Raw genomic sequence first — 53,335 nt, 5'->3', positions numbered from 1 at the left:
TGCTCGGCTACGCCGGCCTCTGGGTCGAGACGGCCGGCTACGGCCCCGAGAGCAGCGGCGGCAGCCAGTCGGCCGTTCCGCTCGCTGACACGAGTCGGATCCGTCGCTTCGCCGAGAACCTCACCGGCGTCGAGCCGCCCCAGTTCCGGCGGCCACCGACGCTCGCCCGCCGACGCTATCTCGTCCGCTACGCCATCGTCGCTGCCGTCATCGTCGCGATCGCGTTCGGACTCGCACAGGTCTCCGCCCTCGAGCGCTGGTATGTCGCCGCGATCGTCTTCGCGGCGGTGCCGCCCGCGGCGCACCTGAAGTACGTTCATCTGGGCTACTTCGTGGGCGAGGACCACCTCGTGATCCGAACCGGGTTCTGGAAGCGCCGGACGACCGTGATCCCCTACTACCGGATCCAGACGGTCTCGACACGGCGGTCGATCTTCCAGCGGCGGCTCGGGCTGGCGTCGGTGGCCGTCGACACCGCCAGCTCGCGGACGTTCAGTTGGGGGACGCCGACGATCTACGACATCGACCTCGAGGACGCGCGTCGCGTCCACGACCGCAGTCGAGAGAACCTGCAGGTGGCCCTGCGCGACCGCGCTCGAGACGACCTCGGGTTGTCGGTGGATTTCACCTGATGGACGCGAGACCACGACGCTTTTGCCCCGACCGTTCTACTCGCTCCGTATGGATGCAGACGGTCTCGACCGACCGATCGAAAGACGCGGTCGGATGTGGGTATGATCACCGACGCACTCCGGTACCCGGTCGGCGACCCCGTCGGACGGGCGGCGCTGCTCAGGAGTAGCGTCTGTGTCGTCGCGGTCGCGGTCGGACTGCGGTACGCGGCGGCGTTCTCGCCATCGGTCGTCGCGCTCGGGCCCGCGCTCGTCGCGGTCATCGCCACCGTCGTTCTCTCGGGAACGGCGGCGGTCGTTGTCGGAGCCGCCGACAAGCGGTCGCAACCGCCCGTCCGAGCGGTCGTCCGACCCGGCATCGAGGCGCTCGCGTTGTCGGTCATCTTTCTTGCCCCGCCGGTCGCCCTGCTGGCGCGATCACTGACCACGACACCGGCGGCGCTCGCACTCGAGGGCGGCGCGGGACTGTTCTCGCTCGTCTCCTCGACCGCCTCGTTGTTCTTCTTTGTCGCGTGTGCGTACACGTACCCGGCTGCGGTCGCCACAACTGCCTCGACCGGACGCCTGCGTGCGGCCCTCGAGGCCGACACGTTACTCCCCGTGTTGACCGCTCCGGCGTACCTCCTGCGGTGGATTACCGGGTTCTCCTTCGTCGTCCTCGCGGTGTGGCTCGTCGGCGTCTCCGCCCGTCGCGGCGACGCGCTGGGGCTTATCGCCGCGGCGGCGACCGCCTATCTCCTCCTCGCAAGCGCCCGCGTCGTCGGCGTCGGCTACGCTCGAGCGTCGGGCAGGTAACCGGGCTCGAGCCAAAAACGGCCGGCTAACACTCGCGGCGGAACGAAAGAACCAGCGCTGCAACCTGTCCGGCAACCGCCGGGTTCGGACCCGGTCCGCGCCGATCAGACGTTCGGGACTCGCGGCTCGTTGCTCTCGACGCGGCGGTTGTGAAGCGCCTCGTTGGTTTCCCCGTCGAAGACGTGCACCGCGTCCTCGGGAACGTGGACGACCACGCGGTCGCCCGCTTCGACCTGGCTCATGCCGTCGATCGTTGCGATGATCCTCTCGCTTCTGTCCGCACCGAGATCGAGGTAGACGATGTTCTCGTCACCGGTCGGTTCGACGACGGTGACCGACGCGGGGACGGTGTGGCCGTCGGCCCGCCGTTGGTCACCCTCGCTGCGTTCGATGCTGATGTCCTCCGGGCGGACGCCCAGGACGAGGTCGTCTCGATCGCCGATCGCCGTCGAGATGTCCGCCGAGACGGTATACTCGAGGGTCTCGTTGACGAGGACGGCTCCGTCGCCGTCCGCGTCGCGGCGCGTCACGTCGAAGAAGTTCATCGCCGGCTCCCCGATGAAGTCCGCGACAAATACGTTTGCGGGCTCGTGATAGCACTCGAGAGGCGTGCCAACTTGCTGGAGTTCGCCGTCGTTGAGGATGGCGATCCGGTCGCCCATGGTCATCGCTTCCGTCTGATCGTGGGTCACGTAGACCGTCGTCGTCTCGAGTTGCTCTTGCAGTTGCTGGAGCTCGGTCCGCATCTGGGCCCGGAGCTTGGCGTCGAGGTTCGACAGCGGCTCGTCCATCAGGAACACGGCGGGTTCCCGGACGATCGCGCGACCGAGCGCGACGCGCTGTTGCTGGCCGCCCGAAAGCTCTTCGGGCTTCCGGTCCAGCAGGGGATCGATCCCCATCATTTCGGCGGTCTCCTCGACTCGAGCAGCGATCTCGTCGTCCGAGAGGTCGGTGGACTCCTCGAGTCCAAACGCCATGTTCTCCCGAACGGTCATGTGCGGGTACAGCGCGTAGGACTGGAACACCATCGCGATATCCCGGTCTTTCGCCGGCACGTCGTTGATCACCCGGTCGTCGAGGCGAATATCGCCGTCCGAGATTGTCTCGAGGCCGGCGATCATGCGCAGCGTCGTCGACTTGCCACAGCCGGATGGGCCGACGAGAACGAGGAACTCCCCGTCCTCGATGTCGATCGATACATCGTTGACGGCAACGATCTCGTTGCCGTCGGTTTCCGTGAATACTTTTCGTACGTCGTCGAGTTGGGTTTCTGCCATCGTCAAATCCTCCGGTTCGATACCGTTCGTTGTCGGTCGGTCATGTCTGTACCCCCTCCGCGAACTTGTCGGCGAACAGCACGTAGACGAGCAAGGTCGGGAGTGCCGTGATGAACGCGCCCGCCATTCGGAGCGGGTAGTCCGTCCCCTCGAGCGACTGGCCGAGCCCTGACAGGATAAGGGTCGCGGACGCGGCCGGGTCGTTGGTGCTCCCGATGATCGTCAGCGAGAACAGGAATTCGTTCCAGATCTGGGTGAACTGGAAGATGAACACGACCGCGAACATCGGTATCGACAGCGGCAGGACGATCCGTCGGTAGACCCGCCAGACCGACGCGCCGTCGAGTCGCGCAGCCTCGATCATCTCGTTGGACATCGTCTTGTACTGCGAGCGAAACAGCAGCGTCACGATCGGGATCCCGTAGGCCGTGTGCGTAATGATCAACTCGAGGATCGTCGCGTAGTGTGGCTCGAGTAGCGGGAGCCCCCACAGGAACGAGAGTCGCGCGCCCAATTGCATGTACTGGCTCCAGAACTGGAACAGCGGGACGATCACGGCCTGGTACGGGACGAAAATACCCGCGATGAACAGCGCCAGGACGGCGATCTGACCACGCCAGTCGACGAGCGTCAGCCCGTAGGCGGCCATGCTGCCGAGGATCGCACACAGGATCGTCGAGGGGATGGTAAACAGCATGCTATTGACCATCCCGGGCGCGAGGTAATCGAACGCGACCTGCCACTTCTCGAACGTAATCCAGCCCGCGTCGAGGGGAGGAAGGAACGGGAAGGTGTTGTCAAGCCCGGTCGGCGTTTTGATCGACGTTACGAGTCCAGACTCGATCGGGAGCAGGTAGAACCCGACGAGGCCGATCAGCGTGGCGTACAGCCCCACGCGACCGAGCGTAATCCCGTCGGTCACGCGCTTCATCGCCGTCTGTTCCGCCGCCTCTTCGGTGGTAACTGATTTCTCGCTCATAGGTTCCCTCGCTTGTACTGGTTATACAGATACGGCGTGATGACTCCCAGCGACAGGACGAACAACATGAGCGCGATCGACGACCCGTACGCCCACTCGGACCGGCCGAACGACTCACGGACCATCTTGGTCGCCAGGATGTCGGCCCCGCGGCGGGGTCGGTAGCCGTCGAAGGTCGCGTACAGGAAGTCGAAGGCCTTCAGCGCGAACAGCACTAGCGTGACGGTCGCGCTGACCATCGCCGGCCGCAACTGCGGAATGATTACGCGCCAGTACATCCGAACCGTGCTCGCTCCGTCGGCCCGTGCGGCCTCGTACTGGTCGTTCGGGATCGATCGGAGCGCGGCGAGGTAGATGATCATCGTGTACCCGCTGAACTGCCAGACGAGCGCGAATATCACCGCCCCCAATACGAGTTTTGGACTCCCCAGCCAGCTGTACGGGCCGAGCCCGAACACGCCGATGAACTGGTTGATAATACCGTTGTTGACGTTGTACATCCACCGCCAGAACTGGGCCGTGACGATGAACGAAAGGGCGAACGGCAGGAGATAGATCGTCCGAAACGACCTGCTGAATCGGATCTCGCGATCGAGCAGCAGTGCTAAGAGCAGGCCGACAATCAGACAGACGACCGTGAATCCCACGAGCAAGACGAACGTGTTCCGCGTCGCCGCCCACATCCCCGGATCGTCCAGCATCGCCCAATAGTTCTGCAGACCGAGGTTGCTGTAGTCGGGGTCTCCGAACCCGGAGTACTCCGTCAGCGAGAGCAGGAAGTTCCAGCCGATCGCGGCGTAGACGAAAAAGCCCATCAACAGGAACGGCGGCAGCCAGAACGGTGCCGACTGTACGATATCGCTGTCGAGCCAGCGTTGGAACGTCGAGCGCTTCTCGCTCGTCCCTCCGTCCGTCATGACGCGTCGCTCGCCACTCGTCCGTTCGCTTTCGGGACCCTCGCCTTGGGTACGCCGAATGCTACGCAGTAATAGTAAAAAACGTTTCATATTTGAGGACTAATTAGACGCTGTCCATGAAGCCGCTCGTCGCACCGTCGACGTCGTAGGGGTCCGCGAAGTTGTTGTTGAGGACATCCTCGAGGTCGGCCTGCGTGCTCGTGTCCACGGCGAGACCGTGTGCGAGCGTCGGCGGCTTCTCCGCGGCGTTGTCGAAGTCGTCGATCGTGTCCGTGAGGTAGGGGTTGAACTCGTCGGTGGATACGTCCGTCAGCGTCGGGATCGATCCCTTGTACTGGTTGAACGCAACCTGTGCCTCTTCGGACCCGACGAACTGCAACCACGTCGCGGTATCCTCGGGCGTCGGGTTGTCGCTCGGGTAGATGAACGAGTCGATGTGGAGGGTGTAGTAGTCCTCCGTCCCGGGGTACCGGATCGCATCCCAGTCTTCGCCGTACGTGAGATCTCTGTCCGGGGAGAGGTATGCACCGGCGGCCCAGTTCCCCTGATGGATGAACGCGGCGTCGCCGCTCATGATGTCCTGGTTGACCTCCGTGAAGTCGACGGAGGCCGCGTCGGAGTTGATGTAGCCGAGTATCTGCTCGAGTTTCTCGAAGGTGTCGCGGACGGCGGCTTCGTCGCCGTTGCCGTCGATGAAGTTCGTGTAGGCCTCGTAGCCGTGCTCGCCGAGCATCGTCTGGGCCCACGTCTGGAGGATACACCACGGCGCGAGCGAGAACGCGAACGGCGTCGCGTCGGTCTCCGATTCGACGGCGTCGAGCGCATCGATCAGCGCGTCGGCGCTGTCGATCGACTCCGGATCGACACCGGCGTCCTCGAGGACCCCGACGTTGTAGAAGAGGTCGTTCAGGCGGTGGGAGCCGAGCGGAACCGCCGAGAAGCCGTCGTTGTACTCACAGAGTTCGACCGCTTCCTGGACGTGGGCCTCTTTCAGACCGGCCTCGTCCCAGACCTCCGACTCGATGTCGCCGACGGCGTCTCCGTACTGCTCTAAGTTCGCACCCGGCCAGCCGGCGAACGAACTCGGCGGATTGCCGCCCTGAAGGCGGTTGGCGACCGTCTGGTCGAGGTTTTCGTTGCCGCCGCCACCGATCGGATTCTCGTTGAAGTCGATGTCCGAGTGCTCGTCTTCGAACGCCGAAAAGAGCGCGTCGGCGGCATCGGCACCGTCGCCGCCGGTCCAGCCGTGGAGGACCTCGAGCGTATCGCTGCCGCCACCGCCCGTACACCCTGCGAGACCAGCGAGCCCCGCTGCACCTGCCCCTTTCAGCACCGTTCTCCGTGGCACCTTGTTAGCGTCAGTCACTGCGAATCACACATGATCGATTGTCTGGGTCCTACTTAATAGTTTTCAATATTAATTATGTTCTGAGTGAATGGTTTGATATGGTGGGAGTTAACATATGTCTACCAAGATGCCGACACAGTGAACGTCGGAGCGGTTACGTGGATTTCCGCCTCGGGACGCGGAATCAGACCGGTGGATTTTACGCACCCGCCCGTCAACGCACCGTACATGAGCGAGGATTACAGAGTCGAACGCGACAGTCTCGGCGAGATGCAGGTGCCCGCGGAGGCCTACTGGGGGGCACAGACCCAGCGCGCGATCCAGAACTTCCCCATCTCGGGGATCACGTTCAGCCGGCGATTCATCCGCGGGCTCGGCGTGGTCAAGAAGGCCGCCGCACAGGCTAACCGCGATCTCGGTCTGGTCGACGACGATATCGCCGAGGCGATCATCGAGGCCGCCGACGAAGTCATCGCCGGCGAACACGACGACCAGTTCCCGGTCGACATCTTCCAGACCGGCTCGGGGACCTCCTCGAACATGAACGCAAACGAGGTCATCGCCAACCGCGCCGCCGAACGCATGGGTAGCGAAATCGGCGACCGCGTCGTCCACCCCAACGACCACGTCAACTACGGCCAGTCGAGCAACGACGTCATCCCGACCGCGATGCACGTCGCCTCGCTCGAGGCCGTCGAGAAGGACGTCATCCCGGCGCTCGACACCCTCCGCGAGGCGCTCGAGGAGAAAGAAGAGGAGTTCGACGACGTGATCAAGACCGGCCGAACGCACCTCCAGGACGCGACGCCGGTCACGCTGGGCCAGGAGTTCAGCGGGTATCGAACCCAGGTCGAGAAAGGGCTCGCACGGGTCGACCAGGTGCGCGACCACCTCGGCGAACTGGCCCTCGGCGGCACCGCGACGGGGACCGGGCTCAACACCCACGAGGAGTTCCCCGGCCGCGCGGCCGAGTACATCACGAAAGAGACCGGCGTCCAGTTCCGCGAGGCCGACAACCACTTCGAAGCCCAGGCCGCCCACGACGCGATGAGCGAGGCCCACGGCGCGCTTCGGACCGTCGCCGGCTCGCTGAACAAGATCGCCAACGACCTCCGACTGCTCGCCTCGGGCCCGCGCAACGGGCTCGGTGAGGTCGAACAGCCCGAGAACCAGCCCGGTTCCTCGATCATGCCCGGCAAGATCAACCCGGTCGTCGCCGAGGCCGTCAACCAGGTCCACAAGCAGGTCGTCGGCAACGACGCCGCCGTCTCCGCCGGCGCTGCGGAGGGCCAGATCGATCTGAACCTCTACAAGCCCGTCCTCGCCCACAACTTCCTCGAGTCGGCCGAACTCATCTCGAACGCGAGCCAGGTCTTCGGCGAGCGGTTCGTCCGGAAACTCGAGGCCAACGAGGCCTACTGCGAGGAGCGCGTCGAGCAGTCGATGGCGATGGCCACCTCGCTGAACGTCCACATCGGCTACGACAAGGCAAGCGAGGTCGCCAAGACCGCGCTCAAGGAGGACAAGACCGTTCGCGAGGTCGTCCTCGAGAAGGGCTACCTCGACGAGGAGGAAGCCGACGAGGTCCTCGACCCCCGGAAGATGGCCGAGCGCGGTATTCTCGGCCAGGACGACTGAGACGGCAGGGTCTCGTTTTCGAGCGTAATCGACTCTCAGGGCCGCGCGATCAGGACCGACGCGTCGACCGTTCGAATCACGCGGTCGGTCGTGCTCCCAAGGAGCCGCTCTTTCACGCCCGAGCGCCCGCTCGCGCCCATAACGACGAGGTCGGCCCCGATTTCCGCGCTTTCGGTCGCGATCACCTCGTGTGGCACCCCCTCGCGGGTAACCCGTTCGCGGGGTACGTCCGCGCGCTCGGCCCGCGCCGTCGCGTCGTCCAGGGCCGACTCGGCCTCGTCCTCGAGCGTTTTCGTCAACTCTGGGGCCAGCGCCCCCTCGCCGGCGGCAGCCATCTCGGTTCCTGCGTCGACGACGTGCAGGAAGTGTACTGTCGCCGCCGCTCCGTCGGCGATCGCGACGGCCTCGTCGACCGCCGCCGCGCTCGAGTCGCTCCCGTCGGTCGGAACGAGGATGTCGTCGTACACGATCCCCGTTTCGGGTTCGGCGCGAAAAAAGCGAGAGCGCGCAGTCGCATGGTCGCGCGGCCCGTCGAGGGATGCTGCCGGCGATCAGCGATCGACCGGCTCGAGGTCAGCCTCGTCCAGCGGGTCCTCGATGTCGCCCATCACCGCCTCGAGCAGGTCGGTGACGGTGACCAACCCGACGACCTCGCCGTCCTCGATGACGAAGGCGAGTTCCTGGTTTTCGGTCTGGAACTGATCGACCGCGTCGCTGACGTCGGTGTCGGGCGAGAGCGTCATCGGCGGCGCGGCCAGTTCCTCGAAGTCGACGTCGCCGTCGGCCAGCGCCTCGCGGTGCCGGACGAAGATCGGCGTGTAGACGATTCCACGGAAGTCGGTCAATTCGTCGCCGACCAGCGGGTACCGCGTCTGGGGGCGCTCCTCCATCCGCCGGAAGTTCTCCGCGGGCTCGGCGGTCGTCGACAGGGCGACGATCTCGTCGGCGTCGATCATCAGCTCGCGGATGGGGCGCTCACCGATATTGAACGCGTTCATCACTTCCTCGCGACGGTCGTCGGAGAGATCGCCTTCCTCGAGGACGGAGCCGAGCCGGTTCCGGAGGTCGGCCCGCGTCTCGATGACCTCCTCTTCGGCCTCGGTCCACGCCTGGGTCATCTCGACGCCGAACAGTCCCAGCGTCGCCTTGGCGACCCAGTCGCCGAAGTGGATCAGCGGGGCGATCGCTTTAGCGAACCAGTACAGCGGCCGCGCGCCGTACCGACAGACCTGTTTCGAGCGTTCGACACCCAGATACGTCGGCGTCTGTTCGCCGTGCGTGAGGTGGACGAGGTTGATGAGCAGGAAGCCGAGGATCGATCCCGCGCCCGCAGACGCCAATGCCGTGTTCGCAAACAGCGGCTCGAACAGCGCCGCCAGCCCCGGCTCGGCGACGATACCGAGCGCGATGCTGGTCCCGGAGATCCAGACCTGACAGGTCGTCAGATAGAACTCGAGGTCGTCGGTCATCTCCCACGCCAGTCGCAGCCCCGGGGTATCGAACTCGGATTCCGGATACTGCCGGGCGCGCGTCAACCCGAACTCGACCGCGACGAAGAAGGCGTTCAACACGATGAGAACGATTCCGGCGACGATCCGTGCGCCGATCTCGATCGGTTCCATCGTTCGTCCGTTCATTCGGCGATCACTTATCAGTCGGGGAACCGACCGGAACGGTTAGCGGGATTCACTCGTCTCTCGTCGTCCGCCAGCGACGGTCCCATCGTGAGCTACCATCCGAGGGACAACTCGCGATCGCGTAAACACGGATTCCGACCGTTCTTTCTTCCCGACTCGTCTGCCCCAAATCGGGACAGCGAGGCCGAATCAGGGCCGTCTCCGGCGGAATAAAAGAACCCAAGCAGTTTTTGCGGATGCTCGCATGGGACGAAATATGCACACCTGTCGCAACTGTAATCAGTCGTTCCAGACCGAACTCGCCCTCGAGTTACACCGCGATACGTGCGGGGACGGACAACTCCTCTGTGAGGTATGCGGAGAGCGATTCCAGGAAGGAACTGCGACCGAAGACGGCTGGCACTACGAGTGCCCGAACGCCGACTGCGAGGGAGACGGACTACAGGAGGACCTCTATCGCGTCGGGAACGTCCGAACGGCCACGCAGTAACCTCCCTCGAACGCGGCTCGCTTCTCTCGTCGTTCGCCCGTGAGCGACGGCTCGAGAGGCCGTCCGGGCCGCGGCGACCGAACGGCTCTCGGAGACGGCATGTCTCCGCTGCGGACGAATCTGTCGAGCACCCGGCGGCCATCAGCGTCTTTCACCTCGTGAGAACTGCCGCCGCTTTCCCACCCTTTAATCGGGTAGTGGCCACACGATACGTATGGAACGGCTCACCCCGCGAGTGCGAGTCGTCTGGATCGCCCTCGCGATCGTTCGAGCCACGATTTTCGGTGGCTTCCTCGTGGGCGCGGCGATCGCCCTCATGCGGACCGATTTCTGGGACGCTGCACCCTCGATCCTCGTCCCCGCCGCCGTCGCGGTCGCCGTCGTCCTCGCGGTCGTGCGCGTACTCATCGCCTGGCGACGCTACGGCGTCTGGCGATTCGACCTTCGGGACGACGACCTCTACATCGAACGCGGCGTCTTCACGCGCGTCAAGACGATCGCTCCCTACGTCCGCGTCCAGCACGTCGACTCCCGGCGCTCGCCGCTCGAGCGAGCCACCGGTCTCGCGACCGTCGTGGTCTATACGGCCGGCTCCCGGAGTTCCGACGTCGCGATCCCCGGGCTGACACCGTCCCGCGCCGAGGAGGTCCAGGAATCGCTCCGCCGACTCGCGATCGAGAGCGCGGGTGAAGACGCCGTATGAGGTCGCTCCACCCGGCGTCGGTTGCCGTCCGCTCGCTCTCGCGGAGCCTCAACACCGGCTTCCTGTTTTTCGTCGTCGGCATCGTCGTCTCGCCGGGCGGGAACGGGACCGATCTGTTGTCGGTCGGTGCGCTCGTTGCGATCGGCATCGTGATGGGGATCATCTACGAGTTCGCGTACTACCGACGGTTCCGGTACGAACTCACCGAGAATTCCTTCGACGTCACCTCCGGAGTGATCGCGCGCAGGGACCGCGAGCTTCCGTTGGGACGCGTTCAGAACGTCGATATCAGACAGAACGTTGTCGGTCGGATTCTCGGCATCGCCGCCGTCCACATCGAAACCGCGGGCGGCGGCCAGACCGAGGTCAGCCTGCAATATGTCGCCGAGGACGAAGCCCATCGGCTCAGGCGACAGCTTCGAAGCGGCGCGAGCGCTGAAACGAGCGATGCGGCCGACTCGAGTCCCGACGAAACGGGAGCGCAGGCGACCGAGAGCAAACGGGAGGCGGACGACGAGAAACTCCTGTTCGAGATCCGGCCGCACGAACTCGCGATCCTGAGCGTCTTCACCATCGATCCGGGTGCGAGTCTGCTGGGCGGTATCGCGCTCTCGTTCGCCAGCGGCTTCGACCCCGCGACGTTGCTCCCGACCGACCGCATCGCGGGGCTCCCGGGGCCGGAATCGGGATTGCTCACGCTCGCGTGGGGGCTCGTCCTCTTCTTGCTCGCCGCGTGGGTCATCAGCGCGGCGCTTACCTTCACCCGGTACTACGGCTTCCGGCTCACCCGCGCCGGCGACGAACTCTACTACGAACGCGGCCTTCTCCAGCGCTACAGCGGGACGATTCCCCTCGGGAAGGTCCAGACGCTCACCGTCTCTGAATCGATTCCGTTCCGGTGGTTCGGCTACGCCGCGCTGAGCGTCGAGACGGCCGGCTATGCGCCCGGCCAATCAGATTCCCGCGGGACGGAATCCGCGATTCCGCTCGCCGACGCCGACCGCGTGGCCGAACTCGCGCGGGCGATCGAACCGTTCGGGCCGATCGACCTCGAGGCCCCGCCGCGACGGGCCCGCGAGCGGTACGCGGTCCGGTATTCGCTCGTCGTCGCCGCCATCGTCGGCGGCGCGTATGCGGTGGCTCGGTATACGGCGGTCGTCCGGCAGTGGTACGCCTTCGCCGCCCTCGTCGTTCTCGTCCCGGTCGCCGCCCACCTGAAGTGGTCGAACCGGGGCTACCGAATCGATGACCGGTACTTTCTCACGCGCACGGGCTTCTGGCGGCGGACGACCAAAATCGTCCCCTACTACCGGGTACAGGCAGTCCTCCATCAGGCGACGATCTTCCAGCGCCGTCGCCGACTCGCCAGCGTGACGGCCGATACCGCCAGCTCCGCGACGCTCCTCGGGCGGGCCGCAACCGCCTACGACGTGGACGCGGATCGGGGACTCGAGATCCAAGCCACTATCGAGGAGCGATTACAGAACCGACTCCGCGCGCGCCAGCGCGAACGGACGGTCGAGCGGTGGTTTCGCGACGACGAGTCGCCGGACGACGACCCGTCGGCGGAGCCCGGCGACGGCGGGTAAGCGTCAGCGCCGGGCGGCGAGGACCGATGCCGGTCGCTCGAGAGAGGTAGTTACATGGCCCCGACTCCGAAACGGCCATCGGAATGAGCGACGAGCACACGAAAGTCGCGATCGCCTGTCAGGGGGCGGAAGTCACACGGCGTTCACTGCGGGGGCGCTCCAGCGGCTCCTCCCGGAGATCGCCCGCCCGGAGTACGATCTCGTCGGGTTCTCGGGGACGTCCGGTGGCGCGATCTGTGCGCTGCTGGGCTGGTACGGACACGTCCATCCTGATCTCGCGCCCGGCGCACTGCTCGGCGAGTTCTGGAACGATCTGAAAGCGACCACGCCCGCTGAGCAGTTCGTCAACGATTTCGCGGTCGCGATGACCGAACTCAGGACGATGGGGGTCGGATTGCCCCAGTACAGCCCGACACAGACTCCCGCCGGGATGATGGCACAGCGGGAGCTTCGATCGCTGCTTGAGCAACACGTCGACTTCGAGCGCGTTCGATCGCTGAGCGATACGATCCGCGAGCGGCGGCGGACCGAGAACGCCGTCCTCCCGGCGTTACTGGTGAGCGCGATCGACGTGTTGACCGGCGAGTTTCGAGTGTTTCGCGGCCACGAGATGTCCGCCGACGCCGTCCTCGCCAGCGCCGCCGAGCCCGGCATCTTCGACGCCATCGACGTCGACGACGGCTACTACTGGGACGGGCTCTTCTCGAAGAACCCGCCGGTCCGGGACTTCTCGACGGCCGCCGACATTCCGGATCCCGACGAGGTCTGGCTCGTCCAGATCAATCCCTCCACTCGGTCGAAAGTCCCCCGCTCCCAGGCCGAAATCGCCGACCGGCGAAACGAACTCAGCGGCAATACCGCACTCGAGCAGGAGGTCGCGTTCATCGAACAGGTAAATGAGTGGGTCGATGCGGGCTATCTGCCGGACCGGTACACGCACACGGATCCGGCGGGTCAGGTTCGACGAGGAACTCCGGTGGTCGACGAAACTCGACCGGTCGCCGGCACTCATCGACGCGCTGTTCCGGACCGACCGCGAGCGAGCGGGGTCTTTCCTCGCCGACCGGGCCGCCGACGCACGGCCGACGAACTACACCGAGGTTCCGTGATTTCGGGACTCAGTAAGTGAGGCTCATCCCGCCCTCGTGGGTCATGTCGCCGCCGTTGAGGTGCTTGCTGTGATGCGAACAGCCCATCACGTACAGGTTCGCGACCTCGTAGGGCTCCATCATCTCCTTGACGCGAGTGCGCTCTAGCATGACGTTCTCGACGACCTCGTCGACGGTCATGTCGCGCCGGTCGGCCGTGTCGGGGAGTTGTTTCGCGACGAGCGCCGTCTTGACGTAGGCGGTGCTGACGGTAAACGCCCGGACCTTCCCCTCACCCTCGGCAGCGATCGACTGCGTGAGCCCCCGGAGCCCGAACTTCGTCGTGTTGTAGGCCACCTTGTCCCGGGTCACGATGTGGCCGTGGACTGAGCACATGTTCCCGACGACGCCCGCTCCGTCCTCGTTGTCGCGGAAGTGTGGCAGGCAGTGTTTGGCGAGGACCATCGGTGCCCGCTGCATGACATCGTGCATCAGGTCGTACTTCTCGAGCGGAAAAGACTCGATCGGCGCGACCGTCTGGATCCCAGCGATGTTGGCCAGATAGCGGACGCTGCCCGCCTCGGCCGCCTCGTCGACGATCCGCTCGAGGTCGGCGTCGTTCGTCAGGTCGGCGACGACCGTGTGGAGTTCGCCGGGCAGCGACAGGTCTTCGGACTGCGTCCGCGTTTCGGCCAGCCCTTCCTCGTCGCGATCGGTCGCAAGGACGGTGAGCCCGTTCGCGGCGAAAGCCAGCGCGGTCGCCTGTCCGATCCCCGAGCCGGCCCCGGTCACGATCGCGACGTTCTCCGCGATGTAGTTCGGGTCCTCGAGTTCCAGGAGATCGTCGCGCGTTAGTTCGGACGGCCCGTACTTTTCCATCGCTTCCTCGACGGTCATATCGGCCATAACAGTCCGGAAGGCCACCAGCAGGGAATAACTACCGCCGATGCGGACTGCGCTATGTTATCAACAGAGAAGGACCGGCTCCGATTCCGGTGACGGCACGTATCGTACCTGCAGGGAGCCATAGTTTCGAGGAAGCCGCGAACCGGTCGCTCCTATCCAGTCTCACCCCTTCGAATGAATATAGCGCTATCTACTTTATTAGTCTGGGTACGGACAGCGATTCCGTCCAGCGAACGGAATTGGAGAGGCCATCCCATCGACGCAGACTGTTCGAAGCGGACAGCCAGTCGTGCTGAAGTCTGCGGTGAAGGGACGATGTCGCATCGTGATGGACGCACACCACTGAAATCCGCTCAGCGGCGCTCTGAGAGGCTTCGAACTGAAGTGGGAATACTACTGAGAACGAGTTCAAGCCGGTGAGAGTGTCCGTTAGGAGAGTGACTGGGCTCTCCTGAGAGACTCGAGACCACCCCTAAAGCTGATCGCTCCGATGGAGACCGGAGATGGAGGCGGCCGAATCAGTGGCCTGTACCGTGTTCCTCGCACCATCCAGTGTCGAACCGGAGACTCCCTATGACAGTCGAGTCCGAGACAGGCACTGCAGACTGATGCTGTCGACAAACCGAACGAAGCGTCTGGAGAGGGTTACGACCCTACTCCAGTGAGCCATCGGCGGGACAGCGGCTCGACGTCCGCTGTAGTCGACTGAAACACCGATTACTGATCGATAATCGGCGACGTTTCCGCGACAGCATTACAGAGACACGAGAACGGTAGTACGACGACTCGTCGAATCGACCGGGGAGACACGCAGTCACAACCGTATTGCGGTCAATCGGCCTCGAGAGTCGATTTCGGGGTGGTATCGCGCTGTTCCTCGCTGACGGAACGCGCTTTTGTCGACGGAGTGGAGCAGGTCGACTCGAACTCGAGCCCCCACCCGAGGAACCGCTTGCCGAATTCCCGACCGAACTTTGGTGCTTGACCGCGCGGCGGAACGAGAACTCGAGCCGATCCCGGCCTGTTCGGATCGATAATCACGACTCATCGGTAGCCGGTCGGCTGCGGCGACGACCGCGACAGCTACACGGAAATCGCGACCCGCTCGAGCAGTTCCGAACCCACTCATGCGACCCGACATCCCCGCTCGAGTCCTCTATGAGAACGGACGGAATCGCATTCACTGGCCACCGAGTGAGTGATAGGTGACACGGTGTGCCATCGGGAGATCGATCGCCGGCAGTCTTCCCGCCAGTATATATCCCAAACCATAGGGCCACATATCAGAATTGCATATCTGAATTCGCGGGACTGCTACTGTAGTTAATATCTAACTATGTCACCACACTTCGCACAATACGGGGTTCGTATCTCGACATAAACTCACTTATCTCGGACTCTGTACCTTCCCATGTCTGCTGTAGGGTCTCCCTAACAAATTCAGACATTGATTTACCGCTCTGTGCGGCCGCAACACGCAGGTTTTCCTTGAAGTCAGATTCACACCGAATTTGCAAGAAGGTGTAGGAATCCGACTTATCGGTATTCTGTGCCATGCAGATAGTCTATCTACATCTCTGGACCTTAGTCTTTTCCATAACGTAGTGACATCCTAACAACCTCGTGGTGGATGTAATACAATCATTAAGCGGAATACGGTCTCCTAGAGCTTTATGTGTAATGACGTTCAATACATTGTGTATGTCGGTAGCCTCCGAAGGCCACAAGACGATTAGTGTCCGCATACCGCCAGAGCTTGCAGAAAAGTTAGAAGAAAAATCCGAAAGCTCAACTTACCGGGTCCCTCAGTCAGAGATTGTTCGTGCAGCGCTGCGCGAACACTTAGAATAGGCTACTGAATACGGTATTCTGTGCCCCCAGAGCCATGCACTTTCGGGGCACTGCTTTTCAAAACTCTCGAGCGACAGCGACGAGAATAAACCGCGTTCTGCTATAGCGTCTCGAGCGCCTGAGCCGTGACGTGGTCGGGGACCGGTCCCAAATAGTTCTCTCGGAAGGTCTCGCGGCCGGTAGCAGTCATTTTCCACCCTCCCCACGACATGACTAACTCCTCCGCTATCGGGACTCCCTCGAACGCCAAGCTGTAGTAGGTGTCTGTCGCCCATGTTCGACGTAGATCGTGCATCCCCAGCTTGCTGTAGTCTCCGTCAAGTTCGTCTCGAGCGTTGCCTATCCAGTTGCGGAGGGTCCGTTTAGAAACGTCAATGATCGGATCGTGCTTACCGAGGTCTTGGTCTGCCGCCTTCAGGTAGTTGATACGCTCTTTCAGGTCCGCGTCAATCGGCACCTCTCGAGCGCCAGTCTTCCCTTTCGGGATTTCAAGCACAAACTTCTCAGTGCCGTCCTGACGGGTTTCTATGTCTCGGAGGTGTCCCGGCTCGACTCTCACTATCTCGTCAGTACGTAGGCCGTGCAGGCCGAGTTGTAGGGCTATCCTGAGTCGTGGCTGGTCCTGAATGCCAGATAGGAGTTGGTCTTGCTCCTCTCGGTTCAGCCAGATTCTCTTACCTTCCTTCTTCTCGTAAGGTCGGGTCTGCATGAATTTCTATTGATTTCCCGACCATTTCACGTTTCCGGTATGGGCCGGTAGTTCTACCCTTCGCGGAAAATTGATCTGGCGGAATGTCTCTGAAAGTGGGTCAAACGAATAGAATGGGCTCGAGATCGCGGGGAGCGTGCCGACTATAACCAATTGTCGGAAAGTAGATTTCGAGACAAATGCCGCCTATAGCCGAAAGGCGGAACGTATCTTTCAGGGGAGATAGAAAAGAATCGGCCGCACACTACACAGCACTGGTCAGGCAAGTTGGACCATCGAACCGTTGCTTTTGATCCAGAGGGTAGAGTCGTCGGTGTTCTCCGCAGTCTGGCCCTCTCGATAGTTCGCCGCGCTTGGGGCGTTCCCTGTCCCTGCCGCTTCGAGGCCATGCCCTTCGACTGTGGAGAATTGGGATTGTGCAATCCCGTCAGATACCTGTTCGTGGCCGATATGAACGTCACTAACAGCGCCGGGGGCGTCCCATCCGTTGGTCGCGTTGTTTCGCGACCGAACCGACCCAATACAGACGTTTTCGTGGCCGCTGTTCAGGAACCGGCCGCCGTAATCGCCGCCACGGGTTTCAATATGGCCGATAAAGCCGTTCTGAACGTAGCGGTTTGCGGCAAACCCTATCTGGTCGTAGTTGATAAGCTCGGCCTGCCCGATCTGAAGCCCAGAAATGGGGTCCGATGAACTTGCATCGAAGTTCACAGCGTGCCGGTCGGCGGACCCCGACCAGAGTTGGCCGATTTGAAGGAGTCTCGCCCCGGTTTCGACCAGCATCCCGTCTGCGTTGACGCCCTCGTTGCTACCCGCCTTATCAAGCGTCAACTGTTGGATGAACAGGTCTTTGCTCAGTCCGTTGATGTGCAGGTTGTGGGATCCAGTATCGACAATCTTCAGCTCGTCGAAGATGTTCCCGCCGTCCACTCCCTCGGTGTTCCACACGAGTCCGATGTTCCCGTTAATCGCAGAGAGAAACGCCTCGCCGAAGTGGTTATCGTGAGTCTCTCCCTCTGCAATCAGGGGGTTATTCCGCACGTCCCGAACCTCCAGCTTCGTGAACTGGCTTTCTGCTTGTGTCTCTGAGGACCCCGCGGACCCGATTTTCACACCGTTGTAAACGTCGCGAACGTCGAAATGATCGTATTTCGACTGCTGCGTACCGGTGCAGTCCACGACGTAGGCGGATGATGTTTCGGCCGTCGGGTCGCGGATGGCGATCGTCCCGTCGAGACGAAAGCCAGTTGCTCCAAGGTCGAACATGGTGAAGTCAGCGGTAGGGCGGAACTCTGCGCCTGCTGGAACGTCCCACACACTCAGATCTGACGCAACTACCGTCTCGCCGATCTCGTAAACGCCCGGCTCCCACTCTATCGCTGAGAGTGTGCCCGCGTCTGAGATTTTCGTTTGAAGGTCATCGTCGGGGCCGACCGTCACCCTGTTGTTTCGGAACTCTGGACTTATCGATCCGCCGCCGTCGTTCGGTCCGCTGTGGCTATGCTCCTTCGTGGGTCCTCTGCCGATATCACTCATTGTTATTCTCCGTGTCGTTGTATTTCTCGATCTCTTTCGGCTTGATGCCGAGTTTCTTCCCAAGTGCTGCTACCGAGATACGGCCAGTTTCGGAACTTGGGACCGCTCCGAGCACGTAGCCGATAAGCACCGCTCCTATCAGTTCGTTCATGTTGCCTCTGTCCGCTCTTCGACTCGAGTCTCAACTGTCGAGAGACGGTTCAGTAGTCGCGCCTCGAAACCGATCTGAGCGACTTGGGCCGCGAGGATCGCCGCTAACAGTGCTTCCGAGAGTACGATAGCCATGCCTACCCACCGCCTCCAATCTGAATATCGAACAGTTGGCCGAACGCGACGACCGCGCCAATCGCCAGACCGCCGTAAACCAGAAGGTCAACCTTCCCCTGTCCGGTCTGAATGCCAAGCTGGTCCGTGATGTCGTTATAGGCGTAGCCGCCGCCAGCACCGATAGCTGCTGTGCCTCCTTTCGAGCCTTTCAGTGCGCTCCCGATCTTGGTGCCGAGTGTCTTCAGGCTCCCGGTCGGAAGGTTCTTGCCGACCTTCGGGATGAAGCTGAATGCGGCCATCTAATCACCGCCCAAGAGGGCGATAGCGACAGCGATCACTCCCGCGAGCATGACGAGGGGACCGAGGCCGCTGCCACTGCTCGAGCCGCCACCGCCGCCGATGCCGATGAACGGAATACCGCCGCTCGAGCCACCGCTGTTGGAGCCGTAATCTTCCTGTCCCCACTCGCCGAGATCGACGCCGCCACCGCTCGAGCCACTATCACTCGAGTCGCCGCCGGCGATAGTTCCGAGACCGATACCTCCAAGGAGGCCACCGGTCCCGATACCCGCAGGCGACTTTGCGAAGTTCGTGACTTTCCCGCCGATACTACCGCCGCTGCTTACGATTTTGGATAATCCACCGATCATGATTCATCACTTCCGAAGACGAAAGCGATCACTCCAACGACCGCGAGACCACCCACCGCGAGCAGTCCGGTCGGAAGTCCGCCTTCGCCGTCTCCGCTCTGTTGTTGACCCAGCAGCTTCTGGTACTGGCTCTTGAGCCGTTCCTTCGCTGCTGATAGCTGATTCTGCATCCGCTGCCGGGCCTGCTGGAGTTCGTCGCCTTGCGCCGGCTGTTCCGGCTGCTGGCCGTTGCCGGAACCTCCACCTCCGATGAACGGAAGGCCAGATAGCAGTCCGCCGCTCGAGCCGTCGCCGTCGCTCGAGCCACCGCCGAGTCCTGGAATCAACGAGAGCGGGCCGCCCCCGCCGTCGCCGTCACCGTCGCTCGAGCCGAGTCCGAGGCCACCGATCAGGCCGCCGATCCCGGCCGACGTCTTCGTCCCACCGGGCAGGAGCTTCGACGCCGCCGACGCAATCGTGCCGGCCGATCCGACGCCGGTGAGCGCTCCGGCGAATCCCGGCGCGCTGCCTATGGGTTCGGACGGTTCGCCCTCGGCAGTGCCGGGGTCTGCGAACTTGTCGGTCATCGTCTTCCAATCGTTGAAGAGATTCGTATCCTCGTCGCCGGTCAGGCCGCCGCTGAGAAGGCCACCGTCGCCGTCGTCGTCACCGCTTGAGGAACCACCGCCGCCGGTGAGTCCATCGGTGATGGACGTATCAGAATCGCCGGTGAGTCCGCCACTAAGGAGGCCTCCGCCGTCGTCATCGCTCGAGGAGCCGCCACCGCCGCCACCGCCTCCGAGACCGTCGGTGATACTGGTATCCTCGTCGCCGGTCAGCCCGCCGTCGAGGAGGCCACCGCCGTCGTCGCTCGAGTCGCTGTCACTCGAGGAGCCGCCGCCGCCACCGCCGCCGAGACCGTCGGTGATGCTGGTATCTTCGTCGCCGGTCAGCCCGCCGCCGATGTCGATACCACCGCCGCCGGACGACCCGCTGCTCGAGCCGCCGGACGACCCGCCGTCGTCATCGCTCGAGGAGCCGCCACCGCCGCCACCGCCTCCGAGACCGTCGGTGATACTGGTATCTTCGTCACCGGTCAGCCCGCCGCCGATGTCGATACCGCCGCCGCTCGAGGACGACCCGCCGGAACTGCCGCCGCTCGAGCCGCCGTCGTCATCGCTCGAGGAGCCGCCACCGCCACCGCCGCCGCCGAGGCCGTCAGTGATGCTGGTATCTTCGTCACCGGTCAGCCCGCCACCAATCATCTTAGTCACCCACCGCCAGCAGGCTCGTTTCTCCCTCGCTGTTCTCTGGATCGGTGATCTCGAGAACGTCGATCTCGAGGGTGTTGAGGACCCAATCGGGGCCTTTCGGCTCGAACGTGGTGGAGGATCCATCCTCGAGAGTGGCTGTTACCTCCTTGTCGTCGGGCAGAGCGAAAAACATCACTTCCTCGATCTGCCAAGCCGGGTCAACCGTGATGGGGTACGCCGATGCGCTTGCGCTCGTTGCGCTCCCGTACTCGTTCGTCTCGAGGCTGCCGGTCGATGACGAAACGTCAATCGGGTCTCCGCCGCTACCCCTGACTGCCTGACTGAATTGTTCCGATACCATTAGCTGAACACCCCGCTGATAGCGGAGAGAACACGGCTCGCGCCGCCTGCTTGGTCGAGGGTGACATCTACGTCAACATCGAACTGATAGCTGTCCGCCTCATGTTCGACTTCGATACCGATTTCGTCACCCTCTTCGACGGATTCGGCGACGTTGAACGTCCAGTAATCACCGTCGCCGTAGATTTTGCTTTTGCCGATAAGATCGACGAGCGTCAATTGATCGGCGTCCCGAATCCGGTAGGGGACTACTCCGATCTCGTTTTCCGCTCCTTGGTAGATGCGGACATCGATCTCTTCAACCGTCGCATCATAATCGAGTGTGGTCGATGCTGTTGCGGTCTCTCCGGGGCCAACGCTGACGCTAAAGCGCTTTGTTTCCTTCCGGGAAAAAGGCATATCAGGAACCCCCGAATCAGTTGTTGTACTCGGTGTAGTACATCCGAATCGAGCTATCGGATGCCGAGAGTTCATCCCCGTCGGATGCACTATCAGCGACGACGCGAAGCTCGAGGTGCTGGTCTTCGCGGGCGATGGGAACCTGAACCGGATACATCGGCCGCTCGGTGCGGTTGTCGTCCTCCGCAGCTGCCAGAGTCTCGAGGTCGCCGATCTCCTTCCGAGCGTGCACGTCTCGGCCCTCGCTGTCGGTGATGACAGCGTACAGATCTCCTTCGATCTGTTCCGGGGTGCTGTTCTGAATGCTCGCGTAGATAAACGCCTCAGGTCCGCTCTCGCGGTTGTCGGTGCCGTGTCCGTGCAGGTACGCCTTGTCGGCGGGCACCTTCGACTTCCAGACCGTAACCTCGTTGCCGGCGTTCATCGTCGCGCCGTCTTCGAGGTGGGACGACCGGATCGTTTTCGGCGAGCCGCCCTGTGCGAGATCACGAACGTCCGGGTCCGGGTGCCGCTGTGCGCGAGTGAGTTGGTCCGCCATCGTTATTCACCCGCCACCGGAATACCGGCCTCTGCCTCGGTGCCTGCCGCGGCGTTGCCTCGCTCGAAGACCCACGTACCGAGTGCGAGCGCGATAAGCGCGACGACGACGCCGATGGTGTATCCAACTACTTTACCTCCCAGTTCTGCGGGATTGGTCGGGTCAACACTGTCGTTGAACAGCGGGACCTGCCCTTTCAGATTCATTACGCTTCCATATATAGCGCCATAGGGTTTAAGCGTCCAATTACCTATAGGTAGGTATATGGGACTTATTGGTCTCGGAACCGTAACGCTTGCAGCGTTAATCCTTAGCGTTCGGTCGTCTAAGGTGGTAAATAAGGCGATAACGCTCCTGATGTGGGCTACCCTCGTCGTCGTAACTGCGGGGTGGGTGTGATGGGGCGCACTTGTCCTATCTGCGACTCCCCGCACGATACCGAGCATGGGGTAGCTATCCACATGGTCAACAAACAGGACGACGAACACGCCGCCTTCTCCGAGTTAGAGGACGCATATGGCCGGCTCTACACGGCCAAAGATAACGGGTCTGAACCGGCTACCCCTGACGGTGGTACCGGGCCGGGTGGAAACGGTAGTCAATCCGGTAGTCCCTCGAGCGGGGGCGCTCCTGAGTTCCCTGAGTCAGATGACGGGCCGAATGATCCGGTGCCGTCCGCGTCCGAGCCGGAGTGTCCGAATTGTGGGTCAAAAGATAACGAAAGCAGTGATGTCTACCTCGACCGAAACCGGGATCGTCTCGAGGACGACCACGTTAGGATGCTGAGGAAGGGGGATTACGTCTGCCTCGGCTGTGGGGGTGTGTTCTCCGATGAGTGACGATATGGATCCTCGAGCGGCTGCCGAGTTCGCAACGGGAGCGGGTGAAATGGGTGATTCGGGCGCAGAAGGCTCGCCGATGGACGGACAGATCGACATGGGTGGGTCGGAACCGGGTACCGATAGTGGTGGCTCTCCGTGGTTCATCGAGGGCCTGAAGAATACTGAACCGAATACGCCGATCTCCCAACTCGAGGGGCTGGATGACATCCGAGACCACTGGAAACGGTACGGTCTCCGGGGTCTCGAAAAGTGGGCCAACGTAGATGACGCGTGGGCCGGTGTCGATCTTGCAAAGTTCGCTATCGGAGCTGTCCTATCGGCTACGTCGGACGATGACGGCGGCTCGTCTGGGTCGGCCGGTGATACCTCCTCGAGCGGTGGGGGCGGTGACGGTGACGGCGACTCGGTGAATGTGTCTGGGCTACCGACTGTGGGGGATGCCTGATGCAAACGTACTACCTCACGGACGGGTCTCACGTCCTGATCTCGGGCGCGACGGGTGCCGGGGATGACTACGGCGGAAAGTCGGTACTGGCTAACTGGTGGTTCCAAAACAGCGTCGTGCAAGGGTGGCATGATGTGGGGGTATTCTACAATCCCAAGGGTCTCGGGTATGTCAACCGGAAGGATCGGGTACGGCGGGTTCGTACCCTGAAGGGGTTGGCTGAGTCCTACCGGGCGGGGTACCGGCTGTTCGACTTCTATCCTCGTGACGGTGGCTCACCTGCGTCCCATGAGCCGGTGATCGAGTTCCTGCGGAACGTGCCGGGTCGGAAGATCGTGGTACACGATGAGGCCCAGAGCTTCCAAGATTCGGAAGGTCTCGGCTGGTGTCTCGCGCAAGGCGGTAATATGGCCAACTCGAGCGAGCAAACGGACGATATTCGTTCTCTCGTCGTCACACAGCGGCCGTGGAACCTGCCGGAAGAACACCGGGCGAATATGCCGCTCAAAATCTGGGTGGGTCCGTTCGGGAATGAGGCCGAACACTTCTTCAGCGCCGAGCGGATGGGGCGCGCAGCGGATGAAGTGAAAGCGGCCACTGGTCCCTACCACTGGTCCGTCACGGACGGCGGGGATTACGTAGAAACGAACGCTCCGGTACCGGAGGAATTCGCATGAGCGAAGACCTATTCCCGTCCCAAGAGCGCGGACGGGACGCTTCCGAGTGGGTAGCGGCACAGTTCTCCCTCGAGCGGGCGGACGGGCGCGACTGGTGCGATCTCGTCAACCCTCGGACCGGCGCGAAACACGAGGTAAAGTCTGCTCGTCCTGACCGCAGGTTCCGTATCTGGGAAGATAACCACCGCTCGCTTACCGCGTCGGACGGCCAAAACGTCGCGTGGTACGACTTCGTGATTCTCTCGAGTGGGTCAACCCCTGAGCCACTGGACCACCGGCGGATGAAACCGGCGACCGTCACGCAGCTGGTGAAAGACCGGGGCGGCTGGAACCGTGCCGGTCACTCGAAACGGGACGGTCGGCAGCACAAGCTGCCCGTCTCCGAGGTGTTCTGATGGCGGAGATGGATACGCCGTTCGTAGATGTGGACGTTGATCGGGAGTTCGGCGTACTCGAGATAATCTTGATGCCGCTGCTCCTACCTGGTGTGTTCGCTGCTGTCTTCTGCCTTCGCGTCGGGATGTGGGTCGAGGAAAAGTATCGGGAGGTGTTCTGATGGGGGTCGTTGATCTCCTCGAAATCTACGGTCGCGTGGTCTTAGCAACGGGGGCGTTCTGGGTCTCTCTCGAGGCATGGATCAAGTTCTGTGGGTGGCTCGGGTTCCCGTTCGCTCGAGCGATTCGCAAGTACGGTGGTAGCTGATGGGGGAGATATGGATGGGGTTCTATATCGGCGTCACAACGACGATTCTGGCCCTCTGGGTACTTGCTTGGTCGCTGATAAGGGGTATCGACTCGTTCCTGAACGCTGATCTCGAAGAAGCGGAGTTGTAGGGTCCGGTTCCTGCCGCTTCGCGGAATGGATTATTTCACGAGGGTCAACCGTGTGGAACGACGTTCACTACAGCGTCATTAAGCAGCGTTAGGCCGTGTTGCTGGCTGCGCTGATAACATTCGTTTGGATGGTTCCAGAGTTGTTGAACGCATGGACGAGATCCCCTGCGGAATGGCCGTCGCTGCCGTCTGAACAGTAGATCATTGAGTCTCCCCCGTTCAGTTCATCAGTTGTTGGCTGGGCGCGCTGACTGTATTCGGTCCCCCCGCTTTGGCGGTCAACATTGCCGCGCTTGTCGCTATTTTTGTGAAATCGAACGTGAGAGTTGCTGGAGTAGTACGGCGTCCCGAACGCCAGATGGTCAGATCCGCTAACGGACCATGTTGGCTTGTAGCCCGACCGATAGTCGTAGCCAACCTTTTGTGAGTCGATGTCCTGATAGACACGTTTTACTTCGCCGTCTGTTCCGTTGTTGTATCGCAGTTCCATCGCTTCGCCGAAGATGAGATGGTTTAGGGCGAGGAACCGAGCGAAATCACCCTCTGTAACTGTATCTGTTGACTCTCCGGGGTCATTTACGATAAAACGAGGTTGCTTGTCGTTTGCAACACCCGTCTGGATATAGACCTGTCCTCCGTCTTGCGATTCAATAGCGAGATTTCCACCCGGAATCTCGTTCTCTATTCCGATGAACGTGTTCGACCCATCACCGCCGTCGAAGAGTTTGATAAACTCGTAGAACGTCCCATCATGGATCTGTGCGATACCACCGTTGTGACCAAGGATTAGCGGGGAGAGGCCATGAGAGTCGTCGGGGTCCCAGTGAAGCCCCATCCCTCCGTCGGAATAGGTCGAGAGGTCAAAGGGCTTCCAAGCCCCGACTGGGGTGCCATCACTTGCAACGTGTTGTTGTTCCTCTGTACTGAGCGAATCCGTTTCGACATCTCCAAGCTTTGCGTCCGTGCGGTCGGCGTTCCTTCTCAGGAATCGCGCAATATGTTCTTTTAATCCGATTGGAACTACCATGCCCTCTTATTTGTCGCAATCTAGAAAAAAGCTGGGGTCAGCGCTATTACGAGCGTTCCGGCGGCCCCCCGTTCGCGGAAATACCTCTGCGACGTAGAAGTTCACCTTCGGAGGTGATAGGCTGGCATTCCTCGTTATCGACTTCCAGCGTTGCCATAGCCATGAGCATATGATTCACGGCGTCGGCTATGTTCGTCTTCGTGAGTTCGCCTGAATCGTTCTGTCGAGAGTGGTAAGAGGCCACAGATAGCTGGTCTTGGGCCTTGTAGACGTGGTATCTCGACTCGAAGTTTTTCCAGTCTTCGCGCTTCTCCCACTCCTCCATGAAGCGGGCCTTCGCTCGTCGGGTGATACAGTCCCACTCGAGTTCCAGAAGGGTCCACTCGTCCCATTTCGTCGGTTCGTTCGAGGGGTTGTCGCCGCTCGTCTCGACCGTTGGCTCTCCACAGAACGGGCAGTAGTTCGCGGCTGCCGTCATGGTGCTACCACAGTCTGAACACTCCTGATCGTAGCTCATGGCGAACCACCTTCCTGCTCGTCCCCCTCGCCGGAAGCGTGCTCGAGGTGGTGGGTGATAGCCTCTCGTAGCCCCTCCATCTGTTCCGGCTTCAGGTTCACTTTCAGGGCCTTCCCGTCCTTTCGCTTCAGCATGATGCAGTGCTCGCCGTTCTCCCACGTACTGAACGACGTGTCCGGGGAGATGTAGGGGAAGCCGTTCGGTCCGCGTTCGGCGTCACTCATGGCTTTCCTCCTTATCGTCTATCGCGGAAGTCGGGTTACAGCGCGGGCAACAGTCGTTGCAGTAGCGTTCGTTCCCCATACCGGGCGCGTTCGGAACGAGACAGTCTGCCGGGTCTCCGCACAGCACACACTCGGGTTGTGGCCGCTCGAGTTCCCTACCCTCGTAGTACAGGTTATGTATCCCCTGAACTTCGGTAGGCCAGAGGTCACGGCCGCACCGTGAGCAGTGGAAGAACAGGTAGCTCTCGCCGTCGTCTTGGCCTGCTTCGACGTAGCCGGAATGGAGGCCAAGGCCACACAGGACTTTCCGCTTGAGCCACCGAATCATGGTCTAACACCCAGTTCTGAGGCCCACTTATCGCAGCCGCAACTCTCGCACATCCGGCGAAATTTGTTCGTCTCGGTGTCACACTCCGGGCAGAAAACAGGGTCAATCATCTGCCGGCACCTCCGGTGAACCGGAACCGCTGGTCGGAAGGTAGCGCGTCGGAACGCCGAACGGCGAACACGTCCGACAGAGGACGGTTCCTTCGCCGTTTGAGATACCGACGACCTTCCCGCACTCGTAGCAGTCAGTCATCCGCGACCGCCTCCGTCGGGGAGGTATTCTCGTCGTCTGCCGCTTCGATATCACGGAGTAGCTTTCTCTGGGCTGCCGACGACTCGCCGGCTGCGGTGGTGAGGATATCGGGGTCCATCTGCCGATCTCGACTTTTCGCACGGGTCCACATGTCGGGGTCGGCGGACGGCGGACGGGCGCGAACTTGCACCGGGTCGTTCGCGTACATGCCTGACTCGAGGCGCACGTGGTTGTGCCGCTCCATCCGCTTCAGGGTGCCGTAGATATCGTCCTTCGATATCTGGCTCTCCATCGCCATCTCGGGCTTGATATCGTCAAGCCGCACGTAGTTGGCTAAAACGTCGTGTCCGCCGTGTTGAAGGAGTGCTTCGTACACTCTCCGGTCACGGTTGCGTTCGGGGTAGTACGACGTGTCGGGGTTATCGTCAAGATCGGGGCCGACTTCTTGGCGGATTTGCTCTCGAATCCACTCCTGAACGCTCTCTGTGTCCATCTCTCGCTCGAGACCGGCTATCAGTTCGTCGTCGATTTTGGTGTTGACTTGCATGGTGTCTCGGTATCTTCGGGGGGTCGGGATATCCCGTTTGGATACCCCGATATTCGCATGACGGCGCTAAGTTCGGTACGTGAGGATATCTCCCCCCTTGGGGGGATATCCGAGGGAGTCGCGCGCGGGTGGCGCGTGCGTGGCTACAGCCTCGACTCCGGCCGTCCGAAGGTGCGGCCGTCGCTCCCGGCTGCCGGTGGGTCAATCAGTCCACCGTCGGTCATGGCTCGCTTGTCCGGCTCGATCTCGGTCCCTCCCTCGAGCGCGGATGAATCGACCGCTTCGATAGGCTCGCCGTTGACTGTCTCGAGCGGGGTAATCTCGCCCGGTCCCTCGGCTTTCCGAAGCGTGCAGAGGTGCGCGCAGGGGCTATTCTCGTCGTCTCGGTACTCGAAGCCCTTGCAGTCGCACCAGCCGACGTGTGCGCCGCGCTCGAGGGCGTAGTGAACGCGGTGGTACTCGCTGCCGCCTTGGAGCATGACTCGGAAGGTGATCGGATCGACTCGCTCGACGAGCGCGGCTCGAGGATCGGCGCGCTGCCAGCTGGTCGTTTGCTCGTCTGCCTCGTGGCGGAAATCGAGGTACGTCACTCGTTCTGCACCTCCCTGATGGGTGCGAAGAAGACCGCTCGCTGGTTCCAGTCGGTAGCTGTGATTGTCCATTCGGTGTCGGCGATAAGCGCGCCGTATGCGCTCATGTCCTTGGACACAGTCTCGAACGCGACGACGCTGTTACCGAGATCGCCGACTTGTTCGACGTGGTCTTTCTCCTCGAGCCGGCGAATGAAGCTCTCCTTCGTGTAGGTCATGCTTCCACCTCATCGAGTCCGGCCTGATCGTCCGCGATCTTCCGGCCGGTCTTGTTCTCCGGCTGCATCTCGAGGCACGCGGCCATGTGGTCGCCGAGTCGTTCGCGCATCCGCTCGAGCTTCCGGTCCAGTTCCTCGAGATCGTCGGCCGCGACCGTGACTTTGAACGAGTCGCGGTCGTCGGTGCCGGTCCCTCGAGTGAGGGATGTAGTCACGGAGAAAGCGGGTTCGTCGTCGCTCATCGAATACCACCGTCACAGTCGGAACAGACTCGGCGAGGGATGCCGCCGGGCGAGGTCTCGGTCGTGAGTTTCCCGCCGCACTGTGGGCAGTAGTTCATGCCTGATCCCCCGGATTCTCTGGTTTCTGACCATTACTCGAGGCCTGAAAACCGCCAGAGGGCGCGGCGGTTTCACTTTTTTGCATTGACTCACTTAGATCGAATAATGGGTAGATTGAAGATCACTGCGTTTGACGGATGGCGTATGAGCGATTCGGCGGATACAACTCGAAAATCTGTCAAAACGTACGTGCCGGCCTACCAGAAAGAGGAGTGGCAATCCCACGCCGATGATCTCGATATGAGCCAGAGCGAGTTCGTTCGAACGATGGTTCAAGCGGGGCGAAAGGGGTTCGAATCCGGTTCAGCGGAACCCAATTCTCCCGACCCAGACCCTGGGGGTAACGCCCTCGAAACACAAGTCCTCAATTTACTTTCGTCTGACACGTATTCGTGGGACGGACTCCTCGAGGCGGTTTCGGACGACATCGAGTCGCGATTGGACGAGACGCTCGAGGAGCTCCAGTCGGAAAACCGGATTCGATACAGCGGTCGCCACGGCGGGTACACGACAACCGACGGTGGTGGCGATGGCGACTGAACCCGGGACCGACGCGCCGGCGGACGTGACCGACCCCATCGAGTACTTCCTCGATGACCAGCGCTATCACGGCAAGAGCGACCGAACGCTCGAGGCCTACGAGCGGGTGCTTCGCCAGTTCGAGGTCTTCGTCCGGGAGCGCTTCGACATGGACGCGATCGGCGCGGCCGAGCGCCGAGAGTGTATGGCGTGGATTCACTCGCTGCGCGGCGAGTTCGAATCGAGTACAATCGCGAGCTACGCGTCCTATCTCAACCGATTCTACGACTATATGACCCGCGTCGGCGTCTTCGACGACAATCCGATGGCGCTCGTCATGGAGGAGATGTCCGAATCGATCGAAACCAACCCGACGAGACGGGACCTCTCTGTCGGCGAAATGCGGTCGTTCCTCGAGTCGATCGCTCACCCCCTCGAGCGGTCTGTTATCGTTACCCTCCTGAAGACGGGGATGCGCGTCGGTGAACTGTGTAACCTCGATTTGCGGGATCTCCACCTCGAGTCCGTGCAGGCGAAACTCGACTGCGAGTGGTCGCCGCGTGTCGGCCTCGAGCGCCGGCCATCGTCGCTGTTCGTTTCGGCCGAACCGGCCCGCGGGACGGCCGTCAACGGCGAGGAACGGACGGCCTCGAACAAGCGAAAGCGCGATACGGTCGTCCCCGTCGACGCCGAATTGCAGCAGGCGCTGCTCGAGTGGCTGGCGATCCGTCCCGACGCGACCTCGCCGGCACGGCCGCTCTTTCTCGACACCAGAGACTCGTGGGGCGAGCGGCTCACGCCGTCGGATGTCCGCTATATCGTCGAAAAACACGCTCGAGACCACGGTTGGTACCGGACCGGCGGTGGGACCCAGGAGAACGTCACGCCTCACTACTTCCGGCACTTCTTCACCACACATCTGCGGGATCGAACCGGCGATCGGGGGATCGTCCAGTACCTCCGCGGCGACGTCGCCGGCGACGTGATCGATACCTACACCCACAACTGGGGCGACCGCGTTCGTGAGACCTACCTCGAGCACATCTACGCTGTCACCGTGTAGGAAACTGGCCGCGCTGATTCGCAGCGCCGATGACCCGGAGAGCAGCAGGGTTTCAGACGGGCGATTCCGGCTGTATGCTGCACGCTATATCAGAAATTCACTACAATTATCTGTAACCCACACGCTCGAGATCGGACGAATAAATTGTATCTCGCTATATCAAATTCGGCACGAACACCCAACGCGATCGGTTGTCGAACGCATCGAACGGAAACGCTGCTGCATCGGCGTTGACATCGATATCAAAGCCGTTCCCAGCAAGTAGAACGGTCTCCAACCACTATCGTAACGGGATGGGACTGTAGCCGCACGACCGAACGGTAGTGACGTGTCTCCGCAAATTGGTGCCAGCAGTCTGAATCGACGAGCCTCGAGAACGGTGTCTACGGCTCGACGGCGAGTTCCGTCTCGAGGTCGCCGCCGTTCAGCAGGGAGCGGACGAGATCGACCGTATCAGTGGTTTCGGCCGTGTTTTCGAGCAACACTGTCTCGCTCGGGAAGAGCTGTTCGCCGAGCAAGAGCCCGTGTTCGCGAGCGGTCGAGCCGGTGACGGTCAGGTAGACGCCGAGTCCCGCGTCGGCGATGGCCGCCTCCTCCTCGCGGTCCTCGTCGGGGTAGCGAAAGTCGACGCCGTCGAGGGTTCGCGTGCCGAGTACCGCCTGGACGAGCCGTTCGTATCTGGGTTCGATACAGAGCGGTCCCTCGTAGGCCTCGAGGAAGTCCCGGTCGAGCGATCCGGACGACGGGGCGACCTCAGGCGTTGCCAACAACGTGTGATAGACCGTATCGCCGAGTCCGGTGACGACCTGAACGTCGGTATCGGCGGGATTGATCCGGGCGTTCACGTCGGCGATCCGGTTGAGCGGTTCCGGCCGGAGTTCGACGACCTCCTCGAGGACCAGATCTGCGCTGTCGAATCCGAGCGCGAACTCGTGGGTTCGGAGGGAGCGAAACGGCTCTTCGCGGCCGACGAGTTGAATCGCCGCGTCGTCGGGTACCCCTTCGATATTCGTCAGCGGAATCGTGACGCTGTCGAAGACGATCCGGCGGGGCTTCCCGGCGCGGTCGTCCCGCAATAGCGTGTATTCGGGCTCGGTCGGATCGTCGACGGAGCTGTAGTCGGCGAGACGATGGTAGACGTCCTCCTCGTCGGGATCGATAGACCCCTTCGTGAGTGCCTTTTCGTGGCGAAGCGTCGACGTGATGTCGTCCGCGAGTTCGGGGACATCGAGGCGGTCCGCGAGTCGGTCGAGGACCGACTCGAGGGGTCGCCCCTTGCGTGGAACAGCGATCGGTATCGTCTCGCCCATCGATCGGTTCTCCACCGGCGACGGATAAACGAGTTGTGTTTCCGGAAGAGCCGTGAGCCGTGCAGTCAGGGATTGAGCCGAGTCAGTCCGAGAACATCGATCCGAGCTGGTCGCGCCACTCCTGAATATCGGTCACGTCTTCTCGCACAGCCTCGAGTTCGTCTTCGACCGTCTCGAGGTCGTTGCCGACGGACGCGACTTCTTCCTCGACGGAGTCGACGTCTTCGCCGACGCGTTCGAGATCGTTCTCGACCGTGTCGACGGTATCTTCGACATCGTCGAGGTCGTCCGCGACCGTTTCGACATCGTCGTCGACCGAGTCGATATCGTCGGCAAGGTCGACGACGTCCGATTCGAGTTCGTCGACGTCGTCGCCGACCGCACGCAGATCGGTCTCGAGGTCGCCGTTCCAGTCGGTGAGGTCGGCGACGTCGCCTTCGATATCGTCGACCGTGGTCTCGGTCCCCTCGAGTCGGTCGTCGATCGACGCGAGATCGTCCTCGAGGGCGTCGATATCGGTCTGGAGTTCCTCGATGAGTTGCGCGCCGGTGCCGTTCTCCTCGAGGAACGTCTCGAGGGCATCCGTGTAGGCCGCGACCTCCTCGACGCGACTCTGGAGGTGCTCGACTTTGGCGATCTCCGGCCCCGCGGGCTCGAGATCGAGTTCCGACTGAATGGTCTCGAGATCGTCGTCGTCGATCGTTCCGTCGCGGATTTCGGTCGCGAGTCGGGCGGCGACCGAGCCGCCAAAGTCGGGATCCGGGTTCGGTGCCACAGCGGCCGTCGCGGCCGATTCGTCGGCGTCGTCGGCCACGGCTGCCGCGTCTTCCTCGGCCGACGGCTCGGACTCGGCGTCGGTCGTCGCCTCGAGCGATTCGGCCGCGGACTCGTCCGTCTCGGTCTCGTCCGGCTCGGCTTCGGCAGCGACGGAGTCGGCGTCCGTTTCGGCGTCAGCCGCTTCCGATTCTGGTTCGTCGTCGAGGACGGCCTCCTCGTCGACAGCGTCGCCTTCGTCGAGAGCGGGTTCGTCCACCTCGTCTGCCGCCGCGTCGCCTGTTTCGTCGGGTGCAGGTTCGTCCGTCTCGTCGGAGTCGGTCTCGGTTTCGGTGGCCGGCTCGGCCGCCTCGAGATCGAGATCGTCCGTCGCGTCGGCCGGTTGCTCGTCGTCCGTCTCCGCCGTGTCCGTCTCGAGGTCGTCGACGGCGTCCAGTTCTGTGGTCGATTCGTCGGCTTCGTCCTCGTCCTCGTCGGCGGCAGCCGCCGCTTCCTCGAGGTCGAGTTCGATTTCGGGTTCGTCACCGGCCTCGGAGTCGTCGGACACGTCCTCCGCGTCGTCGAACTCCTCGGTTTCGGTTCCGAGATCAAGATCGAGTCCGTCGGACTCGGCCGCGTCGCCGTCCGCGGCGTCGTCTTCCGGCTCCGGAATCTCTTCTTCCTCGAACCCGAGATCGATATCCGGCGCGTCGTCCGCATCGCCGTCGTCGTCCGTCTCGACGTCGACCGGATCGGGATCGACGTTGCCGAGATCGAGGTCGAGTCCGTCCGACTCGTCGGCCGGCTCGTCGTCGGGTCCCTCGTCTGTCGCTGTGGCACCGCCTGCGTCCGCCGTCGAATCGGCATCGACTCCATCATCCTCGTCGTCCTCGAGTCCGGGGACGGTGTCCGATTCGCCGGCGATCATGTCTTTGACCGCCTGATTCCGGTCCTCGGAGACGATGTTGCCGATGACCTCGTCGTCGACCTCGTTGGCGTCTGCCGCGCCGTCGTCGTCGGCGTTGCGTTCGACGATCGTCGGCTCGGTGAGAAACGCCGCGGCCCGGCTCTCGTCGTCGATCTGGATGCCGTAGACCGTCTCGAGTCGGCCGCCGGCCTCGAGCGTGGCGGTGAACTCGACGTGGTTGTCCTGAAACGCCGTCCAGTCGTCGCTGTGATAGTCCGGATGGAACCCGACCTTGTCCATCGGGAACGATTCGGGAATCTCCTCCGAAAGCTGAAATGTGACCGGCTCGTCGCGGTCCGATTCGATCTGGAACCGGATCGCTGGGACGGGGAACTCGTCCGCTTCGAACGTCTTTCGGACGGCTATCCCGTCGCTACTGACCTCGATCACGTCATCCGTGTCGGCGGTGCTACTCATATGGAACCAACGTTACCATACCATTACTATAAATTGTACGGACAGTCTCATATCCCTCCGTAGACAGATCCTATAGGTCGACGCGATCGCCGATTTCGCGGATCTCGAGCCGGCGCGGATACTCGAAGCTGTTCGCGTGGTGGTAAAGCGCCGTCGGGTCGGCGGTCAGCCCCTTCCACATGTCCCAGTGGCTCGGCAGGAGCCGCTCGCACTCGAGGGCGGCCGCACACTCGATAATCTGGTTCTCGTCGTTGTACCAGCGGGTTCGCTTCGGTTCGCGGGTCTGTTTGTCGGGGATCTGCCCGACGGTGCCGAACGCGAGCGCCGCGAGATCGATCTCGTACTCGTCGCCGATCCGTTCGAACTCGTCGCTTGGCTTCGTGTCGCCGCCGTGGAAGAAGGTCCCGGCATCGTGTTCGATCATGTAGCTCACGGGGTGGGTCGCGTCGGGATCGTTCGCCGCCTCGACGTGGACCGTGAACTCACCGACCTCGACCGTCTCGCCTTCGGCGACTTCCGTCAGCTGATCGTCGGTCACGTCCCACTCCTCGGTCCAGTTTTCCTCCTCGCGGGCGACCGCGAGACTGTCGTCGGGCGCGTAGAAGGTCGCGCCCGTGTTCGCGAGGATGGGGGCCTGACTCGGCCCGTCGACGTGGTCTGTGTGCTCGTGGGTCGCGAAGACGGCGTCGGCCGCCTCGACATCGTCCGGATCGAACGGAACGGGAATCATGCGGATCGTCCGCGGCGGACTCCCCAGGCCGACGTACGGGTCGATGAAGACCGTCGTTCCCTCGCGGCCTTTGAGGATAAAGCCGTTACAGCCGAGGTACCAGACCGCGACGCCGTCGGGTTCCGCGTCCTCTACGTCGCGAACGAGCCAGTCTCCCCAGTCGCTTTGGGTCATACTCGAGGGTGCGAGGACCGACTGGGTAAATGTTGTCGTCTCCGCTGACGGATCGACGTGCCGACAGTGTCGCGAACCGAGCTCAGGTCGAGAGAAGAGCGGACAGGACTGTGCGCGGGCGTCTGATCACGATATTACAGCGGGAGCTGCGACCGGCGGTCCATGCTGCGTGCGTCGAGTTCGTCGAGGCGGGAGCCGAGCATCTGACGCATGAGGACGACGAGTCCGTTGTGGGGTCCCTCGCCCAGGATCGCGGTTTCGGCGTACTCGCCGTCGTCCGCCAGCGGCTGGCCGAGGGTCCCGAGCATGATCGCCTCACGGTCGGCAAAGACCAGTCGACCCACCGACTCGCCTTCAGGCGGCAGGTTGAGCCAGTCGAGTTGGGGTTCCCAGAGGACGACCTCGGGCACGCGCTCGCCGACGAGTTCTCGCACACGCGGGTCGCGCGAGCCGAGGTAGACATCGACGCCGCGATCGACCGCGTCCTCGATCTGGCGGAAGCATCCCTCCTCGAGCAGCCCCGTCGTCGTAAACATCAAGAAGAGTTCGTCCTCCGCGCGCTCACAGAGGGACTGGCCGGTCGCGATGATCGTGTCCCGGCCCTCGAGCGTGCGGACGTCCGTCTCCGCCGTGCCGTTCACGGGCGCGTCGACATCGGTAGCGGCGTCGGTGCCAGTACTGCCGGTCGTCGCCAGTGCGCTGTCGGCAGGCTGGATCCACTCGGCGCGGACGGCCGGGTGGCCCTCGTAGGAGACGCGTTTCGTTTCGTCGGCCTCGTCGTAGCCGACAAGCGTGGCCTCGCACAACTGTGGCAGGTGCACGTGGACGAGCGAGACACGGACTTCGTCGACGCGTTCCTGAGACACCTCGCGCTGGGACACGTCGGCTTCGCGGGCCGCGACGTCGCGGGCGAGCGTCTCGGTCGCAATCGGGTGATATTGGTCGCTGAGGACGGCGAGAACGGTTCGCCGACGGTCGTCGGCGAGCGCCGCGAAGACGGCATCGAGTTCGGCCACGTCGTCGGTTCGGCGGCTCGAAACGGCCGCCTCGAGATCGAATCCGTCGAACGCGGGAGTGTCGGCAATCCGAATCAGTTCGTCGTCGGTCTCCTCGAGCAGGCCCGCGTCCGTCAGGCGGGGGAGCAGTCGGTGGTGGAGGTCGACGAGCGCTCGCTGGTGGTCGTCGTCGGTGACCGACGCGAGCCGTTTATCCGAGGTTACCGCCGCGAGGTGGAACGCAAGATCGTCTTTCTCGACTCCCTGCGGCGATCGGTCGCAGACGAGACGGAGGACGGTTCGGCGGCGGGCGTCGGCGAGGGCGGCAAAGTAGTCGTCGCGGAGGGCGGCCGCGGATCCGCTCGGATCTGAGTTACTCATCGACTACTCGTCGGGGACTAGCGTGCAAAAGAACTGCTCCAAACCACTTTGGATTCAGTACCGTATTACCCTTCTTTAGAGAGATATTCAACAATATATACTATTATTTCGATGAACGTAGCATACGGTTCCGATACGCGTTCCGAATAGACAGTCGAAGCCGAAACTACTCGATCGGAGAGAGTCGTCCGTGCTGTACCGAATCCGACGGGAAAAACGAGGATCCGGCGCGCGTTCTACGGGCCCGCTACCAGGTACCGTGGAACGTGTCGAAGGAGAGTTCGTCGAGTGGCTTGTTGCCGACCGCGATCTCGTACTCGCCGGGGGTCAGCATCGGCTTGTGGAACTGCGGTCCGTCGTCGGTCGTGATCCGCGGACAGCCGGTGTTGACGAACGCGTCCATGTCGAAGTTCCGCAGGCGGTCCGGCGTCACCTCGTCCATCGTGATGAGGTAGGCGTTCTCGTTGTCTTCGAGGATCTCCTGGGCCATCTCCCAGCGACCCTGCCCGATCTTGGTACAAAAGATGACGCCCCACTTCTCGGCGTCCATCGCGCGGTGGATCGCTCCGTAGCGCTGTTTCATGAACTTGTCCGTGTCCGCGACGGTGACAACGTTGTTGACCGGGTCCGCGATGACGACGTGCTTGTCCGGGTGTTCCATCGCCAGGCCGAGCGGGTGGAACTTCCCGCCGCCGACGTAGAGTACCTGGTCCGCGGGCACGTCCGCGCTCGCGTAGTTGCAGCCGAGCACCTGTCCCTCGTGGGTCAGTCGCTCGTCGCCGCGGCGGCTCTGGACCTCGTAGCCCTGCTCCTCTAAGAACGCCTTCATCTCGTCGTACAGGTTCATGTGCTGGGCCGTGGTGACGAGCCCGACGCCCTCGGTCTCTTCGGGCGGCTCGAGGGTCTCGAGGGATTCTTCCATGATCGGCGTGACCTCGACGTTCGAGAACAGCGGCACGTAGATCACCTTGTCCGTGTCCTTCATCGGGGAGTGACCGAAGTGAACGAACACGTCGGTGCGTTTCATCAGATAGGTATCGAGGTCACACGCCCCGTAGCAGGGCTGGCCCGAGAGCATGAACGTCACGTCGTCGTCGGACAGTTCGCGGAGGTCGTCGGCGACAGCCGGGCCGCGACGTTTCAGTCCCTCCGGGAACTGCAGGCCGACCTTCTTCGCGTCTCGCTCTTCGATGGCTTCGACGATCTGCTCGAGCTCGTAGTCCCACTCGCGGTCGTGCTTGAGCTGCATTCCGGTGTTCCGGAGGTCCCCCTCGGTGTACTCCGACTCCTGACTCATTGACCGTTCTAACGACCACGGACGTATATACTGCACGCTGTCTCGAGACGCAGGAATTCGCCGGCGTTCCGGTCGGTCCGCGTTCGCAGTCACCGAGTACCCACCGATTTCGTGGGGCGACAGGCAGGGTCGTCGGCCGGTCTCAGACGGGATGACGGGCTCGAGGCCCCCTGTGGCCGGACTCGGCCGCGCCGGCGGCGACGGTCGGTGTCGGTTCCTTTCTCGTCCCAACAGTCATAGTACTGGAGTGTAAACGGGGGGCTAATGGCAGCGGAACAGGCCGCAGACGGCTATCTCTTCGACCTCTATCGTCGATACATCGGTGAACCCGAGGACCGGACCGACGTCTACGTCGGGTTCGGACTCTTTCTCGGCGGGATCGGGCTGGCAATCATCGGACTCCTGCTCTTTCTGTGGGGCAATACGTTCGAGGCGCGATCCGGCGGCTACTTCGCGTGGGTCGGTCCCGCGTACGCGCTTGCGATGACGGCACTTCCCGTGACGATGCTCGGCATCGTCGTCCTCCTGCCCTCGGAGCGGCGGATGCTGTACACGTCGATCGCCGGCGTCGCCGTCACGATCGGCGCGGTCGTCGGCTTTCTCGTTGCCTATCCGGACAACTGGAACGGCTACGGTGCCGATTACACCGTCGAAGTCATCGCAACCTACGCTGTCGGCCTCGCGGCGATCACCGCCTCGACGGGCGCGGCGCTCATCGCCCACTACCTCGACATGGCCCAACAGGCCGAGGTCGTCGCCACCGAGACGGCCGACGCGGACGACGATCCCGAACTCACCGACGAGGAAATCCAACAGGACATCGACGATGCGATGGACGGCGTCGAACTCTCGTGGGGCGGCGTCGAGAAGACCGAGCACAAACGGCTGAACTTCTCGAGCGACGACCTCGACGATGTCAGTATTGATACCGACGCCGGAACCACGACCACCCGCTCGTCGGGGGTCGACGCACAGGTCAGCGGGCTCAAGGGGCTGAAAGGCGGCGAGACGAAAGAGACGACCTCGAAATCGACGGTCGACGATCAGACGGCCAAGCTCAAAGAACTCCGCGAACAGCAGCGTGCAGAGGAGTTGGCGACGGCCGACGACGACAGTGGCGCTGTCGATACCGTGCGGAAACCGGTGGCCTCCCTCCTCGATCGGTTCCGAAACCTCCTAAAGCGTAATTAATCGCCGCCGCGGAAAGAAATATTCTGTTACGACGTAGTATCAGATCCGAATGTAACGCACATAGATTTATAATCCGTCGGTGGCCTTGCCCACACATGGCCAAAGGCCTGGACGTCGGTACGATGAACATCCTGTCAGCACAACAGGATGGGAACGACACGGTTTTCGTGCAACAGCGTAACTCATTCGTCGAGATCGAGTACTCGGATATGGCCGAGCAGATGCTCTCGCGAAGCGAAGTGCTCCACATTCGCAAGGACGATAAGGTCTACGTCGTCGGCGACGACGCCCTGAACTTCGCGAATATCTTCAACAAGGAGACCCGCCGGCCGATGAAACACGGGATCCTCTCGAACGACGAGCAGAGCGCGATCCCGATGATGAAGCTCATCATCGAGCAGGTCGTCGGCGAGCCCGCCTATCCCGACGAGAAGCTCTATTTCTCGTCCCCCGCCGATCCGATCGACTCGGATCTCTCGACGCTGTACCACCAGAAGACGATCGAGTCGTTCCTCGACGACATGGGCTACGACTCCGAACCGATCAACGAGGGGATGTCCGTCATCTACAGCGAACTCGCGGACAACAACTTCACCGGACTCGGCATCTCGTTCGGTGCCGGGATGACGAACGTCTGTCTCTCCTACTACGCGGTCCCCGTCATGAAGTTCTCGGTGGCCCGCGGCGGCGACTGGGTCGACGAACAGGCCGCACGCGCGACGGGAACCCCCGTCGACAAGGTTACCTCGATCAAGGAAGACGACTTCGAACTCGACTTCACGACCGATGTCGGCGGCGTCGAAGGGGCGCTGTCAATCTATTACGAGAACCTGCTCGACTACGTCATCGAGAACATCGTCACGGAAGTCGACGAGGAAGACGTCGAGGAAGGACTCGACGTCCCCGTCGTCGTCACCGGCGGGACCTCGAGCCCCAGCGGCTTCGAGGCCCTGTTCAAGGACCACCTCGAGGACGCGAACATTCCGTTCTCGATCAGCGGTGTGACCCACGCGAACGAGCCGCTGTACAGCGTGGCACGCGGTGGCCTCGTCGCGGCCCGGTCCGACGAGGATATCGACCACGACGAAGCCGACGAGGAAGCAGAAGCGGCGGCCGCAAACGAGTAACTCGTTGGCCGGTTAGAACCCGTTTTTTCACACTTGCGTCTCGGAGAGTAGTGACTCGGATCGCGGATCGACCCGAACCGACCGCGACTTCGAGGACCGTCGACTTACTCCTTGTAAAAGCGGTTGAAGGCGTCTCGCCACGACTCCGGCTCCTCACCGGCGGGTAGGTGTTCGACGGGCACGTCGGCGTACCCACAGCGGGAACACGTCACCGTCGACACGTCGCCGAGCGAGAGTTCTTCGATCGCTCCCCCACACCGTGGACACTCGTCCATACCTGTAACTTTCCCGGGCCGTCCTTAACTCTATTCGAAAGTGTCTCGAAACCGTGATTTTTCGGCCGGCCTCCGGAACCCGCACCCACACGCGCCGTCGCATCGGCTCGAGTGTATTACTACTACGTATTCAACAATCTTTTTGTATGCAAGCCATGTATGGTCTGGCAATGAGTACGACATCATCCCACGCCCGTGCGATTGATGGTTGTCAGCCCGCAGACGCCACTCCCGTCACCCTCGAGGCCGACGCGCTCGAGTCGACGTCCCCGGAGTACCTGCGCGATTTCAAGGGCGAACTGACCGCGGAAGGGTTGGTCCCCGCCGAGCTGACCGTCGAGGCCTGCTTCGACGAGGACTGCTCGCTGGCGACGCAAGAGGAAGTAGACCGCATCCGCGGCTACGTGCGCGCCGGCTCGTTCCTCGGCGTCGGGACGGTCACCGTCGCCGTCGACGACGTCGCGGACCCCGAGAAGGTCCGCCCCGCGCTGGCGGCCTGTGCCGAACGGGCCGACCGCGAGGGACTCGCGTTCGAGCTCGAGGGACCGATCGCCGTCGGCGCGTGAGATGGCCGGCCTCGCTCGGCGCACGCTCGCCCGCCGCCTCGAGTCGGTCGCTGACTTTTCCGATCCCAACGCCGACTTGGAGCAGTATCTCACACCGGCGGAACTCGCCGCACACCTCTGTCATCTGGCCGGGTTGCAAGACGACCTCGAGCGACGGGTTATCGATTTGGGAACCGGAACCGGGATGCTCGCGATCGCGGCGTCGCTCGCCGGTGCCGGGCGGGTCGCGGGGATCGACGTGGACCCGGCTGCGCTCGCATTGGCTCGCCGAAACGAAGGGGAGGTACTGTCCGAGCGCGGCCGCGGACGCGCGATCGAGTGGCTCCGTGGGGACGTCACTCGACACCCGTTTTCGACGACCGACGCGACCGTCCTCTCGAACCCGCCGTTCGGTGCCCAGCGGGGGAACCGCCACGCCGATCGGGAGTTCCTCGAGACGGCACGCGAGATCGCATCCGTCTCGTACACGATCCACAACGAAGGAAGCCAGGAGTTCGTCGAGTCCTTCGCCGCCGACGCGGGCGGCGATGTGACTCACGCGTTTCGGGCCGAGTTTCCAATCGCGAAGCGGTTCGAGTTTCACACCGAGGCCCAAGCGACGCTCGAGGCCGAGGTCTTCAGAATCGAGTGGGAGTAACGGGTCAGCTTCGGTTGGGACGGAGTGGAGAGCTGGAATTGCCTCGATTGCCACTGCCGACGCGTCTGATGGCGGCCTCCACGAGGTATCCGAGAACTGCGAGCGGGAGGCCGATGACGAGTGCAGCGCCCAGCCCATCGGCGATCGCCTCGGACAACGAGACGGTCACACTCATGTTTCCGACGGCATATTCAGTTCCGTATCGTGCGAGTCCGATGCCGAACGGGACGCTGGCGACCAGCGAGAACGCCGGAATCAATCCGGCGTTGAGAGCGCCACTCACCGCGGCGACGCCGACGAGCAGGCAGGCGACAGCGATGATTTCGTAATGGACTGTGGCACCGCGCCACGTTTCGACGGCTGCGTCGGCAACGCGGTCGCTTCCCACGGTCATTCCGACCCCCGCTGCAACCGCGAGCGTCCCCACGGTCGCCAGAAAAACGATGGTCAGGGATCTGGTGGGATTGTGACCGACCAGCCAGGGCGGGACCGCTGAGACGAGCGAACGCCCCCGTTTGCCGAGCCTGTCGATTCGAGTGTCATCAGATGACATCAATCTAACCACTACGTTCTTTACTAAAAAGTAACTGGTTCACATCCCGAGAGCGCAATCATCCGACCTGGTCGTACGCCTCCTTGCTCGCGACCGCAACACGCGTTCCATCGGCGGACGCGTAGACCGTCTCGTTGCTGCGTTCGAAGGTGAGCCCGCCCGCAGCCGCCGTCTCGTTCGCTTCCGGAATCGGCGTCGTCGCAACCGCACTTTCGCTCGAGTCGACCTCGAAGACGAACTCCCCGTCGGCGGAGTCGATCGTCACGTTTCGCCCGGCGATCCGAGCCTCGGCTCGCGACTCGTTTGATTCGTATGCGAGCCGTCTGTCGCTGCCGTCCTGCCACAGCCAGACCTGANAGACGGTCTCGTTGCCGACCGGTTCCCAGCCGGTGCGCTCGACGTGGACCGCCTCGCGCCAGCCGGGGCCGCCGACGGTGACCGTCTCCTCGCCGGTAAAGGACAGCCGCTGGGCGCTGACCGCCTCGAGCCAGACGTTGCGTTGCTCGCTGGCGACGATCACCCCGCTCGACTCGAGGCCGTCGTCGCTCTCGAGGGCTTCGATGCCGATCCCGGAGACGAGCCCGTTCGGAACGCCCTCGACGTACTCGACGGTGTAGTCCTCGATCTGGACGGCGGCGTCGGAGGACGCGGTCGCGTCCTCGACGACGAGGAAACTGGCGGGAATCGCGACTCCGGCGAGGATCGCGAGGACGGCGACGACCGCGAGAAACGCGGCTTGTTTGCGTGTCAGGTCCGACAGCGCGCTCGAGTCAGTAGCTCCGGCGGCTCGCGTTCGAACTCCCGACGCGAGTTCGCGAACGCGCTCGAGTCGGTCGTGGACGGCGCTATCGGCGGGACTGCCGGCGAGTTCGAACGGTCGCTCGAGCGTCGGCTGCCCCCCGTTCGGCCGCGGGCTCGCCCGTTCCGATCCGGCGAACAACTCCTCGACTCGCGCCGGAACGAGCGGTTTCTCGGAGGCGGTCATCGAGAGGGTGACCACCAGCGCGAGTATCGAGACGACGGCGATGCCGGGGCCCTGAAAGAGGATGTACGTGTTCTCGCCGCCGAACCAGTAGATCGCCCACAGTCGCTTCGAGAAGCCAAAGAGGAGGACGGCGAGCCACAGCCGCAGCGGATTCGGACGGGACCCCCGGCGCTCGAGGAGCGCGATGCCGAGGACGAAGCCGATGAAGAGGCCGAGCGCGTGGCCCTGAATGGCGATGCCGGCCCACGAGGGTGCAGACGGCGGACTCGGCTGTGCGGTGTAGACGCTGATCGGCTCCCGGAGCGCGTAATAGAGCCGCAAAATCACGCTCTGGACGCCGAGCGTGCCGACGATCGTGACGATCGGATAGTGGACGATGGCGAAGCCGGCGAGGGCGAAAACGACGCCCGAGAAGCCAATCACGGGGCCGAGCGAGAAGAGACTTGTCGCCAGTCCGACGGCGACGACGGCCAGCGGAAAGAGCACGAACGCCCGCAGCCGCGGATTCGTCCGCCACGAGTCGGCCTGGTTCGGGTCCCGGTCATCGGGATAGTGGCCCCACGCGAACTCGACGAGCGGGGCGACGACGACCGTGCCGGCCAGATTGCCGAGCAGGTGGCCCAGTCCGGCGTGAGAAAACGACGCCGTTGCCATCCCGAGCGGGTAGAAGTACGACCACGTGCGGTAGGGGATCGTCACCGGATCGGACACGTCCGCGATGCCGTCCTGGACGAAGAGATAGACACAGACCACGAACGCGATCACGATCAGCGACCCCCACGGGACCCCGTACACGAACCGCGACTCGAGGACGTCGCGCCAGCGCCGAGCCGGCCGGTGGACCCGCCTGACGACCGCGACCGACCCCAGCAACGCCGCGATCACGACGATCGTTAGCAGGGCCGCAAGCGAGAGCATATCCCGTGGTTCGAACGGCGGCGTATAGTGATTTGCCTTCGCGTGCGGTCCTCGAGCGGCGGCTTCGAAAGGTACAAGCAGCCGACGAACGGACTCCGTGACATGGAACTGCGGGTCACCGAGAGCACCGAGGACGAACTCTCGATCGAAATCGCCGGCGAGGATCACACATTCATGAACGTGCTCAAGGGCGCGCTGCTCGAGCACGACGACGTGAGCGCAGCGACCTACGACGTCAACCCCGAACAGTCGGGCGGCCAGACCGAGCCGATCCTGACGATCAAGACAGAGGGTGGCGCGGATCCCCTCGAGTGTCTCGAGGAGGCCGCCGTCACCGTCCGCGAGAAGGCGAACTCCTTCCGAGACGCGTTCGAAGCGGCCGCGTAACTCGTCGATCGCAGGGCTCTCGATCGTTCTTCTGTTCTCTCTCGTCATTCGAGTCGGCTCACGGCCGGCGGAGAGATAGCGAGATGATACCCCTTACTGAATTGCAGCGCTGAAATAATGCGTCAGTTGCCGATGTAGGTTAGCACGCCGCATAGAAGGCGTAGACGTCCCCGTTCGGCGCGACGTGAACGTCGATACCTTCGGCGTCGAACCCGGTCCGCATGTCGTCGCCGTACTGCGAGCGCAACGCCGAGGCGATATCTGCGGCGAGTCCCGACTCGTCGGCGTAGTCGTCGACCGAGACGTCCGTGAGGACTGCCGGTGCGCCTTGGACTGCAGCTTCGCAGTTGTGATCGAACTCGTCGGCGTTCACCCGATCGGGGGTCCTGTCCTCGAATTCGATCACGACGATCCGTTGGTTCTGGTACTCCGCGTAGCCCGCGAGCCCGTCGTCGTACGTTCGGCGTTCCGACGGCTCTCGCTCTTCCTTGAGTCGGTCGTGGACCGCTTGATCCACTGCCTCGAGATCGAGTCCGGACGCTGTCGAATCCTGTCCCGGCGCGTCGGGCGGCGACGGCGGGCCGATCCCCGGCAGGATCGTCGGCGAGACGATCCCCGTCGCGAACAGCGCGACGATCACGCCGATGGCGACGAAGATCGGCAGGTAGGGCTTTGCGACCTCGAACCAGCTCGGCGTGTCCAGATCGCGTTCCAGCCCCTCGTAGGTCTGCTCGACCCGCTCGAGGTCGGGGTTGCCACAGCGAGAACAGGGCGGGGTGTTCCGGACGTGTTCCCGTCCGCAGTTCGTACAGGCCCAGACGTACTCCGGACCGGTCTCGACGGTGCCCGAGGGGATCGGCTCGCTGCCGCTGCGTTCGCCGCCGCTGCGGTCATCGCCGCTCTCGTCGACCCGGACGATCGCCTTCTCGAAGGCGTTGTGGCCGCACTCGTCACAGGGCGGGTCGTCTTCCGCGTGCGGTTTGCCACACCGCGTACACCGCCATTTCACTACCGAAACGGGGGACCGGGACGGAATAAACGTACTGGATGCCCGACCGGATCGCCGGGGTCGCCGACGCCGGGCGATCGGAGTCGAGAACGGGCTCAGAGGCGGACGGGAACGTCGCGCTCGTCGAGATACGCCTTCGTCTCCTCGATGGAGTACTCGTCGAAATGGAAGATGGAAGCCGCGAGGCCGGCGTCGGCACCGGCCTCGGTGAACACGTCGTACATGTCCTCGGGGCCGCCACAGCCCGAAGAGGCGATGACCGGGGTGTCGACGGCATCGCAGACGGCCTCCGTCAGGGGGAGGTCGTAGCCGTCTTTGGTGCCGTCCTTGTCGATCGAGTTGACGAAGAGTTCGCCCGCCCCGCGGGACTCGGCTTCTTGGGCCCACTCGAGGACGTCGATCCCGGTCCCCTCGCGGCCGCCCTTCTTGGTGCACTCGAACCAGCAGGACTCGCCGTCGATTTCGACGTAGTGTTCGCCCTGCTCGTCGAAGCGCCGTCTCGCGTCGACGCTGATGACGATACACTGGTTGCCGAAGGCCTTCGCGCCCTCGTTGATCAGTTCGGGGCGCTCGAGCGCGCCGGTGGTGATCGAGACCTTGTCCGCGCCGGCGCGCAGGGTCTCCTTGATGTCTTCGGTGGTGCGGATGCCCCCGCCGACCGTGAGGGGAATGAAGACCTCGTCGGCGACGCGCTCGACAACGTCGAGCATCGTTTCGCGGCCCTCCGCGGAGGCGGTGATGTCGAGGAAGACGAACTCGTCCGCGCCGGACTCGTTGTAGGCCTTAGCCATCTCGACCGGATCGCCGGTGTATTTCAGGTCCTCGAAGTTGACGCCGGTGTAGACCGCCGGGTTCCCGTCCTCGTCGAGATCCACGTCGATACACGGGATGACTCGCTTGGTCAATACCATGTGATACCTACCGCACAGTTCGCACTGGGGGTAGTAAAGGGGTCTGGATCGTGTTCGCGAGCCGAGACGACCCGGAATCGGGACGCGCGTCGACGATCCGTGTAGGTGTTCTTAAGTGATCGAACCGAGAACGAGCACGTATGGCAGACGACACCGAAACCCCCGAAGGTGACGACACGGGAGCCGACGTCGGGCACGATCTCGACGCCGAGCGAACGACCGCACCGATGAGCGACTACTCGTCACGGGCCGTCCTGATCGGGTTGGTCGTCGCGCTGGTCGGCGCGGCGATCGCGTTCGGAATTCCGTTGCTCGCGGTCGGGATATAAGCTAGAAGACGTACTCGTCGTCGTGGCCCATCATGCCGTCGTCTTCGAAGCCGGTCCCGCCGGTTCCTGCTCCCTCCTCTTCGTCGGAGGGTCCACTGGTCTTGTAGGCCTTGATGCCCGTCGAAAGGAGGTCCTCGATCGCCTCCTCGCGGTTGACGAACTCGCCGCGTTCGACCATCTGGGCGATCTGCATCTCGAGGTGCTCCGGTATGGTGATCTCTACTTTCGGCATCTGATTCGGCTTTCGGCGAGGGGGTATTTAGGTTTGACGGGGAACCAACAGCGGCCGAAGCGGAGTTTCAGTTCGCCAAGAGGAGCGACCGCTCGAGCGGCGGCCGACAGCGTCGCGGGAACCGACGACGAGAAAGCGATGCCGGCTCGAGTTAGCGGTTGCCCATCATCGAGTCGAACGCGTTCTTCAGCTTTGTTCCGGGCTGGGTCAGCGTGTCGAGTTGCTGGCGCATCTTGCGCTGGTTGAAGTAACTCGCGAACGCGAGGATGGTCGGCGGCCAGAGACCGATAAACGCGCCGAGCTGGCGCTCCCCGCGCATGAAGAAGTAGTATAGCGAAAGGCCGACCGATGCGGCCGACGCGATGAACGCAGGCCCCATCGCCTGTTCACCGACTTCTTCCGCTGGCTGTCCGGACATCTCTCGTTCCGTTAGTTGTTGTCTGCTCGCCATGCAGTGATTTCCCTCGGCGAGACTGTACTAAGTGATGGCGAGGGTTTCGCGAGAAACCCCCGAGTAGTCCCGGCCGACGGACCGTTTCGATCAGTTTCGAACCCGATCTCGTCGTGCCAATTCGGGGTTAGTCGAGGCGTGGCTTCGCGATCGTCCCAGCAGTCCGGAGTCACGGGTCGAATCGGCACGCTTTCCGCGGGGTGGACTCCGAATGACCTCGCCAAATGTGAATCGTCCACCGGGAACGATCACTGGAAACGATCGAGGAAACAGCCGATGCGTCACATCTACGTCCGTCGGGACGTACGAACGCACATGGACACAACGGACGTTACGGACCTCTATCAGGAGTTCGGCGACGAGCGACTGCCGCCCGGACAGCGCGAGACGTCCGCGTTTCCCGTCCTCTCGAAGAGCGGGACGCCAAACTGGGACCCCGAGACGTGGGAGTTCACCGTCACCGGCGCGGTCGACGAGGAACTCTCCTTCTCGTGGGACGAGTTCCGGGACCTGCCGAGTGTCACCCAGCGACAGGACTTCCACTGCGTGACCGGCTGGAGCAAGTTCGACTGTGAGTTCACTGGCGTGTCGTTCCCCGAACTCGCCGAGCGGGCTGGCGTCCACGACGACGTGGTCCACGTCATGTTCTCCGCGCTGGACGGCTACACGACGGATCTCCCCCTCGAGGACTGCATGCGCGATGAGGTCCTATTGACGTGGGAATTCGACGGCGAGTCGCTCCCCGAGGATCACGGCGGCCCGCTTCGGGTGGTCACGCCCCACCGGTACGCCTACAAGGGCGCGAAGTGGGTCGACGGCATCGAGTTCCTCACCGAGCCCCAGCGGGGCTACTGGGAGCGGCGGGGCTACTCTCAGACCGCGGATCCGTGGCAGGAAGAGCGGTACAGTTAGCGTGACAATCTCGGTCAGCCACCGAATAGTTAGGCTGAAGGCGAGGCGGTCCTGACCTGTGGTCGATGGATCGATCGTCGGGCGATGGTCGACTGGCGGGTGAGACGGCTTCGACTGCAGCGGCTGACGGCCTCGTAAGCCGGAGCCGCGAACTCGAGGACGTCTCGTTCAGCGCGATACTCGACGGCAGCGCCGAGTCCCGCGTCCAGTGGGCCACGCCCGACGGTCTCGAACTCGTCGGTCGGGGCGTCGCCGCGCGGTTTACCGCCGCCGGTCCCGACCGATTCGATCGAATTCGCACGCAGGCGAGCCGCGCGTTCGACGGGCTCGCACACGACGGTCCCGAGGCGGCTCGGCCGCGAGCCGTCGGCGGCGTCTCCTTTCACGACGGCCACGAGCCGGACCCGCCGTGGACCGGGTTCGACGCGGCCTCCTTTGTCGTCCCGGAGATACTGGTTACCCGAACCGACGAGGGAACGTGGTTGACGGCCGTCGGACCCAGCGCCGACGAGGTCGACGACCGACTCGAGCGCTGGCACGAGCGCGTACAGGACCTGCCGGCGATGCGACCGAGCGGCTCGACGCCTGGCGTCGCCGCCACCCGCCGGACGACCTCACAGGCCGACTGGACCGCACAGGTCGAGGCCGCCCTCGAGCGGATCGCCGACGGAACGCTGACCAAAGTTGTCCTCGCACAGGCCCTTTCGGTCGAACTCGAGGGGCCGATCGACGTGCCTGCAACGGTCGAGCGACTGCGCCGCCGGTACCCGAACTGCTACCGATTTTTGGTCGGCCACGGGATCGGCGGGACGTTCTTCGGCGCGCCGCCCGAACGGCTGGTTTCGAAACGCGGCGACCGCGTCGAGACGGAAGCACTCGCCGGCTCGGTCCCCCGCGGGGAGACGCCGGACGAAGACGAAGAACACGTCGAGCGGATGCGCGCCGACGCGAAGTTCCAGCACGAACACGGGCTCGTCGCCGACGCGATCAGCGACCAACTCGACCCCTTCGCGCGCGAACTCACCGTCCGCGAGCAAACGATCCGCCGGCTGGCGACGATTCAGCACCTCCGGACGCCGATCGAAGCGAGACTCGAGGGGAACCGACACGTCCTCGAACTCGTCGAGGCGTTGCATCCGACCCCCGCGGTGGGCGGGGTGCCGCCGGACGCGGCGTGGGAGACGATCCGTGAGACGGAGCCGTTCGACCGGGGGTGGTACGCCGCGCCCGTCGGCTGGTTCGACGCTACGGGCGACGGCGAGTTTGCGGTCGCGCTTCGCTCGGGCGTCGCGGCCGACGGGACGGTGACGCTCTTCGCCGGCAACGGGATCGTCGCCGACAGCGATCCCGACGAAGAGTGGGCCGAAGTAGAGCTGAAGTTCCGACCGATCCTCGATGAACTGCGATAACACCTGAGATGAGCGCACCGAACCGCGCGACTCTGTGGGGTCGCATCCTCGTCGACGAACTCGCGGCGGGCGGCCTCGAGGCCGTCTGTCTCGCGCCCGGGAGCCGGTCGACGCCGCTGACGGTCGCGTTCGCCGAGCACCCGGAGATCGATGTCTACTCGCATTTAGACGAGCGTTCGGCGGCCTACTTCGCGCTCGGTCGCGCCCGCCGGACCGGCGAGCCGACGGCACTGGTCTGTACCTCAGGGACGGCGGCGGCGAACTTCCACCCCGCCGTGATGGAGGCCGATCAGGCCCGCGTTCCGCTGTTGGTTCTCACGGCCGATCGGCCATCGGAATTACGCGATAGCGGCGCGAACCAGACCGTCGATCAGGTCAAACTCTACGGCGACGCGGTCCGGTGGGACGCCGAACTGCCAGACCCCGAACCCGACGAGCGGAAAGTACGGAGCCTCCGGACGACCGCGGCTCGAGCGCTCTCGGAAACGACCGGCGTCCCGCCGGGTCCCGTCCACCTCAACTGTCCGTTTCGCAAGCCCCTCGAGCCGCTCGAGGTCCCCGGCGACGTGCCCGACTCGTTCGCCGAGACGGCGTCCGGGCGGGGACGCGACGGCCCGTTCGTCGAAACCACTGGCGGGACGCAGACGCTCGCGGCCGACGACCACCGACGGCTCCTGGGTGCGCTCGAGGCCGCTGATCGACCGCTGATCGTCGCGGGGCCCGCCGATCCGACGACACTTGGCGACCTCGAGCCCGCGGCCGTGACCGACCTCGCGGATCGACTCGGCGCGCCAGTCCTCGCGGACCCGCTTTCGGGACTGCGGTTCGGCCCGCACGTCGGACGCGAGGGTGGAGCCGCAATCGACAGCGAGGGCGGCGGGGACGGGATGAGGAACGGAAAATCGCGTTCGATCTACGGCGGCTACGATACCTACATCGAGGAGTTGCCGACACCGGACGTCGTCCTCCGATTCGGGGCCTCTCCCACGTCGAAACCGCTCCGCCACTGGCTCCGCGACGCCGACGCCCGCCAGTTCCTCGTCGATCCCGCGGGCGCGTGGCGCGAGGCGACGTTCACCGCGACGGATCTGCTCGCGGCGGAGCCTAGAACCGTCATCGACGGGTTGCTCGAAGCGCTCGGAGACGCCGATGGCGATCCCGATACCGATCACGGCCGGCCCGATGCCGGGTGGCGAGCCCGATTCGACGCGGCCGAGCGACGGCAATGGGAAATCTACGACGAGGCGCTGTCCGCCGATTCGCTCGAGTCGGAGCCGTTCGAGGGCGCGATCCTCGCGTCGGTACTCTCGAACGCGCCCGACCCGGCGACCGTCTTCGTCTCGAACAGCATGCCGATCCGGGATACGGATCGATTCGCTCGGCCGCGAGCCGCCGATCTGACGGTGCTCGCGAACCGCGGCGCGAGCGGCATCGACGGGATCGCGAGCACGGCGCTCGGGGCCGGAAGCGCGACCGACGAGCCGTTGGTGCTCGCGACCGGCGACCTGTCCCTCTATCACGATTCGAACGGCCTCCTCGCGGTCGACCGCTGCGACGTCGACGCCACGATCGTGTTGCTGGACAACGACGGCGGCGGCATCTTCCACAAGCTTCCGATCGAGGAATTCGACCCGCCATTTACCGACCAGTTCAAGACGCCCCACGGCCTCGAGTTCGAGGACCTCGCCGGCGTCTACGACATCGAGTTCGAGCGCGTGACCCACGCGAACTTCGCGGCCGCCTACCGGCGCTCGCTCGAGGCGGCGGGAACGCAACTCCTCGCGGTCGAGTTCGATTCCGAAGCGAACCACCGGCGGCGCGACGCGCTCGCAGCGCGCGTGCGAACCGCGGTCGCGAGCGATCTCGAGACGGCGGGCGACGGGTCAAACTGATCTCGAGTCGGTACGCGCTTCCCAGTAATTCATGCCGAGATGCGTGTTTTGACTGTTTTCGCGAGCCGCTCGCACTTACGGCCGCAGTATCCACCACAGCGCGATGGCATAACCGAAGGGAATCCACGCGAATCCGAGCGCGAACAGTCCGAACAGGGAGAGCGGGTCGATGGCCGTCGACCACAGCATGCCGACCGGAAAGAGGACGCTCCAGCCGCCAAAGGCCGCGGCCGCGATCCGGGGCATCGTCAGCAGATAGCCGATCAGCGCGAGCGTACAGGCGGCGATGATCGCGTTGATCGACAGCGAAAACAGCGGCGTGAGGCTCGCGGCGACGAACAGGGGATATAGCAGCGCCACGGCACCGACCGACATCGCCGTCGTCCGATCGATCGCGGGTCCCTCCCACTCGAGGTCGACCTCGCCGTTCCAGTCGTGGACCGAGTACTCGGGTGCTGTGTTTTCCTGCGTGTCTTCGGTCTCTCCCGGTGGTGTATCCGTCGTCGCACTTGAGGCACTGGGGCCGTCGCTGTCGAACGGCCAGTCCCCGGCCGCTCGTTGCTTCGCGCGTTGTCGGCGTCTCTCGGACCGTTGGCGAGCGTGATGGCATGCCGTCCGATCGGTGCCATCGCTCTCGGTCCGCATACTCCCGGCGTTCGTTCGGACCCACTCGGCCCATTCGCTCGGTCCTCGAGCGGTCGCGTTCGTCCGTCTGTCGCCGGTGTCGGACGACCCACTGTTCGACCCGGACGATCCCGCATTTGTGGTCGACGCTGTGCTCGTACCGTTTGTGGTCGTTTTCCCACCGGTCGATGTCCGCCCCGTTGTCGTGTGACGGCTTTCCGAATCCGACCGTGCTGCTGTCGCGTTCTCTCGGTTCGAGTCGTCGCTATCCTGTGCCTCTCCGCCGTGGGCGAGTCCGACGTACGACTCGTGGCCAAGCCGATCGTAGCGGGCGCGTTCGGTTCCATCGGTGAGCACCGACTTCGCCGTCGTCACCCGCTGGAACTGCTCGGCCGCGTCGGGGTCATCGGAGTGATCCGGATGCGTCTCGAGGACCCGTTCTCGATAGGCCGCCTCGATCTCGTCTCGAGTGGCCGTCGGGTCGACCTTGAGGACGTCGTAGTACGTCTCGCCCATCTCGTACGGACCACTCGAACGTTCGCGTAAAAAACCAATCGGGCTAGACGACTGTCGCTCGTGGCCGATAGTGTCCTCGCCGTATGACTTGTGCTAGCAACTACCCATGTCTCGTGGCGGCCACATAAATCAAATAAAGATATACAGAACGAGAGGGGCGAAGGACGAGCGATCGAACAGCGGGCTAGACTCGTACGTTGGCCGGTCGACGTCGGACCGCCGGGCAATCCGCCGGAAGACGGTGCAGCGAGACTCACGTATCGAAGCCACGACACGCTCGAGTATTCGTCTACCCCCTCGATACGGAGTATGAGTTCAGTACGGGGATTCACCGAACAGGGGCCTTCGCTCACGATGGGCGCTGAGTTCATCCATCAATTGCCACTAATTGACATCCTCCTCCGCGTGAACGCGGAGGAATCCCGAGCAGTGGGAGTTTCAGGTTTGCAGTCCAATTACCGGACTACCAGTTCTTTCGGGCACGAATAGTCCCACAGCATCGAACTGGTGGACTGCTGGCGGTGCCAAACCGCCGTTACCCCTATCCTTGACCGTGTATGGCATCCCGGTGTTATTTTTGCCACAGGGACGCCGGCAGGCGTCAACAGAGTTGGGGATATCGTGGTGCTCGCTTTGAGCAGTCAGCACAGACACACGCTTCAAGCATCTGCGTTCACCGACTGCCCTCTTTCGAATACTGCCTCGTTATGTGGGCGGACAAGCCGCCTCCGACGGACGGTTCGGAATCCACTCCGTTCCGACCGATTCCTCTCTCCAAGTATAGCGGCTTATCACTTAAATATCACTATGGAAAACTCGGAGAAGGCGTTTGAACGGTGGACTGTCTCATGGAGTGACGGCACGTATCCACGGCCTGAAGGCCGCGGTGTTACGCCTGTTCAGCCTATAGTCGATACATTCCCAAAGAGCTGGTAGAAAAGCGGCGGTCACGGCGGTTATCCTCCGATAATAAATTCGATATCGAGGAAGGGAGCAGCGACGACACACAGCAATACGAGAATCCCCGCGGAACGGAGGACGCCTACTGCCCGTAGCCGGGTCTCCGGGAGGGACTCGGCGATACCAGCCAGAGCAGTTCCGACCACCATAAAAAGTAACCACCCGCTCGAGCCAGCGTCGCCGGCGCTCCAGGCATACGTGTACATGCTCAAGAAAGCGAGTGACACGCTGCAGTGAACAAGTGCTAGGCGACGGCCGGATGGCTCACTGAATAGAACCTCGTCGATGTAGGGCGGCATCACCGACGTATCCTTGTGCAGGATCTAAAATAGTGTCTCGACGTCCCCCTAGTCGAACCCATCTTTCCCGCGCTGAACAGTTCGCCCGCCGAAGGCTGACGTGACACCATGCGCGATTCGCACAACCTACTGAGCAGTCGACAATCTGCGCCGTCTGAATGAAA

The 53,335-nt window shown here is 63.1% G+C and carries 66 protein-coding genes (1 of these 66 only partly in view); 25 read left to right on the top strand and 41 right to left on the bottom strand.

All coding sequences use genetic code 11. The features are described 5' to 3' along the window. Positions 1–632 carry the end of a PH domain-containing protein gene (locus tag C489_RS05235; RefSeq protein ID WP_049890624.1) on the top strand. Its footprint begins 1,039 nt before the window's first position, so only the last 632 of its 1,671 coding nucleotides appear in the window; its start codon lies beyond the left edge, outside the window; its stop codon occupies positions 630–632. A 102-nt stretch (positions 633–734) separates the two neighbouring features. Next, positions 735–1,427, top strand: coding sequence for a hypothetical protein (locus C489_RS05230; protein WP_006430120.1), 693 nt, complete (start codon positions 735–737; stop codon positions 1,425–1,427). Between the two features lie 104 nt (positions 1,428–1,531). On the opposite strand, the gene C489_RS05225 is transcribed toward C489_RS05230, so the two are convergent. From C489_RS05225 to C489_RS05210, 4 genes are all read right to left on the bottom strand, one after another. Beyond that, positions 1,532–2,704, bottom strand: coding sequence for an ABC transporter ATP-binding protein (locus C489_RS05225; RefSeq protein WP_006430119.1), 1,173 nt, complete (start codon positions 2,702–2,704; stop codon positions 1,532–1,534). A 40-nt stretch (positions 2,705–2,744) separates the two neighbouring features. Then, positions 2,745–3,683: a carbohydrate ABC transporter permease gene (locus C489_RS05220; protein WP_006430118.1), complete on the bottom strand. Its 939-nt coding sequence runs from the start codon at positions 3,681–3,683 to the stop codon at positions 2,745–2,747. Further along, positions 3,680–4,600: a carbohydrate ABC transporter permease gene (locus tag C489_RS05215; protein WP_006430117.1), complete on the bottom strand. Its 921-nt coding sequence runs from the start codon at positions 4,598–4,600 to the stop codon at positions 3,680–3,682. Before C489_RS05215 ends, C489_RS05220 begins: the two co-directional genes overlap by 4 nt. Before the next feature lie 103 nt (positions 4,601–4,703). Further along, entirely contained in the window at positions 4,704–5,966 is a 1,263-nt protein-coding gene (locus C489_RS05210; protein ID WP_049890623.1) for an ABC transporter substrate-binding protein, read from the bottom strand. 210 nt (positions 5,967–6,176) lie between these two features. Between C489_RS05210 and C489_RS05205 the strand changes: the two genes are divergently transcribed. Beyond that, positions 6,177–7,586 (top strand): class II fumarate hydratase, encoded by a 1,410-nt coding sequence (locus C489_RS05205; RefSeq protein WP_006430115.1) that lies wholly within the window; start codon positions 6,177–6,179, stop codon positions 7,584–7,586. 35 nt (positions 7,587–7,621) lie between these two features. Here the strand turns inward: C489_RS05205 and C489_RS05200 are convergent, their stop codons facing one another. Beyond that, complete coding sequence (locus tag C489_RS05200; protein WP_006430114.1) at positions 7,622–8,053, bottom strand: universal stress protein; 432 nt, start codon at positions 8,051–8,053, stop codon at positions 7,622–7,624. A gap of 84 nt (positions 8,054–8,137) precedes the next feature. Beyond that, complete coding sequence (locus C489_RS05195) at positions 8,138–9,208, bottom strand: CNNM domain-containing protein (RefSeq protein WP_049890633.1); 1,071 nt, start codon at positions 9,206–9,208, stop codon at positions 8,138–8,140. Between the two features lie 271 nt (positions 9,209–9,479). On the opposite strand from C489_RS05195, the gene C489_RS05190 reads away from it, so the two are divergent. The 4 genes from C489_RS05190 (at position 9,480) to C489_RS05175 (ending at position 13,134) form a co-directional block, all read left to right on the top strand. Beyond that, entirely contained in the window at positions 9,480–9,713 is a 234-nt protein-coding gene (locus C489_RS05190) for an HVO_2901 family zinc finger protein (RefSeq protein WP_006430112.1), read from the top strand. Between the two features lie 214 nt (positions 9,714–9,927). Further along, the gene (locus C489_RS05185; RefSeq protein ID WP_006430111.1) at positions 9,928–10,416 is read left to right on the top strand and encodes a PH domain-containing protein; all 489 of its coding nucleotides are present in this window, start codon (positions 9,928–9,930) and stop codon (positions 10,414–10,416) included. Next, positions 10,413–12,005 carry a PH domain-containing protein gene (locus C489_RS05180; protein WP_006430110.1) on the top strand — a complete coding sequence of 531 codons (1,593 nt, stop codon included), beginning with the start codon at positions 10,413–10,415 and terminating at the stop codon, positions 12,003–12,005. The genes C489_RS05185 and C489_RS05180 overlap by 4 nt, the downstream gene beginning before the upstream one ends. A gap of 115 nt (positions 12,006–12,120) precedes the next feature. After that, positions 12,121–13,134 carry a patatin-like phospholipase family protein gene (locus C489_RS05175; protein ID WP_239642034.1) on the top strand — a complete coding sequence of 338 codons (1,014 nt, stop codon included), beginning with the start codon at positions 12,121–12,123 and terminating at the stop codon, positions 13,132–13,134. Here C489_RS05175 and C489_RS05170 read toward each other — a convergent pair. Then, positions 13,124–13,990: an SDR family NAD(P)-dependent oxidoreductase gene (locus tag C489_RS05170; RefSeq protein WP_083902761.1), complete on the bottom strand. Its 867-nt coding sequence runs from the start codon at positions 13,988–13,990 to the stop codon at positions 13,124–13,126. The genes C489_RS05175 and C489_RS05170 overlap by 11 nt on opposite strands. Before the next feature lie 1,343 nt (positions 13,991–15,333). Further along, positions 15,334–15,555 (bottom strand): ribbon-helix-helix protein, CopG family, encoded by a 222-nt coding sequence (locus C489_RS23010; RefSeq protein ID WP_083902760.1) that lies wholly within the window; start codon positions 15,553–15,555, stop codon positions 15,334–15,336. A 124-nt stretch (positions 15,556–15,679) separates the two neighbouring features. On the opposite strand from C489_RS23010, the gene C489_RS23005 reads away from it, so the two are divergent. Further along, entirely contained in the window at positions 15,680–15,850 is a 171-nt protein-coding gene (locus tag C489_RS23005) for a ribbon-helix-helix domain-containing protein (protein ID WP_083902759.1), read from the top strand. 100 nt (positions 15,851–15,950) lie between these two features. Here the strand turns inward: C489_RS23005 and C489_RS05160 are convergent, their stop codons facing one another. The 10 genes from C489_RS05160 to C489_RS21490 form a co-directional block, all read right to left on the bottom strand. After that, positions 15,951–16,559, bottom strand: coding sequence for a site-specific integrase (locus tag C489_RS05160; protein ID WP_006430106.1), 609 nt, complete (start codon positions 16,557–16,559; stop codon positions 15,951–15,953). Between the two features lie 258 nt (positions 16,560–16,817). After that, complete coding sequence (locus tag C489_RS05155) at positions 16,818–18,095, bottom strand: hypothetical protein (protein ID WP_006430105.1); 1,278 nt, start codon at positions 18,093–18,095, stop codon at positions 16,818–16,820. Further along, a complete protein-coding gene (locus C489_RS21850) occupies positions 18,088–18,246 on the bottom strand; it encodes a hypothetical protein (RefSeq protein ID WP_160163634.1) in 159 nt (52 codons plus the stop codon). The genes C489_RS05155 and C489_RS21850 overlap by 8 nt, the downstream gene beginning before the upstream one ends. A gap of 136 nt (positions 18,247–18,382) precedes the next feature. Beyond that, positions 18,383–18,661 carry a hypothetical protein gene (locus C489_RS05150; RefSeq protein ID WP_006430104.1) on the bottom strand — a complete coding sequence of 93 codons (279 nt, stop codon included), beginning with the start codon at positions 18,659–18,661 and terminating at the stop codon, positions 18,383–18,385. Then, positions 18,662–19,012 (bottom strand): hypothetical protein, encoded by a 351-nt coding sequence (locus tag C489_RS05145; protein ID WP_006430103.1) that lies wholly within the window; start codon positions 19,010–19,012, stop codon positions 18,662–18,664. Continuing rightward, the gene (locus tag C489_RS05140) at positions 19,009–20,265 is read right to left on the bottom strand and encodes a hypothetical protein (protein WP_152423105.1); all 1,257 of its coding nucleotides are present in this window, start codon (positions 20,263–20,265) and stop codon (positions 19,009–19,011) included. Before C489_RS05140 ends, C489_RS05145 begins: the two co-directional genes overlap by 4 nt. After that, a complete protein-coding gene (locus tag C489_RS05135; RefSeq protein ID WP_006430101.1) occupies positions 20,258–20,605 on the bottom strand; it encodes a hypothetical protein in 348 nt (115 codons plus the stop codon). The genes C489_RS05140 and C489_RS05135 overlap by 8 nt, the downstream gene beginning before the upstream one ends. Further along, positions 20,605–21,003 carry a hypothetical protein gene (locus C489_RS05130; protein ID WP_006430100.1) on the bottom strand — a complete coding sequence of 133 codons (399 nt, stop codon included), beginning with the start codon at positions 21,001–21,003 and terminating at the stop codon, positions 20,605–20,607. Before C489_RS05130 ends, C489_RS05135 begins: the two co-directional genes overlap by 1 nt. A gap of 16 nt (positions 21,004–21,019) precedes the next feature. Next, complete coding sequence (locus C489_RS05125) at positions 21,020–21,541, bottom strand: hypothetical protein (protein WP_006430099.1); 522 nt, start codon at positions 21,539–21,541, stop codon at positions 21,020–21,022. Positions 21,542–21,543: 2 nt separating this feature from the next. Beyond that, positions 21,544–22,029: a hypothetical protein gene (locus tag C489_RS21490; protein WP_152423104.1), complete on the bottom strand. Its 486-nt coding sequence runs from the start codon at positions 22,027–22,029 to the stop codon at positions 21,544–21,546. Between the two features lie 430 nt (positions 22,030–22,459). Here C489_RS21490 and C489_RS05110 point away from each other — a divergent pair, with 430 nt between their 5' ends. Genes C489_RS05110 through C489_RS22855 form a run of 6 tightly spaced genes read left to right on the top strand, consistent with a single transcriptional unit; the run spans position 22,460 to position 24,338 of the window. Then, positions 22,460–22,828, top strand: coding sequence for a hypothetical protein (locus tag C489_RS05110; protein WP_152423103.1), 369 nt, complete (start codon positions 22,460–22,462; stop codon positions 22,826–22,828). Then, complete coding sequence (locus C489_RS05105; protein WP_006430095.1) at positions 22,828–23,505, top strand: hypothetical protein; 678 nt, start codon at positions 22,828–22,830, stop codon at positions 23,503–23,505. The genes C489_RS05110 and C489_RS05105 overlap by 1 nt, the downstream gene beginning before the upstream one ends. Then, a complete protein-coding gene (locus C489_RS05100) occupies positions 23,502–23,900 on the top strand; it encodes a hypothetical protein (protein ID WP_006430094.1) in 399 nt (132 codons plus the stop codon). The genes C489_RS05105 and C489_RS05100 overlap by 4 nt, the downstream gene beginning before the upstream one ends. After that, positions 23,900–24,061, top strand: coding sequence for a hypothetical protein (locus C489_RS21845; protein WP_160163633.1), 162 nt, complete (start codon positions 23,900–23,902; stop codon positions 24,059–24,061). The genes C489_RS05100 and C489_RS21845 overlap by 1 nt, the downstream gene beginning before the upstream one ends. Beyond that, positions 24,061–24,207, top strand: a complete 147-nt coding sequence (locus tag C489_RS21840) for a hypothetical protein (RefSeq protein WP_160163632.1) — start codon at positions 24,061–24,063, stop codon at positions 24,205–24,207. Before C489_RS21845 ends, C489_RS21840 begins: the two co-directional genes overlap by 1 nt. Then, the gene (locus tag C489_RS22855; protein WP_275039567.1) at positions 24,207–24,338 is read left to right on the top strand and encodes a hypothetical protein; all 132 of its coding nucleotides are present in this window, start codon (positions 24,207–24,209) and stop codon (positions 24,336–24,338) included. Before C489_RS21840 ends, C489_RS22855 begins: the two co-directional genes overlap by 1 nt. Before the next feature lie 88 nt (positions 24,339–24,426). Here C489_RS22855 and C489_RS05095 read toward each other — a convergent pair whose 3' ends face one another. The 9 genes from C489_RS05095 to C489_RS23000 form a co-directional block, all read right to left on the bottom strand. Continuing rightward, on the bottom strand, positions 24,427–25,365 hold the full coding sequence (locus tag C489_RS05095; RefSeq protein WP_152423102.1) for a hypothetical protein: 939 nt from the start codon (positions 25,363–25,365) through the stop codon (positions 24,427–24,429). 46 nt (positions 25,366–25,411) lie between these two features. Continuing rightward, positions 25,412–25,882 carry a zinc ribbon domain-containing protein gene (locus C489_RS05090; RefSeq protein ID WP_006430092.1) on the bottom strand — a complete coding sequence of 157 codons (471 nt, stop codon included), beginning with the start codon at positions 25,880–25,882 and terminating at the stop codon, positions 25,412–25,414. Next, positions 25,879–26,106: a hypothetical protein gene (locus C489_RS05085; protein ID WP_006430091.1), complete on the bottom strand. Its 228-nt coding sequence runs from the start codon at positions 26,104–26,106 to the stop codon at positions 25,879–25,881. Before C489_RS05085 ends, C489_RS05090 begins: the two co-directional genes overlap by 4 nt. Positions 26,107–26,536: 430 nt before the next feature. After that, entirely contained in the window at positions 26,537–26,686 is a 150-nt protein-coding gene (locus C489_RS21835) for a hypothetical protein (RefSeq protein ID WP_160163631.1), read from the bottom strand. Beyond that, on the bottom strand, positions 26,679–27,179 hold the full coding sequence (locus C489_RS05080; RefSeq protein ID WP_152423101.1) for a hypothetical protein: 501 nt from the start codon (positions 27,177–27,179) through the stop codon (positions 26,679–26,681). Before C489_RS05080 ends, C489_RS21835 begins: the two co-directional genes overlap by 8 nt. Before the next feature lie 197 nt (positions 27,180–27,376). After that, positions 27,377–27,823 carry a hypothetical protein gene (locus C489_RS05075; RefSeq protein ID WP_006430089.1) on the bottom strand — a complete coding sequence of 149 codons (447 nt, stop codon included), beginning with the start codon at positions 27,821–27,823 and terminating at the stop codon, positions 27,377–27,379. After that, a complete protein-coding gene (locus C489_RS05070) occupies positions 27,820–28,041 on the bottom strand; it encodes a hypothetical protein (protein WP_006430088.1) in 222 nt (73 codons plus the stop codon). Before C489_RS05070 ends, C489_RS05075 begins: the two co-directional genes overlap by 4 nt. Next, on the bottom strand, positions 28,038–28,283 hold the full coding sequence (locus C489_RS05065; protein ID WP_006430087.1) for a DUF7389 domain-containing protein: 246 nt from the start codon (positions 28,281–28,283) through the stop codon (positions 28,038–28,040). The genes C489_RS05070 and C489_RS05065 overlap by 4 nt, the downstream gene beginning before the upstream one ends. Next, positions 28,280–28,381, bottom strand: coding sequence for a zinc ribbon domain-containing protein (locus C489_RS23000; protein ID WP_152423100.1), 102 nt, complete (start codon positions 28,379–28,381; stop codon positions 28,280–28,282). Before C489_RS23000 ends, C489_RS05065 begins: the two co-directional genes overlap by 4 nt. A 145-nt stretch (positions 28,382–28,526) precedes the next feature. Here C489_RS23000 and C489_RS05060 point away from each other — a divergent pair, with 145 nt between their 5' ends. Both C489_RS05060 and C489_RS05055 read left to right on the top strand, forming a co-directional pair. Beyond that, entirely contained in the window at positions 28,527–28,922 is a 396-nt protein-coding gene (locus tag C489_RS05060; RefSeq protein WP_049890618.1) for a DUF5805 domain-containing protein, read from the top strand. Next, the gene (locus C489_RS05055) at positions 28,912–29,964 is read left to right on the top strand and encodes a tyrosine-type recombinase/integrase (RefSeq protein WP_006430085.1); all 1,053 of its coding nucleotides are present in this window, start codon (positions 28,912–28,914) and stop codon (positions 29,962–29,964) included. The genes C489_RS05060 and C489_RS05055 overlap by 11 nt, the downstream gene beginning before the upstream one ends. Before the next feature lie 383 nt (positions 29,965–30,347). Here the strand turns inward: C489_RS05055 and C489_RS05050 are convergent, their stop codons facing one another. From C489_RS05050 to dph2, 5 genes are all read right to left on the bottom strand, one after another. Then, on the bottom strand, positions 30,348–31,274 hold the full coding sequence (locus C489_RS05050; protein ID WP_006430084.1) for a hypothetical protein: 927 nt from the start codon (positions 31,272–31,274) through the stop codon (positions 30,348–30,350). Between the two features lie 82 nt (positions 31,275–31,356). Then, positions 31,357–33,411, bottom strand: coding sequence for a midas domain-containing protein (locus tag C489_RS05045; protein WP_006430083.1), 2,055 nt, complete (start codon positions 33,409–33,411; stop codon positions 31,357–31,359). Between the two features lie 70 nt (positions 33,412–33,481). Beyond that, complete coding sequence (locus tag C489_RS05040; RefSeq protein WP_006430082.1) at positions 33,482–34,315, bottom strand: MBL fold metallo-hydrolase; 834 nt, start codon at positions 34,313–34,315, stop codon at positions 33,482–33,484. Positions 34,316–34,449: 134 nt separating this feature from the next. Further along, a complete protein-coding gene (locus C489_RS05035) occupies positions 34,450–35,691 on the bottom strand; it encodes a DUF7344 domain-containing protein (RefSeq protein ID WP_006430081.1) in 1,242 nt (413 codons plus the stop codon). A gap of 247 nt (positions 35,692–35,938) precedes the next feature. Continuing rightward, entirely contained in the window at positions 35,939–36,988 is a 1,050-nt protein-coding gene (gene dph2, locus C489_RS05030) for a diphthamide biosynthesis enzyme Dph2 (RefSeq protein ID WP_006430080.1), read from the bottom strand. Between the two features lie 264 nt (positions 36,989–37,252). Here dph2 and C489_RS05025 point away from each other — a divergent pair, with 264 nt between their 5' ends. Together C489_RS05025 and C489_RS05020 are read left to right on the top strand one after the other, a co-directional pair. Next, positions 37,253–38,179 carry a DUF7139 domain-containing protein gene (locus C489_RS05025; protein ID WP_006430079.1) on the top strand — a complete coding sequence of 309 codons (927 nt, stop codon included), beginning with the start codon at positions 37,253–37,255 and terminating at the stop codon, positions 38,177–38,179. Between the two features lie 95 nt (positions 38,180–38,274). Beyond that, positions 38,275–39,306 carry a disk-shape morphogenesis protein volactin gene (locus tag C489_RS05020; RefSeq protein WP_006430078.1) on the top strand — a complete coding sequence of 344 codons (1,032 nt, stop codon included), beginning with the start codon at positions 38,275–38,277 and terminating at the stop codon, positions 39,304–39,306. Positions 39,307–39,410: 104 nt separating this feature from the next. Here C489_RS05020 and C489_RS20670 read toward each other — a convergent pair whose 3' ends face one another. Continuing rightward, entirely contained in the window at positions 39,411–39,581 is a 171-nt protein-coding gene (locus tag C489_RS20670) for a zinc finger domain-containing protein (RefSeq protein ID WP_006430077.1), read from the bottom strand. A gap of 170 nt (positions 39,582–39,751) precedes the next feature. Here C489_RS20670 and C489_RS05015 point away from each other — a divergent pair, with 170 nt between their 5' ends. Both C489_RS05015 and C489_RS05010 read left to right on the top strand, forming a co-directional pair. Then, positions 39,752–40,147 carry a hypothetical protein gene (locus C489_RS05015; protein ID WP_006430076.1) on the top strand — a complete coding sequence of 132 codons (396 nt, stop codon included), beginning with the start codon at positions 39,752–39,754 and terminating at the stop codon, positions 40,145–40,147. A 1-nt stretch (position 40,148) separates the two neighbouring features. Continuing rightward, positions 40,149–40,784, top strand: coding sequence for an METTL5 family protein (locus C489_RS05010; RefSeq protein WP_006430075.1), 636 nt, complete (start codon positions 40,149–40,151; stop codon positions 40,782–40,784). 4 nt (positions 40,785–40,788) lie between these two features. On the opposite strand, the gene C489_RS05005 is transcribed toward C489_RS05010, so the two are convergent. Further along, a complete protein-coding gene (locus C489_RS05005) occupies positions 40,789–41,178 on the bottom strand; it encodes a hypothetical protein (RefSeq protein ID WP_006430074.1) in 390 nt (129 codons plus the stop codon). Positions 41,179–41,395: 217 nt separating this feature from the next. Further along, positions 41,396–43,240 carry a rhomboid family intramembrane serine protease gene (locus C489_RS05000; RefSeq protein WP_006430073.1) on the bottom strand — a complete coding sequence of 615 codons (1,845 nt, stop codon included), beginning with the start codon at positions 43,238–43,240 and terminating at the stop codon, positions 41,396–41,398. A 102-nt stretch (positions 43,241–43,342) separates the two neighbouring features. Between C489_RS05000 and C489_RS04995 the strand changes: the two genes are divergently transcribed. After that, positions 43,343–43,627: a DNA-directed RNA polymerase subunit L gene (locus tag C489_RS04995; RefSeq protein WP_006430072.1), complete on the top strand. Its 285-nt coding sequence runs from the start codon at positions 43,343–43,345 to the stop codon at positions 43,625–43,627. A gap of 139 nt (positions 43,628–43,766) precedes the next feature. Here the strand turns inward: C489_RS04995 and C489_RS04990 are convergent, their stop codons facing one another. After that, entirely contained in the window at positions 43,767–44,636 is an 870-nt protein-coding gene (locus C489_RS04990) for a hypothetical protein (RefSeq protein WP_006430071.1), read from the bottom strand. 95 nt (positions 44,637–44,731) lie between these two features. Next, a complete protein-coding gene (gene hisF / locus C489_RS04985; RefSeq protein WP_006430070.1) occupies positions 44,732–45,547 on the bottom strand; it encodes an imidazole glycerol phosphate synthase subunit HisF in 816 nt (271 codons plus the stop codon). Positions 45,548–45,687: 140 nt separating this feature from the next. Between hisF and C489_RS04980 the strand changes: the two genes are divergently transcribed. Next, the gene (locus tag C489_RS04980; protein ID WP_006430069.1) at positions 45,688–45,876 is read left to right on the top strand and encodes a DUF7550 family protein; all 189 of its coding nucleotides are present in this window, start codon (positions 45,688–45,690) and stop codon (positions 45,874–45,876) included. Between the two features lies 1 nt (position 45,877). Here C489_RS04980 and C489_RS04975 read toward each other — a convergent pair whose 3' ends face one another. Together C489_RS04975 and C489_RS04970 are read right to left on the bottom strand one after the other, a co-directional pair. Then, positions 45,878–46,108, bottom strand: a complete 231-nt coding sequence (locus C489_RS04975; protein ID WP_006180851.1) for a ribbon-helix-helix domain-containing protein — start codon at positions 46,106–46,108, stop codon at positions 45,878–45,880. A gap of 151 nt (positions 46,109–46,259) precedes the next feature. Next, positions 46,260–46,559 (bottom strand): hypothetical protein, encoded by a 300-nt coding sequence (locus C489_RS04970; RefSeq protein ID WP_049890616.1) that lies wholly within the window; start codon positions 46,557–46,559, stop codon positions 46,260–46,262. 276 nt (positions 46,560–46,835) lie between these two features. On the opposite strand from C489_RS04970, the gene C489_RS04965 reads away from it, so the two are divergent. From C489_RS04965 to menD, 3 genes are all read left to right on the top strand, one after another. Continuing rightward, on the top strand, positions 46,836–47,471 hold the full coding sequence (locus tag C489_RS04965; RefSeq protein WP_006430067.1) for a sulfite oxidase-like oxidoreductase: 636 nt from the start codon (positions 46,836–46,838) through the stop codon (positions 47,469–47,471). A gap of 65 nt (positions 47,472–47,536) precedes the next feature. Further along, positions 47,537–48,880, top strand: coding sequence for an isochorismate synthase (locus C489_RS04960; protein ID WP_006430066.1), 1,344 nt, complete (start codon positions 47,537–47,539; stop codon positions 48,878–48,880). Positions 48,881–48,888: 8 nt separating this feature from the next. Further along, a complete protein-coding gene (menD, locus tag C489_RS04955) occupies positions 48,889–50,772 on the top strand; it encodes a 2-succinyl-5-enolpyruvyl-6-hydroxy-3-cyclohexene-1-carboxylic-acid synthase (protein WP_006430065.1) in 1,884 nt (627 codons plus the stop codon). A 75-nt stretch (positions 50,773–50,847) separates the two neighbouring features. Here the strand turns inward: menD and C489_RS04950 are convergent, their stop codons facing one another. Both C489_RS04950 and C489_RS04945 read right to left on the bottom strand, forming a co-directional pair. Beyond that, positions 50,848–51,912 carry a J domain-containing protein gene (locus C489_RS04950; RefSeq protein ID WP_006430064.1) on the bottom strand — a complete coding sequence of 355 codons (1,065 nt, stop codon included), beginning with the start codon at positions 51,910–51,912 and terminating at the stop codon, positions 50,848–50,850. A 956-nt stretch (positions 51,913–52,868) separates the two neighbouring features. Beyond that, positions 52,869–53,171, bottom strand: a complete 303-nt coding sequence (locus C489_RS04945; RefSeq protein WP_006430063.1) for a hypothetical protein — start codon at positions 53,169–53,171, stop codon at positions 52,869–52,871. Positions 53,172–53,335: the final 164 nt, after the last annotated feature.

Origin of the sequence: Natrinema versiforme JCM 10478, from assembly GCF_000337195.1 — an archaeon.
Taxonomy (GTDB): Archaea; Halobacteriota; Halobacteria; order Halobacteriales; family Natrialbaceae; genus Natrinema; species Natrinema versiforme.
Note: the sequence above shows the minus strand (reverse complement) of the source record. Positions and strands in the feature narration are given on the sequence as shown.

Coding starts and splice junctions, on each gene's coding strand:
- C489_RS05105 (WP_006430095.1), top strand. CDS start 22,828: ATGCAAACGTACTACCTCACGGACGGGTCTCACGTCCTGATCTCGGGC.
- C489_RS21845 (WP_160163633.1), top strand. CDS start 23,900: ATGGCGGAGATGGATACGCCGTTCGTAGATGTGGACGTTGATCGGGAG.
- C489_RS05230 (WP_006430120.1), top strand. CDS start 735: ATGATCACCGACGCACTCCGGTACCCGGTCGGCGACCCCGTCGGACGG.
- C489_RS05080 (WP_152423101.1), bottom strand. CDS start 27,179: ATGGACACAGAGAGCGTTCAGGAGTGGATTCGAGAGCAAATCCGCCAA.
- C489_RS05125 (WP_006430099.1), bottom strand. CDS start 21,541: ATGGCGGACCAACTCACTCGCGCACAGCGGCACCCGGACCCGGACGTT.
- C489_RS05015 (WP_006430076.1), top strand. CDS start 39,752: ATGAGTACGACATCATCCCACGCCCGTGCGATTGATGGTTGTCAGCCC.
- C489_RS21840 (WP_160163632.1), top strand. CDS start 24,061: ATGGGGGTCGTTGATCTCCTCGAAATCTACGGTCGCGTGGTCTTAGCA.
- C489_RS04960 (WP_006430066.1), top strand. CDS start 47,537: ATGGATCGATCGTCGGGCGATGGTCGACTGGCGGGTGAGACGGCTTCG.
- C489_RS05205 (WP_006430115.1), top strand. CDS start 6,177: ATGAGCGAGGATTACAGAGTCGAACGCGACAGTCTCGGCGAGATGCAG.
- C489_RS05215 (WP_006430117.1), bottom strand. CDS start 4,600: ATGACGGACGGAGGGACGAGCGAGAAGCGCTCGACGTTCCAACGCTGG.
- hisF (WP_006430070.1), bottom strand. CDS start 45,547: ATGGTATTGACCAAGCGAGTCATCCCGTGTATCGACGTGGATCTCGAC.
- C489_RS05035 (WP_006430081.1), bottom strand. CDS start 35,691: ATGAGTAACTCAGATCCGAGCGGATCCGCGGCCGCCCTCCGCGACGAC.
- C489_RS05185 (WP_006430111.1), top strand. CDS start 9,928: ATGGAACGGCTCACCCCGCGAGTGCGAGTCGTCTGGATCGCCCTCGCG.
- C489_RS05100 (WP_006430094.1), top strand. CDS start 23,502: ATGAGCGAAGACCTATTCCCGTCCCAAGAGCGCGGACGGGACGCTTCC.
- C489_RS05135 (WP_006430101.1), bottom strand. CDS start 20,605: ATGGTATCGGAACAATTCAGTCAGGCAGTCAGGGGTAGCGGCGGAGAC.
- C489_RS04970 (WP_049890616.1), bottom strand. CDS start 46,559: ATGGCGAGCAGACAACAACTAACGGAACGAGAGATGTCCGGACAGCCA.
- C489_RS04950 (WP_006430064.1), bottom strand. CDS start 51,912: ATGGGCGAGACGTACTACGACGTCCTCAAGGTCGACCCGACGGCCACT.
- C489_RS05045 (WP_006430083.1), bottom strand. CDS start 33,411: ATGAGTAGCACCGCCGACACGGATGACGTGATCGAGGTCAGTAGCGAC.
- C489_RS05150 (WP_006430104.1), bottom strand. CDS start 18,661: ATGGCCGCATTCAGCTTCATCCCGAAGGTCGGCAAGAACCTTCCGACC.
- C489_RS05040 (WP_006430082.1), bottom strand. CDS start 34,315: ATGACCCAAAGCGACTGGGGAGACTGGCTCGTTCGCGACGTAGAGGAC.
- C489_RS05055 (WP_006430085.1), top strand. CDS start 28,912: ATGGCGACTGAACCCGGGACCGACGCGCCGGCGGACGTGACCGACCCC.
- C489_RS05010 (WP_006430075.1), top strand. CDS start 40,149: ATGGCCGGCCTCGCTCGGCGCACGCTCGCCCGCCGCCTCGAGTCGGTC.
- C489_RS05160 (WP_006430106.1), bottom strand. CDS start 16,559: ATGCAGACCCGACCTTACGAGAAGAAGGAAGGTAAGAGAATCTGGCTG.
- C489_RS05095 (WP_152423102.1), bottom strand. CDS start 25,365: ATGGTAGTTCCAATCGGATTAAAAGAACATATTGCGCGATTCCTGAGA.
- C489_RS05005 (WP_006430074.1), bottom strand. CDS start 41,178: ATGACCGTGGGAAGCGACCGCGTTGCCGACGCAGCCGTCGAAACGTGG.
- C489_RS04945 (WP_006430063.1), bottom strand. CDS start 53,171: ATGCCGCCCTACATCGACGAGGTTCTATTCAGTGAGCCATCCGGCCGT.
- C489_RS05025 (WP_006430079.1), top strand. CDS start 37,253: ATGGCAGCGGAACAGGCCGCAGACGGCTATCTCTTCGACCTCTATCGT.
- C489_RS05180 (WP_006430110.1), top strand. CDS start 10,413: ATGAGGTCGCTCCACCCGGCGTCGGTTGCCGTCCGCTCGCTCTCGCGG.
- C489_RS23005 (WP_083902759.1), top strand. CDS start 15,680: ATGACGTTCAATACATTGTGTATGTCGGTAGCCTCCGAAGGCCACAAG.
- C489_RS05070 (WP_006430088.1), bottom strand. CDS start 28,041: ATGACCTACACGAAGGAGAGCTTCATTCGCCGGCTCGAGGAGAAAGAC.
- C489_RS05020 (WP_006430078.1), top strand. CDS start 38,275: ATGGCCAAAGGCCTGGACGTCGGTACGATGAACATCCTGTCAGCACAA.
- C489_RS05145 (WP_006430103.1), bottom strand. CDS start 19,012: ATGATCGGTGGATTATCCAAAATCGTAAGCAGCGGCGGTAGTATCGGC.
- C489_RS05050 (WP_006430084.1), bottom strand. CDS start 31,274: ATGGGCGAGACGATACCGATCGCTGTTCCACGCAAGGGGCGACCCCTC.
- C489_RS04995 (WP_006430072.1), top strand. CDS start 43,343: ATGGAACTGCGGGTCACCGAGAGCACCGAGGACGAACTCTCGATCGAA.
- C489_RS05195 (WP_049890633.1), bottom strand. CDS start 9,208: ATGGAACCGATCGAGATCGGCGCACGGATCGTCGCCGGAATCGTTCTC.
- C489_RS05155 (WP_006430105.1), bottom strand. CDS start 18,095: ATGAGTGATATCGGCAGAGGACCCACGAAGGAGCATAGCCACAGCGGA.
- C489_RS05110 (WP_152423103.1), top strand. CDS start 22,460: ATGGACGGACAGATCGACATGGGTGGGTCGGAACCGGGTACCGATAGT.
- C489_RS05170 (WP_083902761.1), bottom strand. CDS start 13,990: ATGACCGTCGAGGAAGCGATGGAAAAGTACGGGCCGTCCGAACTAACG.
- C489_RS05085 (WP_006430091.1), bottom strand. CDS start 26,106: ATGAGTGACGCCGAACGCGGACCGAACGGCTTCCCCTACATCTCCCCG.
- C489_RS21850 (WP_160163634.1), bottom strand. CDS start 18,246: ATGAACGAACTGATAGGAGCGGTGCTTATCGGCTACGTGCTCGGAGCG.
- C489_RS04980 (WP_006430069.1), top strand. CDS start 45,688: ATGGCAGACGACACCGAAACCCCCGAAGGTGACGACACGGGAGCCGAC.
- C489_RS05190 (WP_006430112.1), top strand. CDS start 9,480: ATGCACACCTGTCGCAACTGTAATCAGTCGTTCCAGACCGAACTCGCC.
- C489_RS05060 (WP_049890618.1), top strand. CDS start 28,527: ATGAGCGATTCGGCGGATACAACTCGAAAATCTGTCAAAACGTACGTG.
- C489_RS05065 (WP_006430087.1), bottom strand. CDS start 28,283: ATGAGCGACGACGAACCCGCTTTCTCCGTGACTACATCCCTCACTCGA.
- dph2 (WP_006430080.1), bottom strand. CDS start 36,988: ATGAGTCAGGAGTCGGAGTACACCGAGGGGGACCTCCGGAACACCGGA.
- C489_RS05130 (WP_006430100.1), bottom strand. CDS start 21,003: ATGCCTTTTTCCCGGAAGGAAACAAAGCGCTTTAGCGTCAGCGTTGGC.
- C489_RS05090 (WP_006430092.1), bottom strand. CDS start 25,882: ATGAGCTACGATCAGGAGTGTTCAGACTGTGGTAGCACCATGACGGCA.
- C489_RS04975 (WP_006180851.1), bottom strand. CDS start 46,108: ATGCCGAAAGTAGAGATCACCATACCGGAGCACCTCGAGATGCAGATC.
- C489_RS20670 (WP_006430077.1), bottom strand. CDS start 39,581: ATGGACGAGTGTCCACGGTGTGGGGGAGCGATCGAAGAACTCTCGCTC.
- C489_RS21835 (WP_160163631.1), bottom strand. CDS start 26,686: ATGACTGACTGCTACGAGTGCGGGAAGGTCGTCGGTATCTCAAACGGC.
- C489_RS22855 (WP_275039567.1), top strand. CDS start 24,207: ATGGGGGAGATATGGATGGGGTTCTATATCGGCGTCACAACGACGATT.
- C489_RS05220 (WP_006430118.1), bottom strand. CDS start 3,683: ATGAGCGAGAAATCAGTTACCACCGAAGAGGCGGCGGAACAGACGGCG.
- C489_RS23010 (WP_083902760.1), bottom strand. CDS start 15,555: ATGGCACAGAATACCGATAAGTCGGATTCCTACACCTTCTTGCAAATT.
- C489_RS04965 (WP_006430067.1), top strand. CDS start 46,836: ATGCGTCACATCTACGTCCGTCGGGACGTACGAACGCACATGGACACA.
- C489_RS05225 (WP_006430119.1), bottom strand. CDS start 2,704: ATGGCAGAAACCCAACTCGACGACGTACGAAAAGTATTCACGGAAACC.
- C489_RS23000 (WP_152423100.1), bottom strand. CDS start 28,381: ATGAACTACTGCCCACAGTGCGGCGGGAAACTCACGACCGAGACCTCG.
- menD (WP_006430065.1), top strand. CDS start 48,889: ATGAGCGCACCGAACCGCGCGACTCTGTGGGGTCGCATCCTCGTCGAC.